Annotated in this window: 56 protein-coding genes and 3 tRNA genes (1 of these 59 running past the window's edge); 34 read left to right on the forward strand and 25 right to left on the reverse strand. The window is 66.5% G+C overall.

Translation table 11 applies throughout. From position 1 onward, the window contains the following. From AC07UW_RS19230 to AC07UW_RS19270, 9 genes are all read right to left on the reverse strand, one after another. Positions 1 to 77 (reverse strand) — tRNA-Arg (locus tag AC07UW_RS19230). 58 nt (positions 78 to 135) lie between these two features. Beyond that, positions 136 to 212, reverse strand: a tRNA-Arg gene (locus AC07UW_RS19235). After that, the gene (locus AC07UW_RS19240; RefSeq protein WP_495212675.1) at positions 203 to 1,129 is read right to left on the reverse strand and encodes an alpha/beta hydrolase family protein; all 927 of its coding nucleotides are present in this window, start codon (positions 1,127 to 1,129) and stop codon (positions 203 to 205) included. The genes AC07UW_RS19235 and AC07UW_RS19240 overlap by 10 nt, the downstream gene beginning before the upstream one ends. Beyond that, on the reverse strand, positions 1,126 to 1,935 hold the full coding sequence (gene thiD / locus AC07UW_RS19245) for a bifunctional hydroxymethylpyrimidine kinase/phosphomethylpyrimidine kinase (protein WP_223494800.1): 810 nt from the start codon (positions 1,933 to 1,935) through the stop codon (positions 1,126 to 1,128). Before thiD ends, AC07UW_RS19240 begins: the two co-directional genes overlap by 4 nt. Before the next feature lie 319 nt (positions 1,936 to 2,254). Further along, positions 2,255 to 2,923, reverse strand: coding sequence for a YoaK family protein (locus tag AC07UW_RS19250; protein WP_223494801.1), 669 nt, complete (start codon positions 2,921 to 2,923; stop codon positions 2,255 to 2,257). 10 nt (positions 2,924 to 2,933) lie between these two features. After that, complete coding sequence (locus tag AC07UW_RS19255) at positions 2,934 to 3,440, reverse strand: hypothetical protein (protein WP_099842268.1); 507 nt, start codon at positions 3,438 to 3,440, stop codon at positions 2,934 to 2,936. Continuing rightward, positions 3,437 to 4,837: a PhoH family protein gene (locus tag AC07UW_RS19260; protein ID WP_025879446.1), complete on the reverse strand. Its 1,401-nt coding sequence runs from the start codon at positions 4,835 to 4,837 to the stop codon at positions 3,437 to 3,439. The genes AC07UW_RS19255 and AC07UW_RS19260 overlap by 4 nt, the downstream gene beginning before the upstream one ends. An 84-nt stretch (positions 4,838 to 4,921) precedes the next feature. After that, positions 4,922 to 5,401: a peroxiredoxin gene (locus AC07UW_RS19265; RefSeq protein ID WP_032977901.1), complete on the reverse strand. Its 480-nt coding sequence runs from the start codon at positions 5,399 to 5,401 to the stop codon at positions 4,922 to 4,924. Positions 5,402 to 5,492: 91 nt separating this feature from the next. Next, complete coding sequence (locus tag AC07UW_RS19270; RefSeq protein ID WP_025879444.1) at positions 5,493 to 6,053, reverse strand: glycine cleavage system transcriptional repressor; 561 nt, start codon at positions 6,051 to 6,053, stop codon at positions 5,493 to 5,495. 164 nt (positions 6,054 to 6,217) lie between these two features. Here AC07UW_RS19270 and dapA point away from each other — a divergent pair, with 164 nt between their 5' ends. Both dapA and AC07UW_RS19280 read left to right on the forward strand, forming a co-directional pair. After that, a complete protein-coding gene (dapA, locus tag AC07UW_RS19275) occupies positions 6,218 to 7,111 on the forward strand; it encodes a 4-hydroxy-tetrahydrodipicolinate synthase (protein WP_025879443.1) in 894 nt (297 codons plus the stop codon). Between the two features lie 32 nt (positions 7,112 to 7,143). After that, the gene (locus tag AC07UW_RS19280; protein WP_105163848.1) at positions 7,144 to 7,659 is read left to right on the forward strand and encodes a hypothetical protein; all 516 of its coding nucleotides are present in this window, start codon (positions 7,144 to 7,146) and stop codon (positions 7,657 to 7,659) included. Positions 7,660 to 7,884: 225 nt separating this feature from the next. On the opposite strand, the gene fdxA is transcribed toward AC07UW_RS19280, so the two are convergent. Further along, positions 7,885 to 8,208 carry a ferredoxin FdxA gene (fdxA, locus tag AC07UW_RS19285; RefSeq protein WP_005409054.1) on the reverse strand — a complete coding sequence of 108 codons (324 nt, stop codon included), beginning with the start codon at positions 8,206 to 8,208 and terminating at the stop codon, positions 7,885 to 7,887. 186 nt (positions 8,209 to 8,394) lie between these two features. On the opposite strand from fdxA, the gene AC07UW_RS19290 reads away from it, so the two are divergent. Continuing rightward, positions 8,395 to 9,819, forward strand: a complete 1,425-nt coding sequence (locus tag AC07UW_RS19290) for a sugar porter family MFS transporter (RefSeq protein ID WP_495212676.1) — start codon at positions 8,395 to 8,397, stop codon at positions 9,817 to 9,819. A 461-nt stretch (positions 9,820 to 10,280) separates the two neighbouring features. On the opposite strand, the gene AC07UW_RS19295 is transcribed toward AC07UW_RS19290, so the two are convergent. Continuing rightward, a tRNA-Glu gene (locus AC07UW_RS19295) sits at positions 10,281 to 10,355 on the reverse strand. A 49-nt stretch (positions 10,356 to 10,404) separates the two neighbouring features. Between AC07UW_RS19295 and pcnB the strand changes: the two genes are divergently transcribed. The 8 genes from pcnB (at position 10,405) to AC07UW_RS19335 (ending at position 17,464) form a co-directional block, all read left to right on the forward strand. Next, on the forward strand, positions 10,405 to 11,784 hold the full coding sequence (pcnB, locus tag AC07UW_RS19300; RefSeq protein ID WP_223494804.1) for a polynucleotide adenylyltransferase PcnB: 1,380 nt from the start codon (positions 10,405 to 10,407) through the stop codon (positions 11,782 to 11,784). Positions 11,785 to 11,787: 3 nt separating this feature from the next. Continuing rightward, positions 11,788 to 12,273 carry a 2-amino-4-hydroxy-6-hydroxymethyldihydropteridine diphosphokinase gene (gene folK, locus AC07UW_RS19305; protein WP_223494805.1) on the forward strand — a complete coding sequence of 162 codons (486 nt, stop codon included), beginning with the start codon at positions 11,788 to 11,790 and terminating at the stop codon, positions 12,271 to 12,273. A 34-nt stretch (positions 12,274 to 12,307) separates the two neighbouring features. Further along, on the forward strand, positions 12,308 to 13,123 hold the full coding sequence (gene panB, locus AC07UW_RS19310; protein WP_025878796.1) for a 3-methyl-2-oxobutanoate hydroxymethyltransferase: 816 nt from the start codon (positions 12,308 to 12,310) through the stop codon (positions 13,121 to 13,123). After that, the gene (panC, locus tag AC07UW_RS19315; RefSeq protein ID WP_032977891.1) at positions 13,120 to 13,959 is read left to right on the forward strand and encodes a pantoate--beta-alanine ligase; all 840 of its coding nucleotides are present in this window, start codon (positions 13,120 to 13,122) and stop codon (positions 13,957 to 13,959) included. The genes panB and panC overlap by 4 nt, the downstream gene beginning before the upstream one ends. Before the next feature lie 72 nt (positions 13,960 to 14,031). Further along, positions 14,032 to 14,526, forward strand: coding sequence for a hypothetical protein (locus AC07UW_RS19320; protein WP_495212677.1), 495 nt, complete (start codon positions 14,032 to 14,034; stop codon positions 14,524 to 14,526). A gap of 87 nt (positions 14,527 to 14,613) precedes the next feature. Continuing rightward, on the forward strand, positions 14,614 to 14,994 hold the full coding sequence (gene panD, locus AC07UW_RS19325; RefSeq protein WP_004153087.1) for an aspartate 1-decarboxylase: 381 nt from the start codon (positions 14,614 to 14,616) through the stop codon (positions 14,992 to 14,994). Next, positions 14,991 to 16,505, forward strand: coding sequence for a glucose-6-phosphate isomerase (pgi, locus tag AC07UW_RS19330; RefSeq protein WP_495212678.1), 1,515 nt, complete (start codon positions 14,991 to 14,993; stop codon positions 16,503 to 16,505). Before panD ends, pgi begins: the two co-directional genes overlap by 4 nt. A 26-nt stretch (positions 16,506 to 16,531) precedes the next feature. Beyond that, positions 16,532 to 17,464: a hypothetical protein gene (locus AC07UW_RS19335; protein WP_336026930.1), complete on the forward strand. Its 933-nt coding sequence runs from the start codon at positions 16,532 to 16,534 to the stop codon at positions 17,462 to 17,464. A gap of 43 nt (positions 17,465 to 17,507) precedes the next feature. On the opposite strand, the gene AC07UW_RS19340 is transcribed toward AC07UW_RS19335, so the two are convergent. Beyond that, on the reverse strand, positions 17,508 to 18,077 hold the full coding sequence (locus tag AC07UW_RS19340; protein WP_495212679.1) for a response regulator transcription factor: 570 nt from the start codon (positions 18,075 to 18,077) through the stop codon (positions 17,508 to 17,510). Further along, a complete protein-coding gene (locus AC07UW_RS19345) occupies positions 18,074 to 19,294 on the reverse strand; it encodes an ATP-binding protein (protein ID WP_093819996.1) in 1,221 nt (406 codons plus the stop codon). Before AC07UW_RS19345 ends, AC07UW_RS19340 begins: the two co-directional genes overlap by 4 nt. Before the next feature lie 114 nt (positions 19,295 to 19,408). Here AC07UW_RS19345 and ispG point away from each other — a divergent pair, with 114 nt between their 5' ends. From ispG to AC07UW_RS19360, 3 genes are all read left to right on the forward strand, one after another. Further along, on the forward strand, positions 19,409 to 20,674 hold the full coding sequence (gene ispG, locus AC07UW_RS19350) for a flavodoxin-dependent (E)-4-hydroxy-3-methylbut-2-enyl-diphosphate synthase (RefSeq protein ID WP_100552180.1): 1,266 nt from the start codon (positions 19,409 to 19,411) through the stop codon (positions 20,672 to 20,674). Next, entirely contained in the window at positions 20,655 to 21,404 is a 750-nt protein-coding gene (locus AC07UW_RS19355; RefSeq protein WP_312785919.1) for a phosphatase PAP2 family protein, read from the forward strand. Before ispG ends, AC07UW_RS19355 begins: the two co-directional genes overlap by 20 nt. Before the next feature lie 201 nt (positions 21,405 to 21,605). Next, a complete protein-coding gene (locus tag AC07UW_RS19360; RefSeq protein ID WP_025878804.1) occupies positions 21,606 to 22,253 on the forward strand; it encodes a response regulator in 648 nt (215 codons plus the stop codon). A 283-nt stretch (positions 22,254 to 22,536) separates the two neighbouring features. Here the strand turns inward: AC07UW_RS19360 and AC07UW_RS19365 are convergent, their stop codons facing one another. The 5 genes from AC07UW_RS19365 to zwf form a co-directional block, all read right to left on the reverse strand. Beyond that, positions 22,537 to 23,196, reverse strand: coding sequence for a bifunctional 4-hydroxy-2-oxoglutarate aldolase/2-dehydro-3-deoxy-phosphogluconate aldolase (locus tag AC07UW_RS19365; RefSeq protein ID WP_032977879.1), 660 nt, complete (start codon positions 23,194 to 23,196; stop codon positions 22,537 to 22,539). Between the two features lie 232 nt (positions 23,197 to 23,428). Continuing rightward, the gene (edd, locus tag AC07UW_RS19370; RefSeq protein WP_033830832.1) at positions 23,429 to 25,345 is read right to left on the reverse strand and encodes a phosphogluconate dehydratase; all 1,917 of its coding nucleotides are present in this window, start codon (positions 25,343 to 25,345) and stop codon (positions 23,429 to 23,431) included. Positions 25,346 to 25,403: 58 nt separating this feature from the next. Then, positions 25,404 to 26,126 carry a 6-phosphogluconolactonase gene (gene pgl, locus AC07UW_RS19375; RefSeq protein ID WP_025878807.1) on the reverse strand — a complete coding sequence of 241 codons (723 nt, stop codon included), beginning with the start codon at positions 26,124 to 26,126 and terminating at the stop codon, positions 25,404 to 25,406. Then, the gene (gene glk / locus AC07UW_RS19380) at positions 26,123 to 27,130 is read right to left on the reverse strand and encodes a glucokinase (RefSeq protein ID WP_100468153.1); all 1,008 of its coding nucleotides are present in this window, start codon (positions 27,128 to 27,130) and stop codon (positions 26,123 to 26,125) included. Before glk ends, pgl begins: the two co-directional genes overlap by 4 nt. After that, positions 27,127 to 28,563, reverse strand: a complete 1,437-nt coding sequence (gene zwf / locus AC07UW_RS19385) for a glucose-6-phosphate dehydrogenase (protein ID WP_025878809.1) — start codon at positions 28,561 to 28,563, stop codon at positions 27,127 to 27,129. The genes glk and zwf overlap by 4 nt, the downstream gene beginning before the upstream one ends. Positions 28,564 to 28,915: 352 nt before the next feature. On the opposite strand from zwf, the gene AC07UW_RS19390 reads away from it, so the two are divergent. Further along, positions 28,916 to 29,998 (forward strand): ABC transporter ATP-binding protein, encoded by a 1,083-nt coding sequence (locus tag AC07UW_RS19390; protein ID WP_495212680.1) that lies wholly within the window; start codon positions 28,916 to 28,918, stop codon positions 29,996 to 29,998. A gap of 162 nt (positions 29,999 to 30,160) precedes the next feature. On the opposite strand, the gene ygfZ is transcribed toward AC07UW_RS19390, so the two are convergent. Then, complete coding sequence (gene ygfZ, locus AC07UW_RS19395) at positions 30,161 to 31,036, reverse strand: CAF17-like 4Fe-4S cluster assembly/insertion protein YgfZ (protein WP_495212681.1); 876 nt, start codon at positions 31,034 to 31,036, stop codon at positions 30,161 to 30,163. A 39-nt stretch (positions 31,037 to 31,075) separates the two neighbouring features. On the opposite strand from ygfZ, the gene AC07UW_RS19400 reads away from it, so the two are divergent. The 10 genes from AC07UW_RS19400 (at position 31,076) to AC07UW_RS19445 (ending at position 38,039) form a co-directional block, all read left to right on the forward strand. Continuing rightward, complete coding sequence (locus tag AC07UW_RS19400; RefSeq protein ID WP_080149151.1) at positions 31,076 to 31,249, forward strand: DUF1674 domain-containing protein; 174 nt, start codon at positions 31,076 to 31,078, stop codon at positions 31,247 to 31,249. 56 nt (positions 31,250 to 31,305) lie between these two features. After that, entirely contained in the window at positions 31,306 to 31,698 is a 393-nt protein-coding gene (sdhC, locus tag AC07UW_RS19405; protein WP_025878812.1) for a succinate dehydrogenase, cytochrome b556 subunit, read from the forward strand. After that, on the forward strand, positions 31,695 to 32,081 hold the full coding sequence (sdhD, locus tag AC07UW_RS19410; protein WP_025878813.1) for a succinate dehydrogenase, hydrophobic membrane anchor protein: 387 nt from the start codon (positions 31,695 to 31,697) through the stop codon (positions 32,079 to 32,081). Before sdhC ends, sdhD begins: the two co-directional genes overlap by 4 nt. Before the next feature lie 31 nt (positions 32,082 to 32,112). Continuing rightward, positions 32,113 to 33,903: a succinate dehydrogenase flavoprotein subunit gene (gene sdhA / locus AC07UW_RS19415; protein ID WP_025878814.1), complete on the forward strand. Its 1,791-nt coding sequence runs from the start codon at positions 32,113 to 32,115 to the stop codon at positions 33,901 to 33,903. Positions 33,904 to 33,969: 66 nt separating this feature from the next. Then, a complete protein-coding gene (locus AC07UW_RS19420; protein ID WP_025878815.1) occupies positions 33,970 to 34,755 on the forward strand; it encodes a succinate dehydrogenase iron-sulfur subunit in 786 nt (261 codons plus the stop codon). Between the two features lie 73 nt (positions 34,756 to 34,828). Further along, positions 34,829 to 35,077, forward strand: a complete 249-nt coding sequence (locus tag AC07UW_RS19425) for an FAD assembly factor SdhE (protein ID WP_089240366.1) — start codon at positions 34,829 to 34,831, stop codon at positions 35,075 to 35,077. Beyond that, positions 35,028 to 35,477, forward strand: coding sequence for a hypothetical protein (locus AC07UW_RS19430; protein ID WP_317850495.1), 450 nt, complete (start codon positions 35,028 to 35,030; stop codon positions 35,475 to 35,477). Before AC07UW_RS19425 ends, AC07UW_RS19430 begins: the two co-directional genes overlap by 50 nt. A 23-nt stretch (positions 35,478 to 35,500) precedes the next feature. Further along, positions 35,501 to 36,742 (forward strand): lipoprotein-releasing ABC transporter permease subunit, encoded by a 1,242-nt coding sequence (locus tag AC07UW_RS19435; RefSeq protein WP_093819978.1) that lies wholly within the window; start codon positions 35,501 to 35,503, stop codon positions 36,740 to 36,742. Beyond that, entirely contained in the window at positions 36,735 to 37,448 is a 714-nt protein-coding gene (gene lolD, locus AC07UW_RS19440) for a lipoprotein-releasing ABC transporter ATP-binding protein LolD (RefSeq protein WP_032977862.1), read from the forward strand. The genes AC07UW_RS19435 and lolD overlap by 8 nt, the downstream gene beginning before the upstream one ends. A gap of 132 nt (positions 37,449 to 37,580) precedes the next feature. Then, complete coding sequence (locus AC07UW_RS19445) at positions 37,581 to 38,039, forward strand: DUF6491 family protein (RefSeq protein WP_223494819.1); 459 nt, start codon at positions 37,581 to 37,583, stop codon at positions 38,037 to 38,039. Between the two features lie 74 nt (positions 38,040 to 38,113). Here the strand turns inward: AC07UW_RS19445 and AC07UW_RS19450 are convergent, their stop codons facing one another. The 3 genes from AC07UW_RS19450 to ftsY all read right to left on the reverse strand — a co-directional run bounded on the left by AC07UW_RS19450 (position 38,114) and on the right by ftsY (position 40,968). Then, a complete protein-coding gene (locus AC07UW_RS19450; RefSeq protein ID WP_093820188.1) occupies positions 38,114 to 38,383 on the reverse strand; it encodes an oxidative damage protection protein in 270 nt (89 codons plus the stop codon). A 5-nt stretch (positions 38,384 to 38,388) separates the two neighbouring features. After that, positions 38,389 to 39,513: an A/G-specific adenine glycosylase gene (mutY, locus tag AC07UW_RS19455; protein ID WP_495212682.1), complete on the reverse strand. Its 1,125-nt coding sequence runs from the start codon at positions 39,511 to 39,513 to the stop codon at positions 38,389 to 38,391. A 117-nt stretch (positions 39,514 to 39,630) separates the two neighbouring features. Continuing rightward, positions 39,631 to 40,968 (reverse strand): signal recognition particle-docking protein FtsY, encoded by a 1,338-nt coding sequence (gene ftsY / locus AC07UW_RS19460; protein ID WP_495212683.1) that lies wholly within the window; start codon positions 40,966 to 40,968, stop codon positions 39,631 to 39,633. Positions 40,969 to 41,099: 131 nt separating this feature from the next. Here ftsY and AC07UW_RS19465 point away from each other — a divergent pair, with 131 nt between their 5' ends. After that, a complete protein-coding gene (locus AC07UW_RS19465) occupies positions 41,100 to 41,402 on the forward strand; it encodes a hypothetical protein (protein ID WP_313252114.1) in 303 nt (100 codons plus the stop codon). Positions 41,403 to 41,676: 274 nt separating this feature from the next. Here AC07UW_RS19465 and htpG read toward each other — a convergent pair whose 3' ends face one another. Beyond that, positions 41,677 to 43,569: a molecular chaperone HtpG gene (gene htpG / locus AC07UW_RS19470; protein ID WP_495212684.1), complete on the reverse strand. Its 1,893-nt coding sequence runs from the start codon at positions 43,567 to 43,569 to the stop codon at positions 41,677 to 41,679. A gap of 616 nt (positions 43,570 to 44,185) precedes the next feature. Between htpG and rsmD the strand changes: the two genes are divergently transcribed. The 6 genes from rsmD to AC07UW_RS19500 all read left to right on the forward strand — a co-directional run bounded on the left by rsmD (position 44,186) and on the right by AC07UW_RS19500 (position 49,016). Then, positions 44,186 to 44,764: a 16S rRNA (guanine(966)-N(2))-methyltransferase RsmD gene (gene rsmD, locus AC07UW_RS19475; protein ID WP_495212685.1), complete on the forward strand. Its 579-nt coding sequence runs from the start codon at positions 44,186 to 44,188 to the stop codon at positions 44,762 to 44,764. A gap of 26 nt (positions 44,765 to 44,790) precedes the next feature. After that, complete coding sequence (coaD, locus tag AC07UW_RS19480) at positions 44,791 to 45,300, forward strand: pantetheine-phosphate adenylyltransferase (RefSeq protein WP_008267036.1); 510 nt, start codon at positions 44,791 to 44,793, stop codon at positions 45,298 to 45,300. A 78-nt stretch (positions 45,301 to 45,378) separates the two neighbouring features. Next, the gene (locus tag AC07UW_RS19485) at positions 45,379 to 45,870 is read left to right on the forward strand and encodes a hypothetical protein (RefSeq protein WP_025878827.1); all 492 of its coding nucleotides are present in this window, start codon (positions 45,379 to 45,381) and stop codon (positions 45,868 to 45,870) included. A 132-nt stretch (positions 45,871 to 46,002) separates the two neighbouring features. Then, a complete protein-coding gene (locus tag AC07UW_RS19490; protein WP_025878828.1) occupies positions 46,003 to 46,284 on the forward strand; it encodes a YfhL family 4Fe-4S dicluster ferredoxin in 282 nt (93 codons plus the stop codon). Continuing rightward, positions 46,281 to 48,008, forward strand: a complete 1,728-nt coding sequence (ggt, locus tag AC07UW_RS19495; protein ID WP_495212686.1) for a gamma-glutamyltransferase — start codon at positions 46,281 to 46,283, stop codon at positions 48,006 to 48,008. The genes AC07UW_RS19490 and ggt overlap by 4 nt, the downstream gene beginning before the upstream one ends. 120 nt (positions 48,009 to 48,128) lie before the next feature. Further along, the gene (locus AC07UW_RS19500) at positions 48,129 to 49,016 is read left to right on the forward strand and encodes an MBL fold metallo-hydrolase (RefSeq protein ID WP_223494827.1); all 888 of its coding nucleotides are present in this window, start codon (positions 48,129 to 48,131) and stop codon (positions 49,014 to 49,016) included. A gap of 272 nt (positions 49,017 to 49,288) precedes the next feature. Here AC07UW_RS19500 and AC07UW_RS19505 read toward each other — a convergent pair whose 3' ends face one another. Together AC07UW_RS19505 and upp are read right to left on the reverse strand one after the other, a co-directional pair. Continuing rightward, positions 49,289 to 49,582: a PsiF family protein gene (locus AC07UW_RS19505; RefSeq protein WP_223494829.1), complete on the reverse strand. Its 294-nt coding sequence runs from the start codon at positions 49,580 to 49,582 to the stop codon at positions 49,289 to 49,291. Between the two features lie 117 nt (positions 49,583 to 49,699). Next, positions 49,700 to 50,332: a uracil phosphoribosyltransferase gene (gene upp / locus AC07UW_RS19510; protein ID WP_025878832.1), complete on the reverse strand. Its 633-nt coding sequence runs from the start codon at positions 50,330 to 50,332 to the stop codon at positions 49,700 to 49,702. A 201-nt stretch (positions 50,333 to 50,533) separates the two neighbouring features. On the opposite strand from upp, the gene AC07UW_RS19515 reads away from it, so the two are divergent. Next, a complete protein-coding gene (locus AC07UW_RS19515; protein ID WP_495212697.1) occupies positions 50,534 to 53,044 on the forward strand; it encodes a TonB-dependent receptor in 2,511 nt (836 codons plus the stop codon). A gap of 11 nt (positions 53,045 to 53,055) precedes the next feature. Further along, positions 53,056 to 54,089: the 5' portion of a phytase gene (locus tag AC07UW_RS19520; protein ID WP_495212687.1), read on the forward strand. Its footprint extends 73 nt past the window's final position; only the first 1,034 of its 1,107 coding nucleotides appear in the window; its start codon is at positions 53,056 to 53,058; the stop codon falls past the right edge of the window.

Genomic DNA, 54,089 nt, shown 5'->3' on the forward strand with positions numbered 1-54,089 from the left:
TGGTGCGCCCGGAGAGATTCGAACTCCCGACCGCCTGGTTCGTAGCCAGGTACTCTATCCAACTGAGCTACGGGCGCGCGGTACACAATCAAATTTTACTGCACTTCCAGCGGCGGATGCTGAAGGTCTGTCGAGTGGTGCGCCCGGAGAGATTCGAACTCCCGACCGCCTGGTTCGTAGCCAGGTACTCTATCCAACTGAGCTACGGGCGCCCTGCGACAGGAGCGGAATTATGCGGATGTCGGCGCGAGTCGTCAACGCTTTTGTGAAAATTTTCACCCAACTGAATGAAAAACGCCTCTGCAACAGCCTCCGGGTGTTTCATCCACGCGAAGTGATCGGCCTGCGTACCCAGCTCCTGCGCAGAAAGCACGCGCAATTCCGAGGCGACATTCGGCAGTTTCGCCAGCAGCGCCTGCATTGATCCGCTCGGCGCCAGCCAATCGTCTTCCATCAGCACCGCCTGCGCACTGCCGTGCACGCGCGCCAGCTGCGCATCCAGGTCCTCGTCCATGCCTGCGGCGGCGTAGTGATTGCTCAGCCCTACGCGTGCCCAGTCGGCGATCAGTCCGCGTGCTTCGGTGCCGCCGAAACCGAGCCGGCGCCCGTGCAGCACGCCCTGGCGCCGCGCGATCCACGGCAGGAAGCGATAGATCAGTGGCAGCAGCCAACCGCGTGGTGGCGGGAACGTGCGCCAGAACGGTGTGCCGCTGGCGGCCAGCCACAATCGATCGAACGCCTGTGGCTGGCGTCCGGCGTGCACGCAGGCCAGCTGCCCGCCCAGGCTGTGGCCACCGATGATCCATGGCAGTACCTCCTGCGCGTCATCGGCATCGGCGAGCACGGCTTGGCTGGCCGGCAGATCGTGGTCGAGAATCTGCCGGTAGCCCCAATCCCGGCTGCGCGACGGGCGCAGCGAGCTGCTGCCATTTCCGCGCCATTCGTGCAGGTAGACCGCCACGCCCTTGGCTGCCAGTGCCTGTGCAAGCGGCAGGTAGTGGCGCGCGGCCACGCCCAGCGCCGGCAGCCACAACAGCCGCGCCAGTGGCTGTGCAGGCACGCAGGCGATGACCTCGTAACGGTGGCCATCGCCGCTGTCCACGGCGAGTGCGCGTGGCGAATCGCTCATGCGTGCGGTGCCGCGCCGAAGTGGTCCAGTACCAGCACCTCGCTGCGACCGGGCGCATAGCCCTGCTGCAATCCGCGCGCTACGTAGTCGATGCCGGCTTCGCAGGCGTTGGCCAGGCTCAGCCCGTTGCAGAGCTGCGCGGCGATGGCCGAGGCCAGCGTGCAGCCGGTGCCATGCGCATCCAGTGGCAGGCGGGCATGGATGAATTCTTCGCTGCTGACGCCGTCGAAGTAGCGGTCGACCACGCGGTTGCCTTCGTGCAGGTGCCCCCCCTTCAACAGCACTGCACCGGCGCCCAGATCAAGGAGCGAGGCGGCGGCCCGCTCTGCATCGTTGCCATTGGCGATGCTGCGGCCGACCAGCAGCTCCGCTTCGGGTGCATTGGGGGTGACCAGGGTGGCCAGTGGCAGCAGCCGTTCGCGCATTGCCTGCAGCGCGCTGTCCTCCAGCAGGCGAGCGCCACTGGTGGCGACCATCACCGGGTCGAGCACCACGTGCGGCGGTCGATGGCGTTCCAGGGCATCGGCCACGGCGTGGATCACCTCGGCGTTGGCCAGCATGCCCAGCTTCACTGCGTGGATATCGAAGTCGTCGAAGCAGGCCTCGATCTGCGCGCGCAGGAAGTCGATCGGTGGTACGTGCACGGCGCTGACGCCGCGGGTGTTCTGCGCGGTCAGTGCGGCGATCACCGACAGGCCGTGCACACGGTGCGCGGCGAAGGCCTTCAGGTCGGCCTGGATGCCGGCGCCGCCGCCGGAATCGGAACCGGCAATGGTCAGGGCGGAAACAGGGGTGGTCGGGCTCATGCAGTGATTGTGCCGTGCTGCCCTGCCAGGGGGTAGTGCCGGCCGGGCTGCGCCCGGCAACGGCAGAAGCCGGGGCAACAGCAACAGCGGCTCTGGATTTCTGCGGGGGAGGCGGGGCGGTGTCGGATTGCGGGGACGCCGCAAGTACGTCCTTGTAGGCTTGGCCGCGCCATCCATGGCGCGGACACCCCGCAATCCGACACCGCCCCGCCTTCGATAGCTTCCTGGTGACGGTCAGTAGATCCACGCCATGCGTGGATATCGCAGAAATGATCGGATGGACAACGTAGATCCACGCCATGCGTGGATGGCGCCATGCTCAACGCCGCCAGCGTGCCCACTGCTGGTAGGACACATAGCCCAGTCCGGTCAGTCCGGTCAGCAGGGCAGGGGCGAGCAGGGCGTCGTATTGCCAGCGCACGAACAGCCAGGCGCCGATCACGCCGCCAGCAAGGAAGCCGCTGATGATCAGGCCGCTCAGGGTCAGGCGTCGTACCTGCAGCGGCAGCCCGCGCAGCAGGTGGCCGAGGCCGATGCCGAGATCGGTGAACATGCCGCTGAGATGAGTGGTGCGTACGACGGCACCACTGAAGGTGGTGGCCATCGCATTCTGCAGTCCGCAGGCCATCGCGGCCGCCAATGCGCCCCATATCTGATGCTGCTTGAACAGCGGAATGGCCGCCAGCAGCAACAGCGATTCCAATGCCAGCGCCACGCCGTAGCGCCGGCCGAGCTGCAGTGCGCTGTCCTGGATCAGCAGTCCGCTGACCATCGCGCCCAGCGAAAACGCGATCAGCAGCCCCCACAAATGGGCGACCGCGCGCCAGTCACCTTGCGCCAGTGCCATGCCAAGCTGGCTGGTGCTGCCGGTCATGTGGCTGACCGCCTGGTGTTCAAAACCGAGGAAGCCAACCACATTGACCATGCCGGCCACGCACGACAGGGCGACCGCGCCGATCCAGACCCAGGTGGGCAGGCGGATTCCCATGGCAGGCCCCTCAGGGCCCGCCGAAGCCGCCGTTGAACTGCAGTTCGCTGAAGGTCCCGCTGGTCGGGTCGAAGACCGCGCCCCAGAACTGCGCGCCGCCATCGCAGACCCGCACCGCTTCGCGGGCGGGCCGGAGGCTGTTGTCTTCAGGCAGATGGAACGCGTTGATGTAGATCACCTGCTTTCCGTCCAGCTCGATGCCAACGTACTGGCGATCGAAATCCAGCACGTGTGGCACCTGCGCTTCCAGCGATGCCAGCTTCGCTTCCAGCTGGTCCACCTGCTGCCGGCTCGGTGCCCAGTAGCCGCTTACCCGCCCGGCCTCGCGGCCGGGGCTGGGGCGCGAGCAGGTATCGAGCACCTGCGCGGCGATGATCGGGCGGGTGACCACCCAGGACTGGCCACTGCGTTCTGTGGTCGGCACGCTGGCCGGTCCCTGCGTGGTCGCGCAGGCACCGAGCAGCGTGGCAATGGCGACCGCCAGCGATGGCAGCAGCAGACGGGTGCAGCGGTTCACAACACCTCCGAGGCGTAATCGGCCAGCCGCGAGCGTTCACCGCGACGCAGCGTGATGTGCGCGCTGTGCGGCCAGTTCTTGAAGCGGTCCACGGCGTAGGTCAGGCCCGACGTGGTTTCGGTCAGGTACGGGGTGTCGATCTGTTCGACGTTGCCCAGGCAGACGATCTTGGTGCCGGGGCCGGCACGGGTGATCAGCGTCTTCATCTGCTTGGGCGTCAGGTTCTGCGCCTCGTCCAGGATCAGGTAACGCGACAGGAACGTACGGCCGCGCATGAAGTTCATCGAGCGGATCTTGATGCGGCTGGCGAGCAGGTCGTTGGTGGCCTGGCGGCCCCAGGTGCCGCCTTCCTGGTTGTGCGTCAGCACTTCCAGGTTGTCGGTCAACGCGCCCATCCACGGCGTCATCTTCTCTTCCTCGGTGCCGGGCAGGAAGCCGATGTCCTCGCCGACGCTGACCGTGGCGCGGGTCATGATGATCTCGCGGTAGCGCTGCTGGTCCATCGTCTGCGCCAGGCCGGCGGCCAGTGCCAGCAGGGTCTTGCCGGTGCCGGCAGTACCGAGCAGGGTGACGAAGTCGATCTCCGGATCCATCAGTGCGTTGAGTGCGAAGTTCTGCTCGCGGTTGCGCGCGCTGATGCCCCACACGGCATGGCTGCCGTGGCGGAAGTCATCGACCAGCGACAACACCACCTTGCCATCGCCGACGATCCTGCTGACGCGCAGCTCGACTTCGTCTTCGCCCGGCAGGTACACGTACTGGTTCGGGTACCACTCTTCGCCGTCCTGGGCGAGGATTTCGTAGTGCGTGCGGCCCTTGTCGCTCCAGCTGCGCAGATCCTCGCCGTGGCGCTTCCAGAAATCTTCCGGCAGCTCGGTGGCGCCGGTGTAGAGCAGGCTGAAATCGTCCAGCGCGCGGTCGTTCTCGTAGTCTTCCGAGACGATGCCGGCGATGGCCGCCTTGATCCGCAGGTTGATGTCCTTGGAGACGAACACCACCGGGATCTCCGGCGTTTCTTCCTTCAGCGCCAGGATCGCGCCGAGGATGGCGTTGTCCGGGATGACCTTGCCAAAGCTCTTGCCCGCGTCGAAATGGCTGGTCTGGAAGCGCAGCAGGCCCACGCTCTGCTTGCCGCGCAGCTGCAGGCCCTGCGGCCGCTGCAGCGGAATGCCCTCGGCCAGGTTGTCCAGGCCCGAAGCCTGCACCAGCTCGTTGAGGAAGCGGCTGACCTGGCGGGCATTGCGGCTCGCTTCGGTCGTGCCCTTCTTGCCGTTGTCCAGCTCCTCGATCACCTGCATGGGCAGGTAGACATCGTGCTCCTCGAATTTGAACAGCGCGGTGGGATCGTGCATCAGCACGTTGGTATCCAGCACGTAGATGCGCTTGCCTCGGGTCATCATCGGTTCCTGGTTACGGACAGGGAAAAACCACCACGGCCTGCTGCAGGGCAGGGTGGTGGCGGACAAAGTGGGCGATGGGACTCACTTGGACTGATTGGCCTTCAGTTCGGCAAGGACGGCGTCGGCATGGCCGGCGACCTTGACCTTGCGCCATGACTGCACGATGCGGCTGTCGGGGGAAATCAGGAAGGTGCTGCGCTCGATGCCACGTACCTGCTTGCCGTACATGTTCTTCATCTTGATCACGTCGAAGGCGCTGCACAGCGCTTCGTCGGCATCACTGACCAGCGGGAACGCGAAGCCCTGCTTGGCACAGAAGTTGTCGTGGGACTTCACCGAGTCGCGGGACACGCCAAGCACGACCGCGCCCGCCTTCCTGAAGTCGGGCAGCAGTGCGTTGAAGTCGATGCCCTCGGTGGTGCAGCCCGGGGTGCTGTCCTTGGGGTAGAAGTACAGCACCAGCCACTGGCCGGCGTAATCGCCGAGGGTGGCCTGGGCGCCGCCGGACAGCGCCAGCGGCAGGGAAAGGGTGGTGCTGTCCAGGGTATCGCCGTTGTTCATGAGGTCCTTCTGTCGAGCCTGGGTTCTTTCTACGACAATTGCATGAAACGCCACGCGCCCGTGAGGAGCGCGCGAAGAATCAGGGTTTCAATCAGAACTTCATCGGGTCCATGATCGCGTCCAGGTTCAAGTGGTCGCAGAACTCGAGGAAATCATCGCGCAGGGCGGCGATATGCATGTTGGCCGGCACGCCGATGGTGACCTGTGCGCTGAACATTTCCGCACCGGTCTGCATGGCGCGGTAGCGCGTGCTCTGCAGGGTCTCGATGGTGATGCCCTGGCGGTCGAAGAAATCGGCCAGCTGGAACAGGATGCCCGGCTTGTCGGCGGCGATCACCTCGACGATGTACGGCAGCAGGTTGGACTGCGCCTGCTTGGCTTCGGTGCGATACCACACCAGCTTCAGGCCTTCCTCGCGCTCGAGCCGGGTCAGCATCGCTTCCAGCTTGGCGACCGAATCCCAGGAGCCGGTGGCCAGCGCGGTCACCGAGACATCGCGGCCCACGGTGGCCAGGCGTGCATCCACCAGATTGCACCCGCTGTCGGCGATGCGGCGGGTGACGGACAACAGGGGGGACTCCGGATGCGTCGTATAGGCGTTGATCAGGAGGTGGTTTTCGCTCGGCGCTGGGCGCGGGGTGGTGTCGGTCAAGGCGATTCCGGGTAATGCATGCGTTAGTCTGAATGCCCGCCAGAGGCGGGGATCCACCGGTGTCCAGCATACTTGCCCGTGCTTTCGCGCCGCAAGTAACATTCAGAACGCCCGCGCCCTTCCGTGGCGGACGTTTTCCCTCCCCAGCCAAGAGCAGCACGTCCTTGTCCCTTTCCGGCCTCATCACCGCGCTGGCGACCCCCTTCCGGGCCGACGGCGCACTCGACCCCGACGGTTGGCAGCGCCTGCTGCACCTGCAGCTGGAGGGCGGCGTCCAAGGCGTTGTCGTTGCCGGCTCCACCGGCGAGGCAGCCACCCTGTCCGATGCGGAGTACGACCAGCTGCTGGCCAGCGCGGTCGAACGCATCGCCGGCCGCGTTCCGGTCCTGGCCGGTACCGGCCTGTCCGGCACCGCCAAAACCATCGAGCAGACCCGCCGTGCTGCCGCGCTTGGCGCCACCCACGCGCTGGTGGTCACCCCGCCGTACGTGCGGCCGACCCAGGCTGGCCTGATCGCGCATTACCGCGCGGTCGCCGACCAGGCCGGAGTGCCGGTGGTGCTGTACAACGTGCCTGGCCGCACCGGCTGCGACATGCTGCCGGAGACCGTGGCCGAGCTCGCCAGCCATCCGAACATCGTCGGCATCAAGGAAGCGGTGGGCGATACCGGCCGCGTGCGGGCACTGCTTGACCTGCGCAGCCCGACCTTTGCCGTGCTCACCGGCGATGACGGCACGGCCGCACGTTCGATCCAGGCCGGCATGGACGGTCTGATCTCGGTCGGTTCCAACGTGCTGCCCGGCGCCTATCGCCGGATGTGCGACCTGGCCGCTGCCCGCGACCACGAAGCCGTTGAATCCTGGGACGCTCGCCTGCAGCCGTTCCATGACTTCTGCGGTGTCGAATCCAACCCGATTCCGGTCAAGGCGCTGTTGCGTCGGATCGGCATCGGTCACGATCTGCGCCTGCCGCTGCTGCCGCTTTCGGCCGCACACGCGCCTGCCGCCGACCATCTTGCCGGCGATATCGCCGCCCTCGAAGCCCTTTCCAGCCACTGACCTTCCGTCTTGGTCTGATCCAGGAGATTCACATGCGCCAATCCGTTTCCGCCGTCCGCGTGCTGTCCTTCGCGCTCCTTGCCGTGGCCACCGCAGCCGGCACCACCGGTTGCTTCAAGCGTGGCGTCAAGGGCGACTACGCTCTGGCCCCGGAAGTGCGTCCGCTGGAAGTGCCGCCGGACCTGAACCTGCCGGCAGGCGCCGGCAACAACCAGGTGCCGACCCTGAGCTCGGCGACCAAGCCGGCCACCCCGGCCGCCGCCACCCCCGCCGTCAGCGCCACCGGTTTCACCATTGCCGGCAGCAAGGATGAAGCCTTCGCCAAGGTCGGTACCGCGCTGGAAGGCGTGGAAGGCCTGACCATCGCCACGCGCGCGCAGCTGCTGGGTTCGTACGACGTGGCCTATGAAGGCAGCAACTTCCTGGTCCGTGTGGTCGCCGTCGACGCTGGTGCCTACATCTCCGCGGTCGACCCGCGTGGCCTGCCGGCCACCGCCGAAGCCCCGGTGAAGCTGATTGCCGCGCTGAAGGCCAAGCTGGCCCCGTAATGGCCGGTTGGGCGGGTGCGGACCCTGCTGGTTCGCACCTGCCGTGGTAGAGGCCGACCCTGGTCGGCGCCTTTATGCCAACCAAGGTTGGCAGCTACCAGGGCCAGAACGGAAAAGGGCGCCCTGGGCGCCCTTTTCATTGCCTGCGGGTTCTAGAGGCCGACCTTGGTCGGCGCCTTTGTGCCAACCAAGGTTGGCAGCTACCAGGGCCATGGTGCCTGCGCCTCAGCGCTCCAGCAGCTTCAGTTTGTCCGGCTTGCCATCCCACTCACCGGCGTCGGCCGGCGGGTCCTTGCGCACGGTCAGCACCGGCCATTCCTTCGCCAGTTCTGCATTGAGGGCGACGAAACCTTCCTGGCCAGCGGGAACATCGTCTTCCGGGAAGATTGCGTTGACCGGGCACTCGGGTTCGCAGAGGGTGCAGTCAATGCACTCGTCCGGGTCGATCACCAGGAAGTTCGGGCCTTCGTGGAAGCAATCCACGGGACACACTTCCACGCAATCGGTGTGTTTGCACTTGATGCAGTTTTCGGTGACGACAAAGGGCATGGGTAGAGGGCGAATCGCTTTCTGAACCTGCCAATTCTAGAACAGGTTGGCCCCCGGTGTCGGTCGCCGTGTGAAAGTGGGCCGGATTGGTACCCGGAACGCCCATTTGGCGGCATGCCCGCCCTGTGCGACGCTGCCAGGGCCGCCGGCCCGCTTCGGTCGGCCCCCTTGCCTGCAGGATCCTTCATGTCGCCAGTCCAGCCCGGTGCCGCCTCCAACGGCGGTGAGAACACTGCCTTCATCGTCCTGATCAGTTGCGCCGCCACCCTCGGCGGGTTCCTGTTCGGCTTCGATAGTGGCGTAATCAATGGCACCGTCGACGGCCTGCGCCAGGCCTTCAACTCCAGCGAGGCCGCGCTCGGCTTCGAGGTCGCCTCGATGCTGCTGGGGTGCGCGATCGGGGCGTTCGTGGCCGGTTGGCTTGGCGATCGGCTGGGACGTCGCGGCGTGCTGATCGTGGCGGCCGTGATGTTCCTGGTATCGGCGCTGGGCGCCGGCGCTGCACATGCATCCTGGTTGTTCGTCTGCGCACGCGTGCTCGGCGGATTCGCCGTCGGTGCGGCCAGCGTGATGTCGCCGGCCTACATCGCCGAGGTCGCCTCGGCGCGCTATCGCGGCCGGCTGGCGACCGTGCAGCAGATGGCGATCATCTGCGGCCTGTTCGCAGCGTTCCTCAGCAACTATCTGCTGGCCCGGGCGGCGGGTGCGTCGACCGAGCCGCTCTGGCTGGGGCAGGAAGCCTGGCGCTGGATGTTCTGGATGCAGGCACTGCCGTCGCTGCTGTTCCTGCTGTTGTTGCTGGTGATCCCGGAAAGCCCGCGCTTCCTGGTGATGAAGGGTCGGCAGGTGCAGGCGAGGGCGGTGCTTGGCCGGTTGTACGGCGAACGTACCGCGGTGAACAAGCAGGCCGAGATCGAAGCAAGCCTGGCCCAGGACCAGCACAAGCCGCGATTCGGCGACCTGCTCAACAAGGCCACCGGCAAGCTGCGCCCCATCGTCTGGGTCGGCATCGGCCTGGCGATGTTCCAGCAGCTGGTCGGCATCAATGTGGTGTTCTACTACGGCGCGGTGCTGTGGCAGGCGGTGGGTTTCTCGGAAAGCGATGCGCTGCTGATCAACGTCCTGTCCGGTGCGCTGAGCATCGGCGCCTGCCTGCTGACGGTGGTGCTGATCGATCGCATCGGCCGCAAGCCCCTGCTGTGGGTCGGTTCGGTCGGCATGTCGGTGGCCCTGGTGCTGATGGTGGTGGCCTTCGCCAGTGGCAGCCTGGCCGAGGGGCGGCTGCAGCTGTCCGACGGCATGGGCCGGTTGGCGCTGGTAGCGGCCAACGTCTATGTGGTGTTCTTCAACATGTCCTGGGGCCCGGTGATGTGGGTGATGCTGGGCGAGATGTTCCCGAACCAGATCCGCGGCCCGGCGTTGGCCGTGGCCGGTGCGGCGCAATGGACCTCGAATTTCGCGATCACCGTGACCTTCCCGATGCTGCTGGCCGGCATCGGCCTGGCCGGTGCGTACGGCATCTACACCGTCGCCGCGATCCTCTCGATCATCTTCGTCGTCCGCTACGTGCGCGAGACCAAGGGCAAAGAGCTGGAGCAGATGGAAGGCTGACGGCTTGGCCTGAGTTTCAGCGCCTCCCTGTTCCGAGGGGAGGCGGCAGGCCAGCCGCTCCAGGACACGCCGTAAACCCATCCATGGGGGCTCGATGTCGCCATCCATGGCGCCAACGGTCCTGGAGCGCCTGGCCTGCCGCCTCTCGACAGATCGCGGGTGGCGGACACACGCAAGCGCGTCCGGGCTGATTTGCCGCGGAGGAGCGAGGCTGTTCTTGATCTTGCCGCCGTCGCGGAAATTGTCAGGAGGGGGCGGGCCACCCTGTCCTGGACCGTTGGCGCCATGGATGGCGCCATCGAGCACCATGGATGGGCTTTTGCGTGTCCAGGACAGGGTGGCCCGCCCCCTCCCTCGCAGGAACAAGGAGGCACTCAAGCGACCAGCCCAGTCGGCGACACGATTCCGGAAAACAGAAAAGCCCGCACAAGGCGGGCTTTTTCGGTTCCTGCTGCGGCGACTGGTGCTCCCTAGGGGACTCGAACCCCTGTTTTAGCCTTGAGAGGGCCACGTCCTAACCACTAGACGAAGGGAGCAGTGTGTCGCTGCCGGTGCAGGAGCGCTAGTATATGCACCTCGATGCCATTGGGCAATCCCGAAACTTCAACCGGAAGCGCCAACATCATTTCCTCTGCTACATCACCGTTCAGCCTGCGCGTCATCCCGCGCGACCAGCACACGATCTCCCGCAAGGACATCAGCCCGAACGCTTTGCGCGTGCTTTATCGACTGCGCGATGCCGGCTTCGGCGCTTACCTTGTCGGCGGCGCGGTGCGCGATCTGCTGGTCAATGGCCAACCCAAGGATTTCGACGTGGCCACCGATGCCACGCCCGAACAGGTCAAGCAGTTGTTCCGCAACTGCCGCCTGATCGGCCGCCGTTTCCGCCTGGCCCATGTTGTGTTCGGCCGCGAGATCATCGAAGTCGCCACCTTCCGTGCCAACATCGATGACGGCAGCGGCGACCGCGAGATGGAAAACGGCATGCTCGTGCGCGACAACGTGTACGGCAGCATCGAAGACGACGCCATCCGCCGCGACTTCACCTGCAATGCCCTGTATTACGCCATCGAGGACTTCTCGGTGCGTGACTACACCGGCGGCTTCGAAGACGTGCAGGCACGCCTGATGAAGCTCATCGGAGACCCGGTGCAGCGCTACCAGGAAGACCCGGTGCGCATGCTGCGTGCGGTCCGCCTGGCGGCCAAGCTCGGCTTCCAGATCGAAGAGGGCACTGCCGCACCGATCCCGCAGCTGGCCGGCCTGCTCAACGAAGCTGCACCGGCGCGCCTGTTCGAGGAAGTCCTGAAGCTGTTCCTGTCCGGGCACGGCGTAGCCAGCTTCGAAGGATTGGAACGCTACGGCCTGTTCGACGTGTTGTTCCCGGAAAGTGCCAAGGCGCTGAAGTCGAACCGTACCGGCGCACTGCGCCGCATGCTGATTGAGGGCCTGGCCAACACCGATGCACGCGTGGCCAACGACGAGCCCGTGTCGCCGGCGTTCCTGTTCGCGCTGTTGCTGTGGCCGGCTTACTGCCGCGCACAGGCAATGCTGCTCAAGCAGGGCGTGGCGCCGGAAGAGGCACAGCGTCGTGCCGCCGACCGTGTCACCGTGCAGCAGCTGAGCACCATTGCATTGCCGCGCCGTTTCTCGCTGCCGATGCAGGAGATCTGGCTGTTGCAGGCGCGCTTCAGTTCGCGCCAGCGCAAGCGTGTGATGCGCACGCTCAGCCATCCCCGTTTCCGTGCCGCCTTCGATTTCCTGGCCCTGCGCCAGGTGGCATCGGCAGAGCACGAAGCCGACGTCGCGTTCTGGCGCGAAGCGCAGGCGCAGTCCGGGCATGAGCTGGATTCGTCGCTGGATTCCCTGCACAGCGATGCCGGCGATGAGGAGGGTGGAGCGCCGCGCAAGCGTCGTCGTCGCCGTCGTCGTCCCGATGGCGCAGCTGCCGGTGCTGCCGAGTAATCCATGACCGGTGCCTGGATCGGGCTGGGTGCCAATCTTGGCGACGCAGCCAACACCGTCCGCGCGGCCATTGCCGCGCTGGACGAGCTGCCCGGAACCCGGCTGACGCAGGCGTCGCGGTTGTACGCGACGCCGGCATGGGGCAACGAGGACCAGCCACCCTTTGTCAACGCAGTGGCCTCGGTCGACACCGATCTGCCCGCCGTCGCGTTGCTGCAGGCCATGCTCGCACTGGAGCAGCGCTTCGGCCGCGTACGTGACCCCGCCGTGCACTGGGGGCCGCGTGCGCTGGATCTGGACCTGCTGCTGTTCGGCGAGCAGGTGCTGGACCTGCCCGAGCTGAAGGTGCCGCATCCCTACCTGCACGAGCGTGCGTTCGTGTTGGTGCCGTTGGCCGAAATCGCCGCCGATCTGGCCATTCCCGGCCACGGTCGCGTACGGGATGCAGTGATGCGGGTGGATGCCTGCGGGATCGCGCCGTTAGGGTGATAATGCCCGGGTTATCTCCCCCGGTTATCAGCACATGAGCACCCACGCAGACAGCAAGCCCTGGACCGTTCCCGCCCTGGCCGAGGCCAAGCGCAATGGCCAGAAGCTGGTCATGTTGACCGCCTACGACGCAGGCTTCGCCCGCACCTTCGATGCCAATGGCGTCGACCTGATCCTGATCGGCGATTCGCTGGGCATGGTCGTGCAGGGGCACGATTCGACCCTGCCGGTGACCGTCGCCGACATGGTCTATCACACCCGCGCAGTCGCCCGCGTGCTGCAGCGTGCGCTGCTGATCGCCGACCTGCCGTTCGGCGCCGATGCCACCCCGGAACGCGCGCTGGATGCTTCACTGCAGCTGCTGCAGGCGGGTGCGGAGATGGTCAAGATCGAAGGCGCCGGCTTCAAGGTCGACATCATCCGCTACCTGGTCGAGCGCGAGATCCCGGTCTGTTCGCACCTGGGCCTGACCCCGCAGTCGGTGCTGCGCCTGGGTGGCTTCAAGATCCAGGGCCGTGGTGATGCCGCGCGCCAGCTGGTGGACGATGCCAAGGCCGTGGCCGAAGCCGGTGCCAGCATCATGGTGCTCGAATGCGTGCCGACCCCGGTTGCTGCCGCCGTCACCGCAGCGGTGCCTGTGCCGACCATCGGTATCGGTGCCGGTCCGCAGTGCGACGGCCAGGTGTTGGTGCTGCACGATTTCCTCGGTCTGGACAGCGGCCACCGTCGCCCGAAGTTCGTCAAGGACTTCCTGGCTGAAGGCGGTTCGGTGGCCGGCGCCACCCGTGCCTACGCCGATGCCGTGCGCGATGGCAGCTTCCCCGACGAAGAACACGCGTACGCCCAATGATCCAGACCTTCAACGAACTCGGTGCGCTGCGCGCGCAGATCGCGCAGTGGAAGGGCGAGGGCCTGCGCGTGGCGCTGGTGCCGACCATGGGCAACCTGCACGGCGGGCACCACGCGCTGGTCACCCTGGCAAAGCAGTACGCCGACAAGGTGGTGGCCAGCATCTTCGTCAACCCGACACAGTTCGGGCCGAACGAGGATTTCAGCCGCTATCCGCGCACCCCCGAAGCCGATGTGGCCGGGCTGGAGCAGGTGGGCTGCGATGCGGTGTGGCTGCCCAGCGTCGAAGCGATGTACCCGCTGGGCGTGGACAAGACCACGCAGATGCATGCGCCTGGCGTCAGCGAGGTGCTGGAAGGCGCCAGCCGCCCGGGCCATTTCGATGGCGTGTGCACGGTGGTGGCGCGGCTGTTCCTGCAGGTGCAGCCGGATGTGGCCGTGTTCGGCCGCAAGGACTACCAGCAGCTGGCGGTCATCAAGCAGATGGTGGCCGAGCTGTCGTTCCCGATCCAGATCGTCGGTGCCGAGATCGTGCGCGATGAGGATGGCCTGGCCAAGAGCTCGCGCAACCAGTACCTCAGCGCCGAGCAGCGCCCCTTGGCGACCACCCTTCACCGCACCCTGCTGGGCATGCGCGAAGGCTATGTGGCCGGGCACGCGCGTGAACGCATCGAGGCCGACGCCGTCGCTGCGCTGCAGGCAGCGGGCTTCCAGGTGGATTACGCGGTACTGCGCACTCCGGAGCTGGCCGAGCCGAGTTTCGATGGCGGCGGCCGCGTGGCCCTGATCGCCGCGCGCCTGGGCACCACCCGGTTGATCGACAACCTGGAGTTCTGAACCGCCCCGCGCGGTTGTGCAGGGCGCCCGCAGTGGGCGCCCGTGTTCGCCGGACAAGGATGACCTGCCGATATGACCTCGTTTCCAGCCAGCCCCGGCCGCCGCGCCGTGGCGGCGATCCTGGCGGTGTTCGCCGCCGCGCTGCTGCCTTCGCTGGTGATCGGTGGCCTGATTGCCGGTCTCAGTCTCGGCCAGGAAGTGGCCACGGCCGCGCTGGCGGCCGCATTGATGTTCGTGCTGGCCTTCGCCCACGCCGTGGCGGTGCTGCTGCCGATGGGCCTGATCCTGCTGTCTTCCGGCCGCCTGCGCTGGGTCTGGTTCGCGCTGGTCGGGGCAGGGCTGGGCGCGCTGGCCATGGCCACCTGTGCCTGGCCCGACGGCTCTGGCGGCGCTCTGATGAGCCAGCTGTCCTCTGCGGGCAACTTCGACTGGGCCAGCTATGCCTTCTCGGTAATGGTGGCGGCCGGATTCGGCCTGATGGCCGGACTGGCGTTCCATGCCGTGTTCCGGGCCGTGCTGGCCGGTGCCGCGGCGCCATCGCCGGGCGCGCAGCAGCGCACCGGCTGAACGGTCTTCAGCATCCTGCGGCCGCTACCTGACCGCTGCCGCGTGGGTGCTAGAATCCGCTCTTTCCTTTGCCGTTGCAGCGCCCCCATGCACCTGTCCCTGCTCAAGACCAAGATCCACCGCGCCACCGTCACCCATTCCGAGCTGAACTACGAAGGCTCGATCGCCATCGATGACAACCTGCTGGCTGCCACCGGCATCCGTGAATTCGAGCAGGTGCACATCTGGGACGTGACCAACGGTGCGCGCTTCTCGACCTATGCGATCCGCGCCGAAGCCGGCAGCGGTGTCGTCTCGCTCAATGGTGGCGCTGCGCGCCACGTGCAGGTCGGTGACATCATCATCATTGCCGCCTTCGCCAGCATGACCGAGCAGGAAGCCGACAGCTTCAAGCCGAAGCTGGTGTACGTGGACGGCAACAACCAGATCTCCCACACCAACGACACGATCCCGACCCAGGCCGCATGACAACGAACAACGGATTCGACTCGCTGCATTCCCACGCCCAGCGCCTGAAGGGCGCAAGCATTCCCGGCCTGCTCGCCGCCGAACCCGGCCGTGTACAGGACCTGGCGCTGCGGGTCGGTCCGTTGTATGTCAACTTCGCCCGGCAGAAATACGATGCCGCAGCGTTGCAGGCGCTGTTGGCGCTGGCTGCCGAACGTGATGTCGGTGGTGCCATCACGCGCCTGTTCCGTGGCGAGCAGGTCAACCTGACCGAAGGCCGCGCTGCGCTGCATACCGCGTTGCGCGGGGATGTAGTCGATGCGCCGGTGGCGGCCGAGGCCTATGCCACCGCGCGCGGCATCCGCCAGCGCATGGGCGTGCTGGTGCGCGCGCTGGAAGACAGCGGCGTGACCGATGTGGTCAGCGTCGGCATCGGCGGTTCCGATCTCGGCCCGCGACTGGTCGCCGATGCGCTGCGCCCGGTCACAGGCGCACGCCTGCGCGTGCATTTCGTGTCGAACGTGGACGGCGCCGCCATGCAGCGCACGCTGGCCACGCTGGATCCGGCGCGCACCGCCGGCATCCTCATTTCCAAGACCTTTGGTACCCAGGAAACCCTGCTCAACGGCCAGATCCTGCATGACTGGCTGGGCGGCAGCGACCGTCTGTACGCGGTCAGCGCCAATCCGGAACGCGCCGCCAAGGCCTTCGCCATTGCCGCCGAGCGCGTGCTGCCGATGTGGGACTGGGTGGGCGGCCGCTATTCGCTGTGGTCGGCCGTCGGTTTCCCGATCGCACTGGCCATCGGCTTCGAGCGTTTCGAGCAGCTGCTGGAAGGTGCCGCGCAGATGGATGCGCATGCACTGGATGCGCCGTTGGAGCGCAACCTGCCGGTGCTGCACGGCCTGACCGACATCTGGAACCGCAATCTGCTGGGCCACGCCACGCATGCGGTGATGACCTACGACCAGCGCCTGGCGCTGCTGCCGGCCTACCTGCAGCAGCTGGTGATGGAAAGCCTGGGCAAGCGCGTGCAGCGCGATGGCCAGCCGGTCACCACCGACACCGTGCCGGTGTGGTGGGGCGGTGCCGGCACCGATGTGCAGCACAGCTTCTTCCAGGCGCTGCACCAGGGCACCAGCATCATCCCGGCCGATTTTATCGGCTGCGTGCACAACGATGATCCGTATACGGTCAACCACCAGGCGCTGATGACCAACCTGCTGGCGCAGACCGAAGCACTGGCCAACGGCCAGGGCAGCGACGATCCGCACCGCGATTACCCCGGCGGCCGCCCGAGCACGATGATCCTGCTCGACGCGCTCACCCCGCAGGCGCTGGGCGCCTTGATCGCGATGTACGAACACGCGGTGTACGTGCAGTCGGTGATCTGGAACATCAACGCTTTCGACCAGTTCGGCGTCGAACTGGGCAAGCAGCTGGCCAGTGGCCTGCTGCCGGCCCTGCAGGGCGAGGATGTCCAGATCAATGATCCGCTGACCCGTGAGCTGCTGGCGCAGCTGAAGGGCTGAGCGCGGCGCGCCGGATGCGTGCGTCGATGCACTGGCGCGACCTCGTTCGACGAAGGCAGCCCGAGGCGTGGGCGGGTCTGCACCTGACCGTGCAGGCCCCCGTGCGCCCTGCGCTTCTGGTTTCGGTCTGCCCGCCGGACCGGATACGGGTGGGTACAGAGGAACGCCCCATGTTGTGGGCGAGGGTGGAGCCCGACTATTTCGGTGTGGACCTGCTTCGCAGCGCCTCCCCGGCCTCGCCGGCGATCATTCCACCGATCACGGCTGCCGAGGCGAGGGCGTTGCATTCGGATGATCCGGTGCGGACTGCCGCAGCGTGGGCACGTCATTTCGCACAGGCCCTTACCCGTTCGGATCGATCTCCGCTGGCCCAGGGCGAATGGCTGCTGCAGCCGACGCTGCATGGCCTGGAGCGTGCGCGGATGCCGCCCACGCTCGCGTCAGGTGCGCTGGCCCGACCGGCGGTCGATACCTTGGACTGGTCGAGCGTGACGCACGGCGAATGCCTGCCTCCCGTCCTGCTGCGGACACCGTCACTGGCCACGGATGGTCGGGTCAAGGCCTGGGCCAGGCAGGCCCGGGCAGGATCACTGCCACCGGTGCTGCTGATGTGGGTCAGTGGCCTGCAGGCACACGTGGTGCTGGACGGACACGACCGGCTGCAGGCAGCCGTGCAGGAGGGCGCCGATGTAGCGGTGCTGGTTCTGCTGCGTCATGGCGAGCGGTGCGTGGATGAGCAGGGCCTGGCGCGGGCTGACATCATCGTCGAGCGGTCTGGCGGCGCGGACATGACAGTCGAGGCCCGCAACCGACTGCTGCTCGATCTGTATAGCCCTGCGCGCGACGTCCTGCCCAGTCGGGCTGATCTGATGCGGGGTGGGGTGGATCAATGGGTTGCAGAAGTGGACGCCGAGGCCAGGCAGCAGAAGGTCGAGGTGGACGCGCTGCTCGGAGACTGACCTGGCGTGCGCCAGCGGCATCCCGTTGCGGGATGCCGGCCCTTCACCGGCTCGGATCGCGTTCCGGGCTCGGCCGCTTGGCCAGCTTGCGCTGCAGCGAACGCCGGTGCATGCCGAGCAGCCGCGCGGCCGCCGACACATTGCCGCCGGTTTCATGCATCGCCTGCTGGATGTGTTCCCACTGCAGGCGGCTGATCGGGGTCATCGCATCGGGCACTTCCATCTCGCCGTCATCGCCGGGGCCATCGTCTTCCTCGCCCAGCGCACGCAGGATCATCGGCACCGTCGATGGCTTCGGCAGGTAGTCGTCCGCGCCCAGCTTGATCGCCTCCACTGCGGTGGCGATGCTGGCATAGCCGGTCACCAGCAGGATCCGCATGTCTGCGCGCAGCGCGCGCAACGGCTGTATCAGGGCCAGGCCGGAATCGCTGCCCAGCTTCAGGTCGATCAACGCGAACGCCGGCGGATGCTGGCGGGCCAGTGCCAGCGCGCTGGCGGCATCCTGTGCGGTCTGCGTCTCCAGCCCCTTGCGGGCCAGGCTGCGCTGCAGGGTGCGCAGGTAGAGTTCGTCGTCGTCGACCAGCAGGCCAAGGGTGGAAGCAGTCATGGTCATTCCTCGCGGGGGGCCAACGGCAGGCGGAAGCCGACGCGGCTACCGGCCCCTTGGGCCGGGCGCATCCACATCTCGCCGTCCAGGCGTTCGATGGTGGCATGGGACAGGGCAAGACCGACGCCCATGCCTTCACTCTTGCTGCTGCCGAACAGCTTGCCCGGCAGCACGGCGGCGCGGGCATTGAAGCCATGGCCGTAGTCGCGTACTTCGCCGATCAGGTCGTCGCCTTCGATGCGCAGGCTGAGGTCGACGCGCGGACGTCCAGCCTGCTCGCCGGCATCGGCAGCGTTGTTCAGCAGCACCATCAGCAGGTGGCCGACGCCCGGGTCCAGCGGCAGGCGCAGCGGTGCGTCGTCGTTGCGATGCAGGTCGATGGTCGGGCGCACCAGCCGCCACTGCTCCAGCACCTGCTGGGCCGTGGAGTGGGCGCGCCCAGGGCGGTCGTTGGAGGCCGGCGCGGCCAGTGCCAGAACACGCTCGCGGCACTGCACCAGCAGTTCGCGCAGGGTTTCCATGTCCTCGCGCACTTCCGGTTCTTCGCTGCGTTCGGCCACGTCGTCGGCGAGCAGGGTCATCGTCGCCAGCGGTGTGTTCAGTTCGTGCGCCACCGAGGCTGCATGCGTGGCCAGGGCGACGATGCCCTCGTTGCGCGCGAAACGTTCGCGCAGCGCCGAAAGTTCCAGCTCGCGCTCGCGCAGCGCGATCGCCAGGCGGGTAGAGAAGATCAGTACGACCGCAGCGGACAGCAGGAAGGTGGCAATCACGCCCCAGCGGTTGAGGTCCAGCGCATTGAAGTAGCCCGCTGGCAGCGGCTGCCCGAACAGTCCGCTGGCGGCGTAGCCCAGCAGGCAGGCGCTGGCCACGGCCAGGGCCCAGCGCAGGGGCAGGGCGAACGCCGCCAGGGCGATCAGGATCAGGAACAGGGAGCCGAACGGATTGGCGATGCCGCCGCTCCAGCTGACCATCCAGGTAAGGATGATCACGTCCACCAGGATATGGCCGAAGGCGGTCAGCGGCGCGGTATCGGCCGGCTCCGGGCGCAGCTGCGTATACAGGTTGAATACGGCGAGCACGGCCACGCCCGACCATAGCGGCAGTTGCGGCAAGGGCAGCCCCAGCACCCAGGTCGCGACCAGGATGGTGGCCGCCTGGCCAGCCACGGCCAACCAGCGCAGGCTGCACAGGGTTCGGAGAAACGGGGCGTCGGGACCGGTCATTCGCGCCCATCGTATGCGTTCGCAGGGATGGCTGCCTGCGACAATCGGCCGCAGCCGTGCTGTCGCCTGAATGCGACACACCCGGAAGGTCGGGGCGAGCGTTAGAATGCCCGCATGCATGACGCCGTCACCCGCCCTACAGCCCCCTCCGATGCCACTGCCTGGCCCCGTCGCCTGACCCAATCGGTCCAGATCGGTGGAGTCACCGTGGGCGGTGGCAAGCCGGTCGTGGTGCAGTCGATGACCAATACCGACACCTCCGACGTGGCTTCGAGCGTGAAGCAGGTCGCCGAGCTCTGGCGCGCCGGTTCGGAAATGGTGCGTCTGACCGTCAACACGGTTGAAGCGGCCGCGGCGATCCCGCGCATCGTCGACAAGCTGGCGATGATGGGCATCGACGTGCCGCTGATCGGCGACTTCCACTACAACGGCCATCAGCTGCTGACGGCCGAGCCGGCCTGCGCCGAAGCACTGGCCAAGTACCGCATCAACCCGGGCAACGTAGGCTTCGGCAAGAAGAAGGACCTGCAGTTCGCGCAGCTGATCGAGTTCGCCATCCGCTACAACAAGCCGGTGCGCATCGGCGCCAACTGGGGCTCGCTGGACCAGGCCCTGGCGGCCAAGCTGATGGACGAGAACAACCACCGCGAACAGCCCTGGGACGCCGGCCGCGTGCTGCGCGAGGCGCTGATCCGTTCGGCACTGGATTCGGCCGAGCAGGCCGTCGAGCTGGGGTTGCCGCGCGATCGCATCATCCTGTCGGCCAAGGTCAGCGGCGTGCAGGAGCTGATTGCGGTCTACCGCGACCTGGCCCAGCGTTCGGACTTCGCCCTGCATCTGGGCCTGACCGAAGCCGGTATCGGCAGCAAGGGCATCGTCGCTTCGGCGGCGGCATTGAGCGTGCTGCTGCAGGAAGGCATCGGCGACACCATCCGCATTTCGCTGACGCCCGAACCGGGCCAGTCGCGCACGCAGGAAGTGATCGTCGCCCAGGAACTGCTGCAGACCACCGGCCAGCGCGCCTTCACTCCGCTGGTCACGGCGTGCCCGGGCTGCGGCCGTACCACCTCGGAATTCTTCCAGGAGCTGGCCAAGGTGGTGCAGAACCACGTGCGCGAAAAGATGCCGCTGTGGAAGATCCAGCACCCGGGTGCGGAGAACATGACCCTGGCGGTGATGGGCTGCGTGGTCAACGGGCCGGGGGAGTCGCGGCATGCCAACATCGGCATCTCGCTGCCCGGCACTGGTGAAGCACCGTCGGCACCGGTGTTCGTCGATGGCGAGAAGAAGGTGACCCTGCGTGGCGAGAACATCGCCCAGGAATTCGTCGCCCTGATCGATGATTACGTTGAACGCACCTATGTCCGAAGCGCCGGGTAAGCCGACGATCCTCGCTGCACCGGAGCCAGCCTCCGGCTTCCGCCACTGGATGGCGCGCAATGCCTGGCGGCTGCTGCTGCTGTTTGCCGGCGTGCTGCTGCCGCTGGCCGGATTCGTCGCCCTGGCCGACGAGGTGCACGAGTTCGAATCCTTCCATTTCGATGCGCCGCTGCTGTGGCAGATGCACGGCCTGCATTCGCCGTGGCTGGACCACGTGTTCGTGCTGCTGTCGAAGCTGGGCTACGAGTGGTTCCTGATCCCGGCCGATGTGCTGATTGTCGGTGCACTGGTCTGGCACCGGCGTTGGCGTGAAGCGACCTTCGTGGCGGTGAGCTTCGTAGGGTCGGCGCTGCTCAACATGGGCAGCAAGCACTTCTTCCAGCGCGACCGGCCCAGCCTGTGGGAATCGATCGCGCCGGAATCCACGTTCAGTTTCCCCAGCGGCCACGCGATGGGCTCGATGACCCTGGCGGTCACCCTGGTGCTGCTGGCCTGGAATACCCGCTGGCGCTGGCCGGTGCTGCTGCTGGCGCCGTCGTTCAGCCTGCTGGTAAGCGTTTCCCGGGTCTATCTGGGGGTGCATTACCCCTCGGACATTTTGGCCGGGTGGTGTGCCGCGCTGGTTTGGGTGGTAGGGTGCTATCTGGTCATGTTCAGCCGCCGTCATCCATGGCGACGGCACGGTTCGCCGCCAGCGACGGCCAGCGAAGCGATCACGCAAGGGGAGTGACGTGGATGCCCTCCCAAGGGCGTCTACCTGAGGGACGGGTTGTTTCGTTGTAACGGGTTCTGCAGGGCAAGGGGCACGATCAGGCGTGAAGAATGTGATGCGCAAGGCAGAACGCCGGAATCGCGCAACATCCGCGCTTGCAGTGGTCAGGTGCTCCTGCCTAGGTTGACCCGTATTGGCCGCATTCGAAGAGGTACGTGAATGACGATTCGAGTCTACCTGGTGGATGACCATGCGTTGGTCCGCACTGGGATGAAAATGATACTGTCGAGTGAAACCGACATTGAAGTGGTGGGCGAGGCCGAAACGGGCGAAGACGCGCTGCCCGCGATCCGCCAGCTGCAACCGGACGTGGTGTTGTGTGATCTGCACTTGCCCGGCGTGAGCGGGATGGAAGTGACCGAGCGCATCGTCCGTGGCCACCGCAGCACACGGGTGGTGATCGTGTCGGTGCTGGAGGACGGTCCGCTGCCCAAGCGCCTGCTCGAAGCCGGCGCCGCCGGTTACATCGGCAAGGGCTGTGATGCGCAGGAACTGCTGCGTGCGGTGCGCGACGTTGCCGCCGGACGGCGCTACCTGGGCACGAGCATCGCGCAGAACCTGGCGTTGTCCACCGTGGAAGGCAACGGCTCGCCGTTCGACAACCTGTCGCCGCGTGAGCTGGAAGTGGCGTTGCTGCTGACCCAGGGCCTGCGCCAGGAAGATATCGCCCGTCGTCTGAGCCTGAGCGCGAAGACGGTCAACACGCACAAGGCGCGGTTGTTCGAGAAGATGGGAATCCACGACAACATCGCGTTGGCGCGGATGGCCAGCCAGTACGGGCTGGTGGATCCGGCACGGCCGCTGTAAGGGTTTCGGCCAACGGCTGAGCCCCTCGCGGTGGTGCGACGGGATTCGTAGGGTTGGCCCTGCGGAGGGATCGCGCAGGGGACGCCGTGAATCCATCCCTGGAGGCTCGGGCGCGCCATCCATGGCGCTTACGCCCCTGCGCGGTCCCTCCGCAGGGCCACGGATAGTTTCCGTGCGTCGCCACCGCGGAATGAAGAAGGAACGGCAGGAGCGGGTCGCGCGCTTTGCGCGCTTGGGGTCGGATCCCTTTCCCGGCGGGAAAGGGCTCTGACCCCGCAGTGCGTCAGTGGCCGCGTACGCGCTTGACGATCTTCGCGGCCTGCGCGGCGCTTTCGCGCACCTTGTCCCACTGGCCGGCGTCGATCCAGTTGCCCGGCACCATCCACGAGCCACCGATGCAGACCACGTTCTTCTGCTCCAGGTACTCGGCGGCGGTGTTCTCGGTGATGCCACCGGTCGGGCACAGCTTGAGGTCGGCGATCGGGCCGGCTACGCCCTTGATCATCGCCAGGCCACCCACGGCCGTGGCCGGGAACAGCTTGCACACGCGGAAACCGCGCGCGTAGAGCGCCAGCAGTTCGGTCGGCGTCGCCGCACCCGGTACCACCGGCAGCGGTGCCGCAGCCAACGCATCGGCCAGCACCGGCGGCGTGCCCGGGGTCACCAGGAAATCCGCGCCCGCATCGATCGACTGCTGCATCTGCTCCACCGTCAGCACCGTACCCGCGCCGACCACCACATCCGGCAGCTCACGCTTGAGCATCGCCAGCGCTTCCATCGCCACCGGCGTACGCAGCGTCAGCTCGATCGCCGGCAATCCGCCTTCCAGCAGCGCCGCGCTGACCGCACGTGCCTGGTCCAGCGTATGAATCGTCACCACCGGCAGGATGCCGGCCGCATGCAACAACTCCGCCGCCCGCACCTGATGTTGTTCGATACCCATAGCTCTGCTTCTGCCTTTGCTTTCGAATTTGATTTTCAGTGATCACTTCGCGGCGCGAGGGCGCCGGGAAACTGTCCGGAGGCGGCGGGTAGCCCCCACCAGGACCGTGAGCGGCATGGATGCCGCGACCGAGCCCCCATGGATGGGTTTACGGCGTGTCCTGGTGGGGGCTACCCGCCGCCTCAACCAGGACACTTACCGCCCACGCATACCCGCAACGCTTTTCAATCCCTCAGGCGTCCTTCGCCTCATGCGGCGCCGCCGCCGCAGCAGCATCGTGCCCCAGCTCATACTCCGCGTCGTAGTCCCACGGCCCACCGTCAGCCGCCGCCGGACCGCACGAAATCGAGATCGCGCCCTGATCGGCCGGGCCCACCACACGCCGGTTGATCGCAAACAGGTTGCGGCCCAGGTCATTGGCGGCCGGCGCCGTATTCGGCGCATGAGTACGCGCGGCCCATTCGGCTGCGTCCACCAGCACTTCAAGCGTGCCGGCCTCACCATCCAGGCGGATGATGTCGCCCTCGCGCACCTTGCCCAGCGGACCACCGCGTGCAGCTTCCGGCGTCACGTGGATGGCGGCGGGAATCTTGCCCGACGCACCGGACAGGCGACCATCGGTGACCAGCGCCACGCGCCGGCCCTGGTTCTGCAGCAGGCCGAGCAGCGGCGCCAGCGAATGCAGTTCCGGCATGCCGTTCGCGCGCGGACCCTGGTAACGCACCACCGCCACGAAATGCTCGGGCAGCAGGCCGCCGGCGTGCAGCTTGTTCAGCACCTGCGGCGCATCAACCACCACGGCCGGTGCTTCGATGGTGCGGTACTGCGGCTTCACTGCCGACAATTTGATCAGCGACTTGCCCAGGTTGCCGCGCAGCAGGCGCAGGCCGCCCTGGCTCTCGAACGGGCTGTCGACACCGCGCACCACTTCTTCATCGGCGCTGCGTTCCAGGCCCGGCAGGTACACCAGCTTGCCATCGCGCAGCTGCGGCTCGCGCGCGTAGTCGGCCATGCCGCCACGGGCGACGCTGACCAGATCGCCATGCATCAGGCCAGCCTTGATCAGTTCGCCGAACACGAACGCCGGGCCACCCGCTGCAGCGAAGCGGTTCACGTCGGCCTCGCCGTTCGGATAGACGCGCGCCAGCAGCGGGATCAGCTGCGACAGCTCGTCGAAGTCGTCCCAGGTCAGCACGATGCCGGCCGCCCGCGCCACGGCGATCCAGTGGATGGTGTGGTTGGTCGAGCCGCCGGTGGCCATCAGCGCGATGATCGCGTTGATGATCGCGCGCTCGTCGATGATCCGGCCCAGCGGACGGAAGTCGTCGCCCAGCGCGGTGATGTCCAGTGCACGCTCGGTGGCTTCGCGGGTCAGTGCATCGCGCAGCGCCGTGTCCGGATTGACGAACGATGCGCCCGGCAGCTGCACGCCCATCGCTTCCAGCAGCACCTGGTTGGAATTGGCGGTGCCGTAGAAGGTGCAGGTGCCCGCGCCGTGGTAGGACGCCGATTCGGCTTCCAGCAGTTCTTCGCGGGTGGCTTCGCCGGCGGCGTAGCGCTCGCGCACTTCCGCCTTCTGCTTGTTGGGAATGCCCGGCGTCATCGGGCCGGCCGGCACGAACACCGCCGGCAGATGGCCGAAGGCGAGGGCGCCGATCAGCAGGCCCGGCACGATCTTGTCGCACACACCGAGGTACACGGTGGTATCGAACATGTCGTGGCTGAGCCCGATCGCGGTGGCCTGGGCAATGACATCGCGCGAGAACAGCGACAGCTCCATGCCGCCACGGCCCTGGGTGACACCGTCGCACATCGCCGGCACGGCACCGGCCACCTGCGCGGTCGCGCCGAGTTCGCGGGCCACCGCACGGATCTGTTCGGGATAGGTCTCGAACGGCTGGTGCGCCGACAGCATGTCGTTGTAGGCGGTGATGATGCCCAGGTTGGCCGTCACGCCGCCGCGCAGGCGGCTCTTGTCGGTGCCGCCACAGGCGGCGAAACCGTGGGCGAGGTTGCCGCAGCTGAGGCGGCTGCGGAACGGGCCATCGCGCAGGGAGGCGTCGATCGCTGCCAGATAGGCGGCGCGCGAGGCGGCGCTGCGGCGGATGACGCGCTCAGTGATGGCTTGCAGTTGCGGATGGAGGCTCATTGGCTACCGGCGTTCGAGGTGGCGAGAGGCAAGCGGCAGCAGGGCGCCGCCGCCGACATCAATCAGCCCAGTGGACGCGCAGGCGCGCGCCCTCCAGGTTGATCGCGTTGAGGATCGGATACTGCTGCGGGTCGTTGCTGTCCAATGCCTGGCGCAGCACCTGCAGCTTCTGCTTGCCGCGCAGCAGCAGCAGACGCTGGCGGCACTGGGCCAGGCCGCGCGGGGTCAGGGTGATGCGCAGCGGCCACTGGTTGGCACCGGGGCAGCCGGTGGCATCAAGCGCGGCATACGGCAGGGTGCTTTCGAGGGCGCGGGTCAGGTCCTTCGAGCCCGGGAACAGCGAGGCGGTATGGCCGTCGTTGCCCATGCCCAGCGCGACCAGGCTTGGGGCCTGGCTGTGCTGGGCCTGCAGGTTGGCGGTGTACACGCATTCGGGCAGCGGCTTGCCGATCCGCACCAGCGGATCGAAGTGCGCACCTTCGGCACGCGTGAGCAGGTTCTCGCGCACCAGCCACGCATTGCTGTCGCGATCCTGCGGCGACAGCCAGCGCTCGTCGGCGAGGCTCACTTCAACGCGGTCCCAATGCACGTCCAGCTCGGCCAGCGCCTGGTATACCGGGGCCGGCGTAGTACCGCCGGACAGCAGGATGCGTGCGCGGCCCAGTTCGGTGATGTCGTGGTTGATCGCCTGGGCCATTTCGGCTGCAACCGCTTCGATCCAGCCATCGGCATCGCCGTGGTTGATGAAGTCGATACGGTCGTCCTGGAAGATGGGGGTCATGCGGCAACTCCTGGTGCGTCACGTTCGGCGTCGGCAGCATAGGCAGCGGCGCCCAGCAGTCCGGCGTGGGGATGCATCACGGCCAGCGACGGCACCCGCGCCATGATCGAAGAGAACCGGCCCTTGTGTTCGAAGCGCTGGCGGAAACCGGAGTGCTGCAATGAATCGAGCATCTTCGCAGTCAGCCCACCGGTCAGGAACACACCATCCCAGGCGCCCTGGGTCAGCACCAGATCACCGGCAATGGCGCCGAACACCGCGCAGAACACATCCACGGTACGCATCGCCTGTGGATCGCCGTGCAGGGCGCGGGCGGTCACGTCCACCGGTTGCAGTTGGCCCGGGTCGATACCCGCCATCTCGCAGATTGCGCGATGGATGTTGACCAGGCCGGGGCCGCAGATCAGCCGCTCGTTGGAGACGCGCCCGAACTGCTCGGACAGGATCTCCAGGATGCGGATCTCTTCCGGCGTTCCCGGCGGGAAGCTGACATGGCCGCCCTCGGTTTCCAGCGGGTAACAGCGGCCGTGGCGAAGGATCAGGCCGCCGACGCCGAGGCCGGTACCTGGGCCGATCACTGCGTAGTTGCGCGGCTGACCCGGCTTGCCCGGAACCCAGGCGGCACCGCCGACCTGGACCACGTCATCGGGCTGCAGCAGCGAAATCGCCATCGCCTGCGCGGCGAAGTCGTTGATCAGGTGCAGTTCGTTGAAACCAAGCATCGCGGCCGTGCGGCTGCGCGAGATCACCCACGGATGGTTGGTGATGCGGGCTTCGTCACCATCGACACGACCGGCGACTGCGAACACGCCACGGCTTGCGGTGGCGCCGATCTGCTCCAGATGGTGGCGCGCGGCATCACCCAGCGACGGGAACTCCGCCACGGCGTACTCGCGGATGCTCTCTTTAAGCAGCGGGGCGTCCTGCGAGGTGTCGGCCAGGGCGAAGCGGGCGTTGGTGCCGCCGATGTCGGCGACCAGCACGGGCTGCGAGCTGGCACTCATTCCGACGCTCCGCTATCCGGTGCATCCACGCCCTGCGGCAGGAAATCGACCGCGTTGGCCGGGCCCCACTGGCCGGCAGGGTAGGGCTCCAGCGGCAGGTTGGCCGCCTTCCAGGCGTCGGCAACGCTGTCGATCCAGGCCCAGGCGGCACGCACTTCGTCATCGCGCACGAACAGGGTGTGGTTGCCGTTGAAGGCGTCCAGGAACAGGCGCTCGTAGGCGATGCGGCGATGCAGGCCGGTCGGCACCGACAGCTCCAGCTCCAGCGGCTGCAGTTCCAGTGCGCCCCATTCGGGCCCGGCCAGGCTGCTCATCAGGCCCAGTTCGATGTTCTCCTGCGGCTGCAGCTGGAACACCAGGCGGTTCGGTGCGGCCTGCGCACGCTGCGGACGCTCGAACAACCAGTGCGTGACCGGCTTTAGGGTCACCACCACGCGGGTGGTGCGCTCGGGCAGGCGCTTGCCGGTGACCAGGTGGAACGGCACGCCGCTCCAGCGCCAGTTGTCGATGTGCGCGGTGACACCGGCGAAGGTCTCCACGTCGCTGCCTTCCGGCGGCTGGTAGGCCTGTGCGGGCTGGCCGTTGATGCTGCCCGCGGTATAGCGGCCGCGCACGCTGTCACGCGCGGCGTGCTTGGCATCCAGCGGGCGCAGCGCGCGCAGCACCTTGACCTTCTCATCGCGGATGCGGTCGGCTTCCAGCGACGCCGGCGGCTCCATTGCCACCATGCACAGCAGCTGCAGGATGTGGCTCTGCACCATGTCGCGCAGGGCGCCGGAGCGCGCGTAGTAGGCATCGCGGCCATCCACGCCTTCGCTTTCTGCAACGAGGATGTGCACCGATTCGATGTAATTCCGGTTCCACACTGCTTCCAGCAGCGTATTGCCGAAGCGCAGTGCGATCAGGTTCTGTACCGCCGCCTTGCCCAGGTAGTGATCGAGGCGGAACACGCGGTCTTCGTCGATCCACTGGCCGATGGTGGTGATGATCTCCTCGGCGCTTTCGCTGTCGCTGCCGATCGGCTTCTCCAGCATGAGGCGCGCGGGTGCGGCCAGTGCGCCGCCCTTGGCCAGGCCCTCGCAGGTGGAGATGTACAGGCCCGGCGGGATCGCCAGGTAGCTCACGCAGCGGCGGTCGACCAGGTCGGACACGGCAGCGGCGACCGAGTCGACGTCGCGCAGGTCCACCGAGCGGTAGTCGATGCGGCGCAGCAGGGAGGCGATGTCCTCCTGGCTGGCCATCGGCATCGCCTGCTGCAGGCGCGGGCGCAGGATGTCATGGAAGGCTTCGGTGTCGTGGCCCGACAGGGCCAGCGCACGGATGCGGAAATCCTCCGGCAGCAGGCCGTCGCCGAGCAGGCGCAGCAGCGAAGGGAACAGGTAGCGCTGGGCCAGATCACCTGTGGCACCAAACAGGAAGAGTGTGTCGTGCATCGCTCGAGTTTCAGATCCGGGTGACATCGTTGTCAATCGCTTCATGGCTGGGTTCGGGGGACATCCGCGCAACTGCCTGTCCGAGGCTCATCTGGATCGGTTTTCCGGCTTGCCGGAGCACCGTTCCAATCGAAACCACTACAGCGGCAACCCTTCGTTCGGTCGACGATGCAGGTCGGCGCGCACCGACTGTCGGATAGTGCCACGTGAAAACGTTTACATGGCAGAATGGGCAACTGTATTCGATTGCAGTGGTCGCCGTCATGCGGCAACCGCGCAATCATCACTGCCATCGGGAGGGCCGAGGCAGTCCCAAAAGACAGCCCGGCGTCGGGCGGACTGGATGAGTGAAATGGCAAAAGTGCAGTTGCAGGGTGTGCGCAAGGTCTACGACAACGGCCAGGTTGCAGTGAAGGACGCCACCTTCGAGGTCGCCGACGGCGAACTGATGGTGCTGGTCGGTCCGTCGGGGTGTGGCAAGTCGACCCTGTTGCGGATGGTGGCCGGGCTGGAAGAGATCAGCGGCGGCACGTTGACCATCGGTGATCGCGTGGTCAACTACGTGGCGCCGAAGGATCGCGACATCGCGATGGTGTTCCAGAGTTACGCGCTGTATCCGCACATGACCGTGGCCGAGAACCTGGCCTTCGGGCTGAAGCTGCGCGGCCATGACAAGGCGACCATCGACAAGCGCATCAGCGAAGCCGCGCAGACGCTGGGGCTGACCGACATGATGGACAAGCTGCCCAAGGCGATGTCCGGTGGCCAGCGCCAGCGCGTTGCCCTGGGCCGTGCGCTGGTGCGTGAGCCGGCGGTGTTCCTGCTGGACGAGCCGCTATCCAACCTGGATGCCAAGCTGCGCCACAGCGTGCGCACCGAGATCGCGCAGCTGCACCGCAAGCTGGGCACCACCATGATCTACGTGACCCACGATCAGGTCGAGGCGATGACCCTGGGCCAGCGCATCGTGGTGCTGAAGGACGGCATCATCCAGCAGATCGATACGCCGATGGCGCTGTACGACCGCCCGGCCAACCTGTTCGTGGCCGGCTTCCTCGGCAGCCCGGCGATGAACGTGCTGCGCGGCACGCTGCAGGGCGACGCCGGTGGCGTGACCGTGGTCGATGGCCAGTGGCGTGCTCCGCTGGGGCAGGCGACGATCGATCCGGCGTGGCTGCAGAAGCCGATCGCCGTGGGCGTGCGTCCCGAGCACCTGCAGCCGGCAGGCAGTGAAGACACGCATGCGTTCACCGCGCGCATCGAAGGCATCGAGCCGGTCGGCAACGAGATCTTCGTCAACATGAGCAGCGGCCAGCACGCGCTGACCATGCGCGTGGCGCCGCAGTCGCTGCCGGGCGTGGGCGAGGACATCCGGGTGGCGATCCACCCGCAGGGCCTGCATTTCTTCAACCCGGAAACCGGCGAGCGCCTGTAACCGGTAGTGCCGGCCGCTGGCCGGCAACCTCAACCCCGCGTGGTTGCCGGTCAGTGGCCGGCACTACCTTCCTTCGCCGAAGGCGTGCGGACCAACGGTCCGCACCCACCGTGATCCCCAGTAGATCCACGCCATGCGTGGATGAAATGCCGGATCGGCGCCTCAGCGCGCCAGGCCGTCCAGCAGCGGCATCCGTTGCGCGGGCGCGTTGCCCACCTGCAGCTCGCTGTCGCTGGTCTCCAGCGGCAGCACGGCCAGCGCCAGATCGCCGGCTACGCTGGCCAGGGTGCCGAGCGCGGTGCCGTCCTGCTGCACGCCATCGCCTGCCTGCGCAGGTGCTGCGGTATGCAGCAGCTGCACCGCGCGCTTGGCCTTGCCAAGGAAATGGGTGCGCGCGACGATTTCCTGACCCGGGTAGCAACCCTTCTTAACGCTGTAGCCGTTGAGGCGGTCCAGGCCCAGCTGCTGCGGGGTCCACACCTCGCGCTGGCTCTCTGCCAAGCGTGGCAGGCCAAAGCGCAGGTCGGCCTGGCGCCAGGCCAGGGCGAAGGCGGCATCTTCGGCTTCGTCGCTGGCCGGGAAGGCCTCGACCGGGCCGATGCGCAAAGTACGGGGAAGTGCGTCGCTGCCCAGATCCAGCTCCCAGCCGTGGCTGTCGGCCAGTGCGATGGCAGCGCCGGTAGCGGCTTCCGGCGCAGTAAAGGCCCCGGCCACCACCAGGTCCGCATGCACCTGCAATTTCACTTTGCGGCGGAACACGAAGCGCTGCAGTTGCGACGCAATCGCATCGGCATCGCCGTCGGCGAGCACCAGAAGCACATGGTCATCGGCCAGCCGCAGCAGCTGAAACACCGCCAGGCTGCGGCCCTTGGCGCTCAGCCACGCGCTCCACTGCCAGTGCAGCAGGGGCAGGGCGGTCACGTCGCTGCTGAACTGGGCATGGGCAAAAGCCACTGCATCCACGCCCTGCAGGCTCAGCAATTGATGGCCGGGCAGGCGCGGATATGCGACGAAAGCAGGGGGAAGGTTGTCAGGCACGTGAACGAGGTCTAAAATTTGTGCGTTGCGAGACCCATCATGATAGGCCAAACAACCCCCACTCCCGACGCCGAAGCTGAAGCCCCGCTGGTTCCCCCGGTCCCTGTGCCCGTGGAACAACCAGAGGTGGAAGAGGAATTCGGTGGCCGCGGCGGACTTGATCCGGTGCGGTATGGCGATTGGGAAAAAAACGGACGCTGCATCGATTTTTGATCAGCATTGAGCCAACGCGGCCTTATGCCGCCCAGCCGAGACAACGAGCCCAGCGAATGGCGACCAGACAACGTCCCCTTTCTCCGCACCTTCAGGTGTATCGCTGGCAGATTCAGATGGCCACCTCGATCCTGCATCGAGCCACTGGCGTCTTTCTGTCTGTTGGTGCCCTCATCATCGCCGGAGGCCTGTTGGCTCTGATGATGGGGCCCGAATCCTGGAACTGCTTCACCGGCCATGCCGGGGCCTGGTATGGCCGCGTGTTCCTGTTCGCGTGGACATGGTCGTTCGCCTATCACCTGTGCAATGGCATCCGCCATATCGTGCAGGACTTCGCGATCGGATTCCGCATTGCCACCTTCATCCGCAGCAGCTGGATGTCGGTGATCGGCAGCCTGCTGATCACCCTGGCGGTGTGGGCCTATGTGCTCTTCGGAGGTGCCGCGTGAGCAAGTTCCGTACCCCGTTGAAGGGCGTGCGCGGTCTCGGTTCGGCCAAGACCGGCACCGAGCACTTCGTGCATCAGCGCCTGACCGCCGCCGCGCTGGTGGTGCTGGGCATCTGGTTCCTGGTGTTCGTGCTGGGCCTGCTGGGCTCGGATTACGTGACCGCCACCGCCGCGATCGCCAAGCCGTGGAACGCCGTTCCGCTGATCGGCCTGCTGATCGCCATGTTCTGGCATGCCCAGCTCGGCCTGCAGGTCGTGCTGGAGGACTACATCCACGAATCGCTGCTGGCCCTGGTGCTGCAGACCGCGGTGAAGTTCGTTGCCGTGCTCGGCATGATCGTCAGTGTGTTTGCGGTGGGCCGCATCGCCCTCGGCGTTGCCTGAGCCCAGGCGCCAAGACAGGAATCCAGACTAGATGTCCGCTTACAAGATTACCGAACACAAGTACGACATGGTCGTGGTGGGCGCCGGCGGCGCCGGCCTGCGTGCCACGTTCGGCCTGGCCGCCAAGGGCCTGCAGACCGTGTGCCTGACCAAGGTCTTCCCGACCCGTTCGCACACGGTTGCCGCCCAGGGTGGTATCTCCGCCGCGCTCGGCAACATGGGCGAGGACGACTGGCGTTACCACTTCTTCGACACCATCAAGGGTTCGGACTGGCTGGGCGACCAGGACGCCATCGAGTACATGTGCCGTGAAGCGATTCCGGCGATCATCGAGCTCGAGCACTACGGCGTGCCGTTCAGCCGCACCGCCGAAGGCAAGATCTACCAGCGTCCGTTCGGTGGCATGACCACCCAGTACGGCGAAGGCCCGGCGGCGCAGCGTACCTGCGCGGCGGCCGACCGTACCGGCCACGCGATGCTGCACACGCTGTACCAGCAGTCGCTGAAGCACGACGCGCGCTTCATGATCGAGTACTTCGCACTCGACCTGATCTTCGATGACGAAGGTGCCTGCCGTGGTGTGCTGGCGTTGGACATGTCCGACGGCACGCTGCACCTGTTCCGCGCCCAGGGCGTGGTGCTGGCCACCGGCGGCTACGGCCGCGCCTACTTCAGCGCCACCTCGGCGCACACCTGCACCGGCGACGGTGGCGGCCTGGCCATGCGCGCCGGCATCGCCATGCAGGACATGGAGTTCGTGCAGTTCCATCCGACCGGCATCTACGGCGCCGGCTGCCTGATCACCGAGGGTGTCCGCGGTGAAGGCGGCATCCTGCGCAACAGCAGCGGCGAGCGCTTCATGGAGCGTTACGCACCGCACTACAAGGACCTGGCTTCGCGCGACGTGGTCAGCCGTTCGATGACCATCGAGATCCGCGAAGGCCGTGGCGTGGGCGAGCACAAGGACCACATCCTGCTCGACCTGACCCACCTCGGCCCGGGCGTGATCGACGACAAGCTGCCGGGCATCGCCGAGAGCGCGCGCATCTTCGCCGGCGTCGACGTGCACAAGCAGCCGATCCCGGTGATTCCGACCGTGCACTACAACATGGGCGGCATCCCGACCAACTACCACGGTGAAGTGGTGCGCAAAGACGGCGAGAACCCCGATGCGGTCGTGCCGGGCCTGTACGCCATCGGCGAAGCGGCCTGCGTTTCGGTTCACGGTGCCAACCGCCTGGGTTCGAACTCGCTGCTGGACCTGGTGGTGTTCGGGCGTGCAGTGGCCAATCGTTGCGCGGCGACGATCACCCCGGGCGCGGCGCACAAGACCCTGCCGGCCGACGCCTGCGACAAGGCGCTGGGCCTGCTGGACAAGCTGCGTCACGCCAACGGCGATACGCCGACTTCGGTCATCCGCGATCGCATGCAGCGCACCATGCAGGCAGACGCGGCGGTCTTCCGCACCAGCCAGACGCTGAAGGAAGGCTGCGAGAAGATGGACAAGATCTTCGACTCGTTCCAGGACGTGAAGGTCTCCGACCGTTCGCTGGTCTGGAACTCGGACCTGATCGAGACCTACGAGCTGAACAACCTGCTGCTGAACGCGGTGGCGACGATCAACTCGGCCGAGCAGCGCAAGGAAAGCCGTGGCGCACACGCGCACGAGGACTTCCCGGACCGCGACGACGTCAATTGGCAGAAGCACACCCTGGTCAGCGTGGACGAGAAGGGCAAGTGCAGCTTCGACTACCGTCCGGTGCACATGTACACGTTGACTGATGACGTGTCCGTGGTGCCGCCGAAGCCGCGCGTGTACTGATCCGACCCCGCCTAACATGCAATCCGCGCCCTCGGGCGCGGGCCGCCTGAGCCAACGAGAGCAGCCATGGCCGAGTTTTCACTCCCCAAGAATTCCAAGATCACGAAGGGCAAGCACTTCCCCGCCAAGACCGGCGGCAAGAACGTGCGCACCTTCAAGATCTACCGCTGGAGTCCGGACGACGACAGCAATCCGCGCACCGACACCTATGACGTCGATCTGGACGCCTGCGGCCCGATGGTCCTGGACGCGCTGATCAAGATCAAGAACGAGATCGACCCGACCCTGACCTTCCGCCGCTCGTGCCGCGAAGGCATCTGTGGTTCGTGCGCGATGAACATCGACGGCACCAACACCCTGGCCTGCACCCGAGCCATCTCGGACTGCGGCAAGAAGGAAGTGCCGATCTACCCGCTGCCGCACATGAACGTGGTCAAGGATCTGGTTCCGGACCTGACCCACTTCTACGCGCAGTACGCCTCGATCAAGCCGTGGATCCGCACCCAGACCCCGGCACCGCCGGACCGTGAGCGCCTGCAGTCGCCGGAAGACCGCAAGAAGCTGGACGGTCTGTACGAGTGCATCCTGTGCGCGTGCTGCTCGACCAGCTGCCCGAGCTACTGGTGGAACGGCGAGCGTTACCTGGGCCCGGCGATCCTGCTGCAGGCCTATCGCTGGATCATCGATTCGCGCGATGAGGACACCGGTGCGCGCCTGGACGATCTGGAAGATCCGTTCAAGCTGTACCGCTGCCACACCATCATGAACTGCGCCCGGACCTGCCCGAAGGGCCTGAACCCGGCGCTGGCGATCGCCGAGATCAAGAAGCTGATGATGGAACGCCGCGCCTGATACGGTGCCGGGTAGTTGCACGACCCCAGCAGAGCCACGCCATGCGTGGCTTTGCTGTATCTGGAGAGACACGATGGAAGAAGATGTTCTGCTGAAGAAGCTGCGCTGGCGTTGCCGGCGCGGCATGCGCGAACTGGACCAGTTGTTCGGTCGCTACCTGGACCGCGAATGGAGCAGTGCACCGACCGAAGAGCGCGAGGTTTTCCTGTTCCTGCTCGATTGCGAGGACGATAAGTTGTGGCGTTGGTTCATGGGCTACGAGGCCTGTCCACATGCGCACGCCGTCCCCCTCATGCACAAGATCCTCGCCCTCAAGCCTTGAGTGGCGCCCGTCGCGGCTGCAGGCCGGCGCTCAGTTGGCGGTACTGTTGGCCGCGCCGTGGCTGCTGCGCGCTTCGGATCTGCCTCCTGCCCATCTGGTTCCCGCGCTGATCGGGGTCTGGGCGCTTGGCCTGGCCGAACTGGCCTGGCGCCTGCGGCGGCCCCGCGTGGTGCTGCAGCTGCCGCCCGCGCCCGAGCCGCTGCGCGTGGACGGCCACGACATTCCCGAGCCGCGACTGGTGGTGCGCGGGCCCTGGCTGCTGCTGCAGTGGCGCGAAGGCTGGCGCCGGCGACGCCTGTTGTTCTGGCCGGATGTGCTGGATCGCGGGCAACGACGTGAACTGCGACTGGCCGTATCCGCACGCGCCGTTTCCCGTCAGCCCCGGTCGGTGGCACCATAGGCTGAATCGACTGGCGTGCCTGCATGTTCAAACCCATTCCCGTGGCCATTGGCCTGCGCTACCTGCGCGCCAAGCGCCGCAACGGCTTCATCTCCTTCATTTCGATGGCATCGATCCTGGGCATCGCGCTCGGGGTGACGGTGCTGATCACCACATTGGCGGTCATGAGCGGTTTCCAGAAGGAAATCCGCAGCCGCCTGCTGCAGATGACCGCGCACACCACCATCAGCCGCGACGGCGAACCGATGCCGGACTGGATGCGCGTGGTCGATGTGGCCAGCAAGGATCCGCGCGTGGCCGGTGCTGCGCCGTATATCGAGATCCAGTCGATGATCAGCGGCCCGCGCGTGCAGGGTGCGATCATCCAGGGCATCGATCCGGCGCTGGAACCGAAGGTGTCGGTGATCGACAAGAAGGTCACCAAGGGCAGCTACGGCAGCCTGACCCCGGGCAGCTTCAACCTGTTGCTGGGCAAGGAACTGGCCGTCTGGCTGGGCGTGGACGTCGGTGACCAGGTGCTGGTGACCTTCGCGGAAGTGCAGGGCACCCCGGCCGGCGCAGTGCCGCGGATGAAGCGCTTCACCGTCAGCGGCATCTTCGAGGCTGGTTACAACGAGGTCGATCGCGGTGTGGGTTTTGCCAACATGAAAGACCTGGAGCGCGTACTGCGTTCCGATGGCGCCACCGGCGTGCGCCTGAAACTGCATGACATGGACCGCTCGCTGGAGGTGGGCGTGGACCTGGCGCAGAACCTCGGCGGTGCCTATCGGGTCAGCGACTGGACCCAGCAGAACGCCAACCTGTACCACTCGCTGCGCATGGAAAAAGTGGTGATGGGCATCCTGCTCTCGCTGATCATCGCCATGGGCGCCTTCAACCTGGTGTCCTCGCAGGTGATGCTGGTGACCGACAAGCAGGCCGACATCGCGATCCTGCGCACCCTCGGCCTGACCCCGGGCGGAGTGATGCAGGTGTTCATGGTGCAGGGCTCGCTGATCGGCATCTTCGGCACCCTTGCAGGCCTGATCGGCGGCATCACCCTGACCTTGAACCTGGAGCGCATCCTCGGCGCCATCGAATCGGTGTTCAACGTCAAGCTGCTGCCGGAGGACGTGTACTACATCACCGGCCTGCCAACCGACATGCAGACCAGCGACATCGTGGTGATCACCCTGGTCGCGCTGCTGATGAGCTTCCTGGCCACTCTGTATCCCGCCTGGCGGGCAGCACGCACCCAGCCGGCGGAGGCCCTGCGCTATGAATAAGGTCTTCAACCGCGGCGATGAAGTGATCCGTGCCGAAGGGCTGGGCAAGACCTACGCCGAAGGGCGCATGCAGACACCGGTGTTCGACGGGCTGGACCTGACGGTGACTGCAGGTGAGACGGTTGCGATCATCGGTGCCTCCGGTGCCGGCAAGAGCACGCTGCTGCACCTGCTGGGCGGGCTGGACACGCCGACTGCGGGCGAGGTGTATGTCACCGGCCAGCGCATGTCGGCGCTGTCGGACACCTCGCGCGGCCTGTTGCGCAACCAGGCGCTGGGTTTCGTCTACCAGTTCCACCACCTGCTGCCGGAATTCACCGCGCTGGAAAACGTGATGATGCCGGTGATGCTGGCCGGTACCGCGGTGGCCGAGGCCAGTACGCGTGCGACTGCGCTGCTGGAATCGGTCGGCCTGGGCCATCGCCTGGACCACAAGCCCGGCGAACTGTCCGGCGGTGAACGCCAGCGTGCCGCGGTGGCGCGTGCATTGGTCAATCACCCCGCCTGCGTGCTGGGCGACGAGCCGACCGGCAACCTGGATGACCGCACTGCTGCGACCGTGTTCGAGCTGATGCTGGAGCTCAACCGTGCGCGGCATACCAGCCTGGTGCTGGTGACCCATGACCGCAGCCTGGCGCGGCGGCTGGACCGGGTGCTGGAGCTGCGCGAAGGGCGCCTGCACGCGCTGGCCCACGCCGACGTCTGAGCGGCCGGCCAAGCGCCAACCAAGGTTGGCGACTACCGGATTCGCTGCAGGGCCTGAACGGGGCTGCCGGCCGTTGCGCCGGCACCACCCCGGCGGGTGCATGATCGGCACAGTTCCCCCGTGGAGATGGCCATGAAGACCCCACTGTTGATCGCCGGGCTGTGCCTGGCGCTGGCTGGCTGTGCCACCACCGGCCGCCTGGGCAGTGCCGAGAAACTGGAGCTGTATCGTGCCCACGCTGGCGCACCGCAGAAGGACATGCAGTTCTTCGGCAGCCTCAATGGCTGGACCGAGCTGGGCGACAGTGCGCTGGCGGTGTGGACCAAGCCCAGCGAGGCCTACCTGCTGGAACTGAGTGGGCCGTGCCCGGATCTGTCCTACGCACCGGCGATCGGATTGACCAGCCATATGGGCCGCGTCTCGGCACCGTTCGACAAGGTGCTGGTACGTGACCCGACCGCTGGCCCGCGCATGCCGTGCTTCATCAAGACCATACGCAAGCTCGACGTGAAGTCGCTGCGGGCAGAGGAGAAGGAAATGCGCCAGGCGCAGGTGCAGGAGCGCGAAGAGTCCACGTCGCCCGCGAAGTGATGCGGTAGTGCCGGCCGCTGGCCGGCAACCTTGTACATCGGGGTTGCCGGCCAGCGGCCGGCACTACCTGCGTGTCAGGCTTCCGGGGTGAACCCGGCCGGCTTCTCCGCGTCCTTCTCGAACAGGAACTTCACCAGTTCCGTTTCCAGCAAGGCACGATGTTCCGGCTTTCGCGGGGAGAGGCGGTTCTCGTTGATCAGCATGGTCTGGTGTGCCAGCCATGCGGTCCACGCCGGCTTGCCGATGTGGTTGAACACGCGCTGGCCCAGCTCACCCGGGTAAGGCACGAAGTCCAGGCCCTCGGCATCGCGTTGTTCGTACTGGCAGAAGACGGTTCGGGGCATGGCACTCACTCGTGGTTGCGGGATTTTGCGGAGGTTCGCTTCGGGCTCTTGATGGGCGCGCCCTCAAGCAGTTTGCGGATGGGGGCAGGCAAGCCCAGTGCAGGCAGTTCGGCGGCGCCAACCCAGCGCAGCGTGGGTTCTTCCACGCGCAGGCCGTGCACCTGCCGTGACAATACCTGCAGGTGCAGTTTGTAGTGGCTGAAGGTGTGCTGCAGCACTGGCAGTTCCTCGGCATCTTCCAGCGAACCATCGACGTGTACGTCGAACCAGTCCTGCAGCTCGCTGCCCGCATCGGCCTGCGGAAGCGTCCACAACTGTGCCCAGATGCCGGTGTCCGGCCGCTTCTGCAGCAGCACGCGCTGCTGCTTGTCGCGCAGCAGCAGGGCCACCGCCTCGCGTTCGGGCAGCGTCTTGCTTGGCTTTGCGGTTGGCAGCTCGGCGGTGCGGCCTTCGCGACGTGCCACGCAATCGGTCTGCAGCGGGCAGATCACGCAGGCCGGTCTGGACCGGCTGCAGACTGTGGCACCGAGGTCCATCTGCGCCTGGGTGTAGTCGGCCATGCGTCCAGACGGCACCTGTGCGACCTGCGCTTCGGCGATGGCCCACAGCTGCTTTTCGATGGCGGGCAGGCCAGGGAAGCCTTCGACGCCGTGATAGCGGCTGAGCACGCGCTTGACGTTGCCATCGAGGATCGCGAACGGGTCGTTCCAAGCCTGGCTGAGGATCGCGCCGGCGGTGCTGCGGCCGATGCCGGGCAGGTCGTGCAGGGCATCGAAATCACGCGGCAGGTCGCCGCCGTGCTCGGCGACGCAGCGCTTGGCGGCGGCGTGCAGATTGCGTGCACGGGCGTAGTAGCCCAGGCCGGCCCACTGCGCCATCACCGCGTCGTTGCTGGCGGCGGCAAGGTCGGGCAGGGCGGGGAAGTGCTGCAGGAACCGATGGAAGTACGGAATGACCGTGGCCACCTGGGTCTGCTGCAGCATGATCTCCGACAACCACACCCGGTACGGGCTGCGCGGATGCTGCCAGGGCAGGTCGTGGCGGCCGTGGTGGTCGAACCAGTGCAGCAGGCGGGCGACGAAGCCATGCTCAGGGGCGGACGTGGCGCTGGCGTTCGGCTGGCGGGGCATCGGTACTCCAGGGGGCAGCCACCCATGGGGTGGCTCTACTACGGCAGCGGCCGGTCACCCATGGGGTGGCTCTACCGGGTTGCAGTAGAGCCACGCCACGCGTGGCTGCACGGTGTATCAGGCACCCAGCGCTTCGGGCAACAGGGCGTCGACGAAAGCTTCCGGATCGAACACGCGCAGGTCTTCCGGGCGCTCGCCGATGCCGGCGAAACGGATCGGAATGCCGAACTCACGGGCCAGCGCGAACACCACGCCGCCCTTGGCGGTACCGTCCAGCTTGGTCACCACCAGGCCGGTCACCTTGACCGCAGCATTGAACTGGCGCAGCTGCGAAAGCGCGTTCTGGCCGGTGGTGCCGTCGATCACCATCAGTACTTCGTGCGGCGCGTTCTCGTCGATCTTGCCGAGCACGCGGCGGATCTTGCCCAGCTCGTTCATCAGCCCGGACTGGGTGTGCAGGCGGCCTGCGGTATCGGCGATCAATACCGACGTGCCGCGGGCCTTGCCGGCCTGCAGTGCGTCGTAGGCCACCGAGGCGGCATCGGCATTCTGCCCCTGCGCGACCACGGCCACGCCGTTGCGCTCGCCCCAGATCTGCAGCTGGGCGACGGCGGCGGCGCGGAAAGTGTCGCCGGCGGCCAGCATCAGGCTGTGGCCCTCGTCCTTGAAACGCTTGGCCAGCTTGCCGATGGTGGTGGTCTTGCCAACGCCGTTGACGCCCACGGTCAGCACCACGAAGGGCTTGGCGTTGCGGTCGATGACCAGCGGCTTGGATACCGGCTGCAGGATCGCGATCAGGTCCGCACGCAGTGCCGCCAGCAGGGCATTGGCATCGATGAACTCGCGCGCCTTCATGCGCTTGCGCAGGTCGGCGATCAGGTCGGTGGTGGCGGCAATGCCAACGTCGGCGGTCAGCAGCGCGGTCTCGATCTCGTCCAGCAGGTCGTCATCGAGCTTGGGGTTGCGCGAGAACAGGCCGCCGAAACTGCGGGCGAACGCACTGTTGCGCAGGCGCTCGCGCCAGCCGGGCTTGCCGGCCGGAGCGGCGGGTGCATCGACCAGTACCGGCAGGTCGGCGGCGGGGGCGGCCGGCTCGTGCGCCGGGATGACCGGGGCCAGCGGGGCGTGTACCGCCGCGGCGGCGGCCGCTTCGGCTTCGAAGTTCTCCGGCGCCAGCACGCGGGCGGGCGTGGCTTCGGGGATGGTTTCCTGCGCCGTCTGCAGTGTTGCTTGCGGGGCCGGCGCGGCTGACGTTGCGGGCGCAACGACCTCGGGCGTGGCAGCTGGCACAGGCGCTTCCACCGTCGGCGGGGCTACCGGTGCGGCCGGGGCCAGCTCGGGTGGCGCGGCCGACGGGAATGCCGCCGCCAGCTCTTCAGCCGAGTAGTGCTGGGTCTTGGGCGCGTCCGGTGTGGCGGCGTCCTGGGGCTTCTTGCGGCGGAAAAAACTGAGCATTGGCAAAAGGCGCTGAAATCAGAGGGATATGCTACCACCCGGGCCTGTATGGCCGGCGTGGACTCAAGGTCGCAGCTGCGCGGCCGTTAACCGGTCCGGAGGGCTGCGTTGGGTGGCCTGGGAGACCGCCGATGAACGATGTGACAGGTGTTGCGCTCAGCGGGCTGCGTGCGGCTCAGCAGGGCGTGCAGGTGGCCGCGCACAATGTTGCCAACCTGGCGACCCCGGATGCGCCACGACTGCAACTGCAGCGCGATGCCGCAGCGCAGGGCGGGGTGGACAGCCGCGTGACGTCCCATGGCGACATCGATCCGACCGCAACGCTGGGCGACCTGTTGGCTGCCAAGGCCGAGGTGGTGGCCTTCGCTGCCAACGCGGCGGTGATCCGTCGCGAGGACCAGATGCTGGGCTCGCTGCTGGATCGGCAGGCCTGATCCGACCGGCTCCGGGACGGGCTTGATCCGACCGGCTCTGGTGCGTGCCTGATCCGACCGGCTCTTGGACGGGTCTGATCCGACCGGCTCTGGTAGGTGCCAACCTTGGTTGGCACGCTTTTGCAGTCAAGCCCTGCTCGGCAGCTTTTCAAGCGCCAACCAAGGTTGGCATCTACCAGGCCAACAGCAGCGCCAACCAAGGTTGGCATCTACCGGGGCAATGGCGGTGCCAACCGAGGTTGGCACCCACCAGGCCGGGCGATCCCGGCATCGGTCAGGCCGACAGCTCCAGCAGCAGCTTGTTCAGACGGGCCACGTAGGCACCCGGGTCCTTCAGGCTGTCGCCGGCTGCCAGCGCGGCCTGGTCGAACAGCACCCGGCCCAGGTCGTCGAAACGTGCGCCATCGGCTTCGGCATCCAGCTTGGCGATCAGCGGATGACCCGGGTTGATCTCCAGTACCGGCTTGCTGTCGGGCACCTTCTGGCCGCTGGCTTCCAGGATCTGGCGCATCTGCAGGCCCAGGTCCTGTTCGCCGATGGCCAGCACCGCCGGCGAATCGGTCAGGCGGTGCGACACGCGCACTTCGGCCACGTCATCGCCGAGCACGTTCTTAAGGCGCTCGACCAGGCCCTGCTTGTCCTTGGCTGCGGCTTCCTGCTCCTGCTTGTCCGCTTCGCTCTCCAGCGCGCCCAGGTCGAGGTCGCCGCGGGCGATGTCGACGAAGCCCTTGCCGTCGAAATCGGTCAGGTAGCCCATCAGCCACTCGTCGATGCGATCGGTCAGCAGCAGGACTTCGATGCCCTTCTTGCGGAACACTTCCAGGTGCGGGCTGTTGCGCACCTGGCTGTAGCTCTCGCCGGTCAGGTAATAGATCTTGTTCTGGCCTTCGGCCATGCGGCCGATGTAGTCGGCCAACGAGACGGTCTGTGCATCGCCGTCGCCACGGGTGGAAGCGAAGCGCAGCAGGCCGGCGACCTTCTCACGGTTGTTGTAGTCCTCGGCCGGGCCTTCCTTCAGCACCTGGCCGAATTCCTTCCAGAACGTGGCGTACTGCTCGGGCTTGTCGCTGGACAGCTTCTCCAGCATGTCCAGCGAACGCTTGGTCAGCGCGGCCTTCATCGAATCGATGACCGGGCCGGACTGCAGGATCTCGCGCGAGACATTCAGCGACAGGTCGTTGGAATCGACCACGCCCTTGATGAAACGCAGGTACAGCGGCAGGAACTGCTCGGCCTGGTCCATCACGAACACGCGCTGCACGTACAGCTTCAGGCCCTTGGGCGCATCGCGGTGGTACAGGTCGAACGGCGCGCGGCCCGGCACGTACAGCAGCGAGGTGTACTCCAGCTTGCCTTCGACCTTGTTGTGGCTCCACGCCAGCGGGTCGCTGTGGTCGTGGGCGACGTGCTTGTAGAACTCGGTGTACTCCGCATCGCTGATCTCGGTGCGCGGGCGGGTCCACAGCGCGCTGGCGCGGTTGACGGTTTCCCACTCGATCGCGGCGCCTTCTTCGCCGCCTTCCTTGGGCATCTGGATCGGCAGGCCGATGTGGTCGGAGTACTTCTTGAGGATGCTGCGCAGGCGCCAGCCGTCGGCGAAGTCGTGCTCGCCGTCCTTCAGGTGCAGGACGATGCGGGTGCCGCGCTCGGCCTTGTCGATGGTGGCGACATCGAAATCGCCTTCGCCACGCGAGGTCCAGCGCACGCCTTCATTGGCGGCCAGGCCTGCGCGGCGCGAAGTGACTTCCACTTCGTCGGCGACGATGAAGGCGCTGTAGAAGCCGACGCCGAACTGGCCGATCAGCTGCGAGTCCTTCTTCTGGTCGCCGGACAGCTGGCGCAGAAAGTCGCCGGTGCCGGACTTGGCGATGGTGCCGAGGTGGGTGATGGCATCGGCGCGGCTCATGCCGATGCCGTTGTCTTCGATGGTGATGGTGTGCGCGGCCGGATCGAAGCTGACGCGCACGCGCAGTTCGCTGTCGCCTTCCAGCAGCTCAGGCTGGGTGAGGGCTTCGAAGCGCAGCTTGTCGGCGGCGTCGGCGGCATTGGAGACCAGCTCGCGGAGGAAGATCTCCTTGTTGGAGTACAGCGAGTGGATCATCAGCTGCAGCAGCTGCTTGACTTCGGTCTGGAAGCCAAGGGTTTCGGTCTGGGTCGTCTCGGTCATCGGGTAGGGCTCCATGTGCGGTGCCGCGCAAGCGCGTGCGGCCTCGCCAAGGGGTAGGGGTGATTGTCCCGAAATCAAGGGGTTGTTCTGGCAGGGCTGCGCCCTGCACCCGCAGAGGCCAGAGCAACAGCAACAGCAACAGCGGGCATTCCGTGGGATGGCGGGGCACTGTGGGTTTGCGGGGACGCTGTAAACCCGTCCATGGGGGCTTTGTCGCGGCATCCATGCCGCTCACACCCCGCAAACCCACAGTGCCCCGCCTTCGACAGATCGTCGCGACCTGGAGTAGTTCCACGCCATGCGTGGATGAAATCTCCCAAATATCGAAATACCCCAAAAAGCCGTTTGACAGATCGCAGGAAACTGTCGAAGGCGGGGTGGGTCAGGTTGTGGGGGTGTCCGCGGCATGGATGCCGCGGCCAAGCCCCCATGGACGGGTTTACGGCGTCCCCCACAGCCTGACCCACCCCGCCTACCCACGGGAAACCAGCTTTTGCCGTTGCTCTGGCTGTTGCTTCGGCCGTTGCTTCGGCCTCTGCGGGTGCCGGGCGCAGCCCGGCCGAACTACAATCCCGCTCATGCTGAAATTCTCGAATACCTCCTGCCGGGGGCGCCGATGAGCGGCCGTACTGCGAACGAAGGCCAGGTCCGCATCATCGGTGGGCGCTGGCGCAATACCCGGCTGCCGGTTCCGACCCTGCCGGGCCTGCGGCCCAGCAGCGACCGCGTGCGTGAGACCCTGTTCAACTGGTTGATGCCCAAGCTGGGCGGGGCGCGCGTGCTGGACCTGTTCGCCGGCAGCGGCGCGCTGGGGCTGGAGGCGGTCTCGCGCGGTGCCGCGCACGCCACCCTGGTCGAGCGCGATGCGCAACTGGCGCGCAATCTGTCCGCTGCCGTGGCCAAACTGCAGGCAGGCGACAGCGTCACGGTCGCCCAGGCCGATGCGCTGCGCTGGCTGCAGGCCGCGCCGGCACAGCAGGCGGATCTGGTGTTCATCGACCCGCCGTTCGCCGATGGCCTGTGGCAGGACGTGCTGGCCCAGCTGCCGCGGCACCTGGCCGCCGATGCCTGGTTGTACCTGGAATCGCCGGCCAGCCACGTGCCGGCGCTGCCCCCGGAATGGCTGCTGCACCGCGATGGCGGCACCCGCGAGGTGCGCTTTGCCCTGTACCGCCGCGCCGCTGCTACACTTTGACCTCATCTGAACATCTGCTACCGCCCATGACCGTGGCCAACCGCCGCATCGCCGTCTATCCCGGCACGTTCGACCCCATCACCAATGGTCATATCGACCTGGTGAGCCGGGCCGCACCGCTGTTTGAAAAGGTCGTGGTGGGCGTGGCGCAGAGCCCCTCGAAGGGACCGGCCCTGCCGCTGGAGCAGCGCGTACAGCTGGCGCGTGGCGCCCTGGGCCACCACAGCAACGTCGAGGTCATCGGCTTCGATACGCTGCTGGCCCATTTTGTACGTTCGGTGCAGGGCGGTGTGCTGCTGCGCGGGCTGCGCGCGGTGTCCGACTTCGAGTACGAATTCCAGATGGCGAGCATGAACCGCCACCTGATTCCGGAGGTCGAGACCCTGTTCCTGACCCCCGCCGAACAGCACAGCTTCATCTCGTCCTCGCTGGTCCGCGAGATCGCACGCCTCGGTGGCGATGTGTCCGGCTTCGTGCCGGCCGCCGTGCTCGAGGCGCTGCGCAAGGTCCGCGAAGCGAAGTCGGCGCAGTCGTAAGCCCTGGCCAGCAGTAGATCCTGTAGCACCACGCATTCCATTACGCACACCAACACGCAACATTCCGGGAGGAAATCCATGAACAACACCATGCGCGCGATGCTGATCGCCTCGTTTGCCCTGGCTTTCACCGCCTGCAAGAAGGAAGAAGCCGCTCCGGTCGACGAAGCCAAGCAGGCGCTGGTCGCCCCGGCCAAGGAAGACGACGCAGGCTGGAAGAAGTACCTGCAGGAAGTGGCCATCCAGAACATGGGCAACATCACCAACAGCCCGTTCCTGTACTACCTCTCGCCGGAATCGGATCCGGACTTCCAGGCCAAGTACGAGCGCCAGACCGAAAGCGCGACCCAGGCCGTGGCCCGTGGCGTGCAGCCGGGCAACATGCTGGCCTTCGGTTCGTCGGCCTCGGGCAAGATGGCTGACATGATCCAGACCGTGTTCAAGGATGTCTCGCCGGATTCGATGAAGGGCGTGCGCGTCGTCTTCATCGGCCAGTCCGCCGACAACGCCCGCGTGCAGGCCGTGGTCCAGCCGACCGGTGCCGAGTACATTTTCGTCGAAGCCAAGTAAGACCGAGCCGAGGCGGTCGTGCTTCGGCACGACCCGGGCGGCGCCCTGCGATGGGCGCCGCTGATGACCTGACCGGCCCGCGCGCCCGCGCAGGCCGGTCCTTGTCCCAAGGCGCGGGCGTGGAGTATCGCCATGTCGCTGAAAATCAATGAGCTCTGCGTCAACTGTGACGTATGCGAGCCGGCCTGCCCGAACCAGGCCATCACGATGGGTGAAACCATCTACGTGATCGACCCCGCCCGCTGTACCGAGTGCGTGGGCCATTTCGACGAACCGCAGTGCGTGGTCGTCTGCCCGGTCGAATGCATCGACCCCGATCCGGACATCGTCGAAACCGAAATCGAGCTGCTGGCCAAGTTGCGCCAACTGCAGCACGATCATCCCGAACTCTATGCGGAGCCCCCATCCGAATGAAGTCGTTCGCCCGCCCCCTGTTGCTGCTCGGCCTGCTGCTGAGTTCCGTCGCTTGGGCTGATGCCCCGGTCCGTGCCGAACGTCCCGATGGCGCGGCCATCGCCAGCGGTCACGCCCTGGCCACCCAGGCCGGTGTCGACATCCTGGCCCAGGGCGGCAACGCCTTCGACGCGGCGGTGGCGGTGTCTTCGACCCTGGCAGTGGTCGAGCCGATCAGCTCCGGCCTCGGTGGCGGCGGCTTTTTCCTGCTGCATGATGCGGCTACCGGCAAGGACGTGATGCTGGACGCGCGCGAGACCGCGCCGGCCGCGGCCACGCCGCAGGCCTTCCTCGACAAGAAGGGTGACCTGGACCGTGACCGCTCGGTCAACGGCCCGTGGTCGGCCGGCATTCCGGGCCTGCCGGCGGCGCTGGTCGAACTGTCGGCCAAGCACGGCAAGCTGCCGCTGTCAGCGTCGTTGCAGCCGGCGATCCGCATCGCGCGTGAAGGCTTCCCGGTGTACGACCGCATGGCCAAGGGCTATGCCTCGCGCCGTGAAGTGATGGAGCGTTATCCCGGTACGCGCGAGGTCTACCTGCGCAATGGCAAGCCGATCGCCACCGGTGACCTGTTCAAGCAGCCGGAGCTGGCGCAGACCCTGGAGCGCCTGGCGGCCGGTGGCTTTGATGGCTTCTACAAGGGCCAGACCGGCAAGCTGCTGCTGGCTGGTGTGAAGCAGGCGGGTGGCAAGTGGACCGCCGAAGAGCTTGCCGGCTACCGCGTGAAGCAGCGCGCGCCGATCGTCTTCAACTACAACGGCTGGAAGATCACCACCGCGCCGCCGCCGTCTTCCGGTGGCATCGCTCTCGCCAGCATGCTGCAGATCCTGGAAGGCTGGGACATCAAGCAGATGGATGCCGCGCACCGAACGCACCTGGTGGTCGAGTCGATGCGCCGTGCCTACCGTGACCGCACCTTCTTCCTTGGCGATCCGGATTTCGTGCAGATTCCGCAGAAGGTGCTGGCCAGCAAGGATTACGCGCAGGGCCTGCGCGCAACCATCCACCCGGAAAAGGCCACCCCCAGCGACCTGCTGTCGGGCAACCCGACGCCGCTGGAGGATGACGAGACCACACATTTCTCGATCATCGACCGTGATGGCAACCGTGTCGGCGCCACCCAGACCGTCAACCTGCTGTACGGCTCGGGGCTGATTCCGAAGGGCACCGGCGTGCTGCTGAACAATGAGATGGACGACTTCGCGCTGAAGCCGGGAACGCCCAACGCCTTTGGCGTGATGGGGTACGCCGCCAACGCGCCAAAGCCGGGCAAGCGCATGCTCAGCTCGATGACGCCCACCTTCATGGAAAACGACGACAAGGTGGTCGTGCTGGGCACGCCCGGTGGCAGCCGGATCATCACCATGGTGCTGCTGGGTATCCTGGGCTACGACGCTGGGCTGGATGCGCAGCAGGTCGCCGCGCTGCCGCGCTACCACCACCAGTGGCTGCCGGACCTGATCGAAGCGGAAAGCAATGCTTTCGACGCTGGCACCATCAAGCAGCTGCAGGCGATGGGCCACAAGATCGACCTGCCGGGCGAGGTCGCTGCCGGTGGCCGTGGTTCCAGCCACGTGTGGGGCAACCTGCAGACGGTTGAGTGGGACCGCAAGGCCAACAAACTGTTTGGCGGCAGCGACCCGCGCAACCCGGTCGGCAGTGCCCAGGTCGTGCCGGCTCCCTGATCCGGCGGTAGCGCCGGGCAATGCCCGGCGGACGCAAACCTGGGAACCCCGCCCGCAACGGCGGGGTTTTTCATTTCCCGGCTAGCGATTATTTAACGAGCGGCGACCGATAATTGCGTCATGAAACTATGGTCGATCCGCGGTAATACCCAGCGTCTGGATGGCGGTGCAATGTTCGGCAACGCGCCGCGCGCGTTGTGGGAAAAGTGGGCAGCACCGGATGAGCTCAACCGCATCGAGCTGGCCTGCCGTGCGTTGTTGGCGAGCCCGCTGGAAGGCAAGACGGTGCTGTTCGAAACCGGCATCGGTGCGTTCTTCGAGCCGCGCATGCGCGAGCGCTATGGCGTGCAGGAAAGCCAGCATGTGCTGATCGATTCACTGCGCGAAGCCGGCTTCGAGCACGAAGACATCGACGTGGTGGTGCTCAGCCATCTGCATTTCGACCATGCCGGTGGCCTGCTGGCTGCGTGGCGCGAAGGTCGTGAACCGGAACTGCTGTTCCCCAATGCGACGTACGTGGTCGGTGCGCAGCATTGGCAGCGTGCGCTGCAGCCGCACCCGCGCGATCGCGCCAGCTTCATTCCGGAACTGCCGGGCCTGCTGCAGGCCAGTGGCCGCCTGGAAGTGGTGGACGGCGAGTATTCAAAGGTGCTCGGCCACAGCGTGCGTTTCAGCTACAGCGACGGACACACGCCGGGGTTGATGCTGGCCGAGATCGTGGGACAGGACCGCGCAGGCACAGGGACACATGGCGGCGTGGTGTTCTGCGCCGATCTGATTCCCGGGCGCTCGTGGGTGCACGTGCCGATCACCATGGGGTATGACCGCAACGCCGAGCTGCTGATTGACGAGAAGCGGCAGTTCCTGGAAGACAAGCTGGCGCGCAACGTGCATCTGTTCTTCACCCATGACCCGCAGGTGGCACTGGCGCAGGTTGGGCGGGATGAGAAGGGGCGTTTCGTGACGCTGCATGAGCAGGGCGAACTGAAGGCGCGCGCGCTGGGGTGAGGTTGGCCGGCAGCGCTGCGCCCTGCACCTGCCGAATCAACGGCAACAGCAACAGCAACAGCGGGCTATCCGTGGGTTGGCGGGGCGGTGTCGGATGGCGGGGACGCCGCAAGTACGTCCTTGTAGGCTTGGCAGCCGCATCCATGCGGCTGACACCCCGCGATCCGACACCGCCCCGCCTTCGACGGGTTCCAGGTGACTGATGCGACTCTCGTTGTATGGATCGGCAGTAGATCCACGCCATGCGTGGATGGGGCCTTTCTTCGCTGTTTTTACGATGCCTTGAGGCAGCTGCTCATGAAGGTCTTGCGGGCGTCGCCGGCGAGCTTTTGGGTGGCGGCATCTGCGTTGCACTTCTTCATGCGCTCCTGCGGCGTGGCAGGGGTTGCCGGTGCGGCTGCGTGCGAACTCAGGCATGCGCTCTGTGCGGACTTGTAGGCGTCGCCTTTCAGCCCTTTGTTCTTTGCCGAACAGTCGGCCATGCGCTGTTGCTGTGGGGTGGCTGCGTTGGCGGCAAGCGGGAGGCCGACCAGCAGGGCGGCGGCGAGCAGCAAAGAGGCTTTCATGGTGGCTCCAGGGCAGGGCGGGTGCGCGGAGCATTCGCCCGTCGCTGCAAAGCCGGCGTGAAGGTGCCTGGAGCGGGTGGAGCACTTCCTTTCGAAAGCGCTCCGCCCCGGTCGATCTCAGCCCACGCGGGTACCGAAGATGCGGTCGCCGGCATCACCCAGGCCCGGCAGGATGTAGCCCTTGTCGTTGAGCTGCGCATCGATCGCGGCGGTGTAGATCTCCACGTCCGGGTGCACGGCCTTCACCGCTTCGATGCCCTCCGGCGCGGCAACCAGGAAGATGCCCTTGATCCGGCGTGCGCCGGCGCGCTTGAGCATGTCGATGGTGGCGATCAGGGTGCCGCCGGTGGCCAGCATCGGGTCGAGGATCAGCGCGTCGCGCTCTTCCAGGCGGCCGGTCAGGCGCTCGAAGTAAGGCACCGGCTGCAGGGTTTCCTCATCGCGCTGCAGGCCGACCACGCTGACACGGGCGGCCGGGATCAGCGACAGCACGCCGCTGAGCATGCCCAGGCCGGCGCGCAGGATCGGCACCACGGTGATCTTGGCGCCGGCGATGCGCTGCACGGTGACCGGGCCGGACCAGCCCGGCAGGGTGTGCGGCTCGGTTTCCAGGTCGGCGGTGGCCTCGTAGGCCAGCAGCGTGCCCAGTTCGTTGGCCAGTTCGCGGAAATCCTTGGTGCTGAGCGCGGCGTTGCGCATCAGGCCGATCTTGTGCTGCACCAGCGGGTGGCGCACTTCGACGATCTTCATGGGAGGGTCTGGCAGAAGGGGAGGCCCCCATTTTAAGCGGAATGCGCGGTGGTGCCGAGCAGCGACCGGCAGGCCAGGCTCCACCGGTGTCATGCCCATGCAACCTGCCGGACATACCGTGCTGACCCAATCTTTACACCGTTGGGGATAGCTGTGCAGAAGAAGAACACGTTGGGCCTGGCAATCAGCCTCTCGCTGCTGGTGACGACCAGCCCGTCGGTGCTGGCGGCCGAAAACGCTGCCGCTGCCGTGGCAGGGGGTGCCGCCGCAGCGACTGATCTGGACCGCATCGAAGTTCGTGCGCAGCTGGAATCGCAGGTACGCGCCGTCGACCTGAAGCGCAGCAGCGATGCCATCGAAGACGCCGTGTCTTCCGATGCACTGGGCCAGTACCCGGACAAGAACGTGGCCGAGTCGCTGCAGCGCCTGCCGGGCATCAGCGTGACCCGCGACCAGGGCGAAGGTCGTTTCGTGGTGGTGCGTGGCCTGGATGCCAATCTCAACAGCGTCAGCGTCGACGGCATCGCCATCGGCACCCCGGAGGATTCCAGCCGTGCCGCGCCGCTGGATGTGATTCCGTCCGATTCGACCGAGCGCCTGCGCGTGGTCAAGTCGCCGACCCCGGACATGCCGGGCGACGCCATCGGCGGCGCGATCCTGGTTGAATCGGCTTCGGCCTTCGATCGTGATGGCCGCAGCCTGCGCGGCAAGATCGAAGCCAGCCACCAGCAGCTGTCCGGCGAAACCAGCCCGAAGGCGGCCTTCAATTACAGCGAAGTGTTCAACGACACCTTCGGCGTGGCGCTGGGCGTGAACTACCAGAAGCGCAAGTTCGAATCGGACAACACCGAAGTGGAGTACGACGGCGAAGACGATGCCGCACCGGGCGACGTCACCGCGATCAACCTGCAGCACCGCAAGTACGAAATCGAGCGCAAGCGCATCGGCGCCAACCTCAACTTGGACTGGCGCCCGAACGAGGACAGCAAGTACTACCTGCGTGCGCTGTACAGCCAGTTCGATGATGCCGAAACCCGCCAGCGGGTGATCTTCAACTTCGATGACGCCAAGATGGTGAAGACCGGTACCGACCAGTACCGGTTGGACGGCATGCCGAAGGATTCCATCGACAAGCGCATGCGCTACCGCACCAAGGAAGAGAACACCTTTGCGGCCAGCCTGGGCGGCGAGAACACGCTGACCAACGCCGTGGTCGATTACAAGGTGGGTTTCACCCGTACCGAAGAGCGGGTGAACGATGAAATGGAGGCGCGCTTCAAGCTCAACGGCAAGGCCTTCAACGGTACTCTGGACCAGAGCAGTCGAATGCCCAGCTACAGCTTCGACAATCCGCAGTGGCTGGACAACACGAACTACGCGTTCGACCGCTTCGTGATTTCACCCAAGCAGGTGAACGACAAGGAGCACAGCGCACAGGTCAACGTGCGCTTCGACGGCGACAGCAGCAGCATCAAGTTCGGCCTGCTGGGGCGCTGGCGCGACCGCGACGTCAACGTAGACGAAAGCGAACTGCGCGTCGGCCCGAAGGTTGCCCTGTCCAGCTGGACCACCGGCTCCCCGGATCACCGCCACGGCACCCTGGGTGACGGCATGGATTCGGACGCGATGCGCGCGTACTGGGCAGCCAACCGTGGCCAGTTCAGTGCCCGTCCGCAGGATGTCGGCGCCAACGCGATGACCTCGCTGGAAGAGGACTACACCGCCAGTGAAGACATCTTCGCCAGCTACGCCATGGGCACCTGGGATGTCGGTGCGCTGCGCATCATCGGTGGCGTGCGTGTGGAGAACACCCGCTTCAGGGCCGAGGGCAACCAGGTCGATGTGGCGGCCAACGGCCGCAGCTACACCGTAACCCCGCGCGTGGCCAACAGCAGCTACACCAACGTACTGCCGGGCCTGCACCTGCGCTACGACGCCGCCGATGACTGGGTGCTGCGCGCGTCGGCCAACAAGACCGTTTCGCGCCCGTCCTTCGGCGATATCTCGCCGCGCGTCGGCTACAGCCGCGGCGACGAGGAAGTGCGCCTGGGCAATCCTGAGCTGGACCCGTACGAGTCGAAGAACATCGACCTGTCGGTGGAGAAGTACCTCGGCAGCACCGGCATCGTTTCGCTGGGTCTGTTCCACAAGTCCATCGACGGCTACATCGTCGAGACGGTGCGCACCAATGATCCGGCCTACGGTGGTTTCGATGTGACCCAGCCGATCAATGGCCGCAAAGCCACCGTGCGTGGTGCGGAGCTGAACTGGCAGCAGCAGCTGGCCTTCCTGCCCGCCGGCCTGGACGGCCTGCTGGTGGGCGCCAGCGGCACCTGGCTGGATACCGGATTCGACGCTGGCATCGAGGATCGCGCCGGTGAGGATTTCACCCTGCCGCGTGCCTCCAAGCACGTGTACAGCGCCCACATCGGCTATGAAAAGTACGGCCTGAGCACCCGTCTGGCGGCGGTGTACCGCAGCGAGTATCTGGACAGCATCGGCAAGGGCCGTGCGTTCGACATCTACGTCGCGCCCAACACCCAGCTGGACTTCTCGCTGGACTACAAGTTCAACGCGAACGTGAGCGTGTACTTTGAAGCGCAGAACCTGCTGGACAAGCCGTTGGAGCTGTACCAGGGCACGCGCTCGCGCACCCTGCAGATGGAAGAGTATGGCCGCACCTACGCCGTCGGCCTGAAGGTGGCGCTGTGATGGCGCGTTGCATGACCCTGATGACGGCCTCGCTGGCAGCCGTTCTTGCCGCCGGCTGCACGCCGGCCGCGGACAAGGCGCCGGCAGCGGCTGCAGCGACCGGCGCTGTGGCACCGGTCGAGCGCAACGTGGCGACCATCGCCGAGGCCTTCCTGACCCCGATGACCCCGGCCGACAACATCGATTCGCCCGCGTCCTGGCAGGCGCCGGATGGCAAGACCTGGCTGATCGCCACGGCCAAGGCCACCGACAAGCTGGTGGTCTACGACGGCAGCAACGGCCAGCACCTGCGCGACGTCGGCAGCACCGGCACCGGCCTGGGCCAGTTCGATCGTCCCAACGGCATCGCTGTGATCGATGACCTGCTGTGGATCGTCGAGCGCGACAACCACCGTGTGCAGGTGCTTTCGCTGCCGGACTTCACTCCGTTGGCCACCTTCGGTGCCGACGATCTGCGCAAGCCCTATGGCCTGTGGGTGGATCGCCGTGCCGATGGCTACAGCGTCTACGTCACCGATTCCTGGGACAACGGCGAGGACGCACAGGGCAAGGACATCCTGCCGCCCCTGGCTGAGCTGGACAAGCGCGTGCGCCAGTACCACGTGTCCCGCGATGGCACGAAGGTGCAGGCAACACTGTCGGCCAGCATCGGTGATACCAGCGAAGCCGGCGCGTTGCGTGTGGTCGAATCGATCTGGGGGGATCCGGCCAATGATCGCCTGCTGATCGCCGAAGAGGACGAAAGCTACGCCAGCGAATTCAAGGTCTACACCCTGGCGGGGCGCTTCACCGGCACCACCTTCGGCCGCGACGTGTTCAAGGCGCAGGCCGAAGGCGTGATGCTGCGCACCTGCGGCAAGGACGGCTGGTGGATCACCACCGAGCAGGGCAAGCAGCGCAGCGTGTTCCATCTGTTCGACCGCCATACGCTGAAGCCGGTGGGCGCGTTCCAGGGCAATACCGTGGCCAACACCGATGGCATCTGGATGATGCAGCAGCCGACGCCGCGGTTCCCGCACGGTGCGTTGTATGCGGTGCACGATGA

This window comes from Stenotrophomonas sp. GW821-FHT02D01 (genome assembly GCF_059421765.1).

What these genes read in the sequence shown, in the direction of transcription:
- AC07UW_RS19260 (WP_025879446.1), bottom strand. Translation starts at nt 4,837, where the DNA reads ATGACCCGAGGCAAGCGCATCTACGTGCTGGATACCAACGTGCTGATG.
- glk (WP_100468153.1), bottom strand. Translation starts at nt 27,130, where the DNA reads ATGAGTGCCAGCTCGCAGCCCGTGCTGGTCGCCGACATCGGCGGCACC.
- rsmD (WP_495212685.1), top strand. Translation starts at nt 44,186, where the DNA reads ATGAGCGGCCGTACTGCGAACGAAGGCCAGGTCCGCATCATCGGTGGG.
- mutY (WP_495212682.1), bottom strand. Translation starts at nt 39,513, where the DNA reads ATGCCCCGCCAGCCGAACGCCAGCGCCACGTCCGCCCCTGAGCATGGC.
- AC07UW_RS19290 (WP_495212676.1), top strand. Translation starts at nt 8,395, where the DNA reads ATGTCGCCAGTCCAGCCCGGTGCCGCCTCCAACGGCGGTGAGAACACT.
- AC07UW_RS19450 (WP_093820188.1), bottom strand. Translation starts at nt 38,383, where the DNA reads ATGCCCCGAACCGTCTTCTGCCAGTACGAACAACGCGATGCCGAGGGC.
- htpG (WP_495212684.1), bottom strand. Translation starts at nt 43,569, where the DNA reads ATGACCGAGACGACCCAGACCGAAACCCTTGGCTTCCAGACCGAAGTC.
- AC07UW_RS19250 (WP_223494801.1), bottom strand. Translation starts at nt 2,923, where the DNA reads ATGGGAATCCGCCTGCCCACCTGGGTCTGGATCGGCGCGGTCGCCCTG.
- AC07UW_RS19420 (WP_025878815.1), top strand. Translation starts at nt 33,970, where the DNA reads ATGGCCGAGTTTTCACTCCCCAAGAATTCCAAGATCACGAAGGGCAAG.
- panD (WP_004153087.1), top strand. Translation starts at nt 14,614, where the DNA reads ATGCACCTGTCCCTGCTCAAGACCAAGATCCACCGCGCCACCGTCACC.
- AC07UW_RS19400 (WP_080149151.1), top strand. Translation starts at nt 31,076, where the DNA reads ATGATAGGCCAAACAACCCCCACTCCCGACGCCGAAGCTGAAGCCCCG.
- AC07UW_RS19445 (WP_223494819.1), top strand. Translation starts at nt 37,581, where the DNA reads ATGAAGACCCCACTGTTGATCGCCGGGCTGTGCCTGGCGCTGGCTGGC.
- panC (WP_032977891.1), top strand. Translation starts at nt 13,120, where the DNA reads ATGATCCAGACCTTCAACGAACTCGGTGCGCTGCGCGCGCAGATCGCG.
- ispG (WP_100552180.1), top strand. Translation starts at nt 19,409, where the DNA reads ATGCATGACGCCGTCACCCGCCCTACAGCCCCCTCCGATGCCACTGCC.
- AC07UW_RS19425 (WP_089240366.1), top strand. Translation starts at nt 34,829, where the DNA reads ATGGAAGAAGATGTTCTGCTGAAGAAGCTGCGCTGGCGTTGCCGGCGC.
- AC07UW_RS19360 (WP_025878804.1), top strand. Translation starts at nt 21,606, where the DNA reads ATGACGATTCGAGTCTACCTGGTGGATGACCATGCGTTGGTCCGCACT.
- AC07UW_RS19430 (WP_317850495.1), top strand. Translation starts at nt 35,028, where the DNA reads ATGCGCACGCCGTCCCCCTCATGCACAAGATCCTCGCCCTCAAGCCTT.
- upp (WP_025878832.1), bottom strand. Translation starts at nt 50,332, where the DNA reads ATGAAGATCGTCGAAGTGCGCCACCCGCTGGTGCAGCACAAGATCGGC.
- lolD (WP_032977862.1), top strand. Translation starts at nt 36,735, where the DNA reads ATGAATAAGGTCTTCAACCGCGGCGATGAAGTGATCCGTGCCGAAGGG.
- ggt (WP_495212686.1), top strand. Translation starts at nt 46,281, where the DNA reads ATGAAGTCGTTCGCCCGCCCCCTGTTGCTGCTCGGCCTGCTGCTGAGT.
- pgi (WP_495212678.1), top strand. Translation starts at nt 14,991, where the DNA reads ATGACAACGAACAACGGATTCGACTCGCTGCATTCCCACGCCCAGCGC.
- panB (WP_025878796.1), top strand. Translation starts at nt 12,308, where the DNA reads ATGAGCACCCACGCAGACAGCAAGCCCTGGACCGTTCCCGCCCTGGCC.
- zwf (WP_025878809.1), bottom strand. Translation starts at nt 28,563, where the DNA reads ATGCACGACACACTCTTCCTGTTTGGTGCCACAGGTGATCTGGCCCAG.
- AC07UW_RS19485 (WP_025878827.1), top strand. Translation starts at nt 45,379, where the DNA reads ATGAACAACACCATGCGCGCGATGCTGATCGCCTCGTTTGCCCTGGCT.
- AC07UW_RS19340 (WP_495212679.1), bottom strand. Translation starts at nt 18,077, where the DNA reads ATGACCATGACTGCTTCCACCCTTGGCCTGCTGGTCGACGACGACGAA.
- sdhA (WP_025878814.1), top strand. Translation starts at nt 32,113, where the DNA reads ATGTCCGCTTACAAGATTACCGAACACAAGTACGACATGGTCGTGGTG.
- folK (WP_223494805.1), top strand. Translation starts at nt 11,788, where the DNA reads ATGACCGGTGCCTGGATCGGGCTGGGTGCCAATCTTGGCGACGCAGCC.
- AC07UW_RS19320 (WP_495212677.1), top strand. Translation starts at nt 14,032, where the DNA reads ATGACCTCGTTTCCAGCCAGCCCCGGCCGCCGCGCCGTGGCGGCGATC.
- AC07UW_RS19280 (WP_105163848.1), top strand. Translation starts at nt 7,144, where the DNA reads ATGCGCCAATCCGTTTCCGCCGTCCGCGTGCTGTCCTTCGCGCTCCTT.
- sdhC (WP_025878812.1), top strand. Translation starts at nt 31,306, where the DNA reads ATGGCGACCAGACAACGTCCCCTTTCTCCGCACCTTCAGGTGTATCGC.
- ftsY (WP_495212683.1), bottom strand. Translation starts at nt 40,968, where the DNA reads ATGCTCAGTTTTTTCCGCCGCAAGAAGCCCCAGGACGCCGCCACACCG.
- AC07UW_RS19465 (WP_313252114.1), top strand. Translation starts at nt 41,100, where the DNA reads ATGAACGATGTGACAGGTGTTGCGCTCAGCGGGCTGCGTGCGGCTCAG.
- thiD (WP_223494800.1), bottom strand. Translation starts at nt 1,935, where the DNA reads ATGAGCCCGACCACCCCTGTTTCCGCCCTGACCATTGCCGGTTCCGAT.
- AC07UW_RS19500 (WP_223494827.1), top strand. Translation starts at nt 48,129, where the DNA reads ATGAAACTATGGTCGATCCGCGGTAATACCCAGCGTCTGGATGGCGGT.
- AC07UW_RS19265 (WP_032977901.1), bottom strand. Translation starts at nt 5,401, where the DNA reads ATGAACAACGGCGATACCCTGGACAGCACCACCCTTTCCCTGCCGCTG.
- AC07UW_RS19490 (WP_025878828.1), top strand. Translation starts at nt 46,003, where the DNA reads ATGTCGCTGAAAATCAATGAGCTCTGCGTCAACTGTGACGTATGCGAG.
- AC07UW_RS19355 (WP_312785919.1), top strand. Translation starts at nt 20,655, where the DNA reads ATGTCCGAAGCGCCGGGTAAGCCGACGATCCTCGCTGCACCGGAGCCA.
- AC07UW_RS19365 (WP_032977879.1), bottom strand. Translation starts at nt 23,196, where the DNA reads ATGGGTATCGAACAACATCAGGTGCGGGCGGCGGAGTTGTTGCATGCG.
- AC07UW_RS19390 (WP_495212680.1), top strand. Translation starts at nt 28,916, where the DNA reads ATGGCAAAAGTGCAGTTGCAGGGTGTGCGCAAGGTCTACGACAACGGC.
- coaD (WP_008267036.1), top strand. Translation starts at nt 44,791, where the DNA reads ATGACCGTGGCCAACCGCCGCATCGCCGTCTATCCCGGCACGTTCGAC.
- AC07UW_RS19505 (WP_223494829.1), bottom strand. Translation starts at nt 49,582, where the DNA reads ATGAAAGCCTCTTTGCTGCTCGCCGCCGCCCTGCTGGTCGGCCTCCCG.
- pgl (WP_025878807.1), bottom strand. Translation starts at nt 26,126, where the DNA reads ATGACCCCCATCTTCCAGGACGACCGTATCGACTTCATCAACCACGGC.
- AC07UW_RS19240 (WP_495212675.1), bottom strand. Translation starts at nt 1,129, where the DNA reads ATGAGCGATTCGCCACGCGCACTCGCCGTGGACAGCGGCGATGGCCAC.
- AC07UW_RS19435 (WP_093819978.1), top strand. Translation starts at nt 35,501, where the DNA reads ATGTTCAAACCCATTCCCGTGGCCATTGGCCTGCGCTACCTGCGCGCC.
- edd (WP_033830832.1), bottom strand. Translation starts at nt 25,345, where the DNA reads ATGAGCCTCCATCCGCAACTGCAAGCCATCACTGAGCGCGTCATCCGC.
- fdxA (WP_005409054.1), bottom strand. Translation starts at nt 8,208, where the DNA reads ATGCCCTTTGTCGTCACCGAAAACTGCATCAAGTGCAAACACACCGAT.
- AC07UW_RS19345 (WP_093819996.1), bottom strand. Translation starts at nt 19,294, where the DNA reads ATGACCGGTCCCGACGCCCCGTTTCTCCGAACCCTGTGCAGCCTGCGC.
- AC07UW_RS19335 (WP_336026930.1), top strand. Translation starts at nt 16,532, where the DNA reads ATGCACTGGCGCGACCTCGTTCGACGAAGGCAGCCCGAGGCGTGGGCG.